Raw genomic sequence first — 56,178 nt, forward strand, 5'->3', positions numbered from 1 at the left:
GCCTCCGTGCTGGAAATCGCCGGGTGTCGCCCTCGTGCACACCATGCGGCTCTGGCAGCAATGCTAACCCGCGTCTGGTTTCTCACGGCGGGCCAGCCACCACATCACGGAAAGTCATACTGCCTAAACACTCGGCCGGCGGAGGCGCGGCGTGGTTTCGCTACAATCCCGGTAACGCATCGCGCGCGATCCTCCGCGCAATGCATCATGATCTATTCGGAATGCAGCCGTCATGTCCCTTACCGCCTGGCTATTCTTCTTGCCCGCCTGCTTTGCCATCAACCTCGCACCCGGGCCCAATAACCTGCTTTCGGTCAACGTCGCCGCACGGCATGGCTTCATCAAGGCATTCGTCGGCGGCAGCGGCCGGCTGCTCGCCTTCGCGATGATGCTCGCGCTCGCCGCGACCGGTCTCGCCGTCGTGCTGCATGCGTCCGAGTGGATCTTTCTGACGATCAAACTCGCGGGCGCCGCGTATCTGATCTGGCTCGCGATCCAACTGTGGCGCAGCGACGCGCCCGCCATCGACACCTCGCAACCCCAGGAAGCCGCGCTCACGCGCATTGCACGGCACGAATTCTTCGTGGCGGCCGGCAATCCGAAGGCAATTCTGGTTTTCACCGCGTTTCTGCCGCAATTCGTCGACGTCGCGCAGCCGATCCTGCCGCAATTCGCCGCGCTCGGTGCGAGCTTTCTGATACTCGAATGGGTCGCGATCGCCTTGTATTCCTGGGCCGGCATGTATCTCGGCAAATGGCTGATGCGCGCGAAGATCCGCCGCTGGTTCAATCGCTGCTGCGGCGGCTTTCTCGCGGCGATCGGCGTGAGTTTTCTGCTGGTTCGGCGCGCGTGAGGCGGGGCCTTTTCATAACGAATAGCTAATACATCGGCGGAAAAACTTTAACTATCAGCTTTCGTTGCTCCCCCTTATGCTCGAACCGTGACCGGCCGCGAAGTGGTGCAATGCGGCATTGGGCGAACGGCTTTTTCATCGTCACGGAGCGACATCATGAAGATCTGCATCTTCGGAGCGGGAGCGATTGGCGGTTTAATGGGCGTGCAATTGGCGCGCGCCGGCGCGGACGTCAGCTTCATTGCGCGCGGCCCGCATCTGGCGGCCATGCGTGAACACGGCGCGCGCCTGATCATGGATGGCGAAACATTCAGCGCGCCGGTGCGCTGTACTTCAGACCCAAGCGAACTCGGCGTCCAGGACGTCGTCATCGTCACGCTGAAGGCGCATTCGCTGCCCGGCGTGGTCGATTTGATGCAGCCACTGCTCGGCAAGCACACAGCGATCGTTACCGGCGTCAACGGCATCCCCTATTGGTACTTCTATCAGCATGGCGGACGCTTTGCCGGTACCCGCCTCGCGAGCGTCGACCCCGACGGTTCGCAATGGACCAAGCTCGGACCCGAGCGCGCGATCGGCTGCGTACTCTATCCGGCCGCGGAAATCGTCGAACCGGGTGTGATCAAGCACGTGTACGGCAAGAAGTTCCCGATCGGCGAACCGAGTGGCGAACGCACCCCGCGCATTCAGCAATTGCACGAGATCATGCAGGCAGCCGGCTTCGAAGCGCCGATTCGCGACAACATTCGCGACGAAATCTGGCTCAAGCTGTGGGGCAATCTGTGCTTCAACCCGATTAGCGCATTGACGCATGCAACGCTCGATGTCCTCACGAGCGACCCGGGCACGCGCGCGGTTTCACGCACGATGATGCTCGAAGCGAAGCGAATCGCGGAACAGTTCGGCGTGCACTTTCGTGTCGATGTGGAAAGGCGTATTGATGGCGCGGGCGCGGTCGGTGCGCATAAGACATCGACACTCGTCGATCTCGAGAACCGCCGGCCGATGGAAATCGATCCTTTGCTGACCGTCGTGCAGGAAATGGGCCGACTCGTTGCCGAACCGACACCCACCATCGACGTCGTGCTCGCGCTGATCAAATTGCGCGAGAAGATGGCATTACAAGGTAATTGACCAGGTACTCGTTAAGCTCATTTTTCTCCTTGCAACACGACAGAAAGGATCGGATGCCATGCATCCGATCCTTTTTCACATTAGCCGCTATTGATCGATCGCCACCCATACCGCTTTCAGTTCAGTGAAGTTCTCGATCGCGACATCGCCATGCTCGCGACCGAAGCCCGAGTCGCCAGCACCACCCCACGGCAAACGCACATCCGTATAGCCGTAGGTATTGATCCACACCGTGCCCGCCTTCAGGTCGCGCGCCACACGATGCACGCGGCTCAGGTCAGCGCTCCATACGCCGGCCGCGAGACTATACGATGTGCCATTGGCGATGCGGATCGCGTCCGCTTCGTCTTCGAACCGGATCACGCTTGCCACGGGCCCGAAGATTTCTTCCTGCGAAATGCGCATCTCGTGCTCGACATTCGCGAACACGGTAGGCTCGACGAAAAAGCCGCGATTGCCGACGCGCGCGCCACCCGTCACGAGCGACGCGCCTTCCGAGCGACCTGTGTCGACATAGCTCAATACGGTCTTCATCTGAGCGGCCGAAATCAGCGGTCCCATCGACGTTTCGCGTAGCGACGGATCGCCGACCTTGATCGACTTCGCGCGCGTTGCCAGACGCTCGACCACTTCGTCGTACACGTCACGATGCGCGAGTATCCGCGACCCAGCGGAGCACACTTGCCCCGTGTTGAAGAAGACGCCCGACGCCGCGGCGCGCACCGCATTGTCGAGATTCGTATCCGCAAAGATCACGTTGGCCGACTTGCCGCCGAGTTCCAGCGTCACGCGTTTGAAGTTGCCCGCCGCGCCCTGCAGGATGCCTCGGCCGACCGAAGGCGAACCGGTGAACGTGACCTTGTCGATACCGGGATGCGTCACCAGCGCGTCGCCCACCACACTGCCCTTGCCGGTGACGATATTGAGCACGCCCGGCGGCACACCGGCTTCGAGCGCCAGCTCGCCGACGCGCAACGCGGTGAGCGGCGTGATCTCGGCGGGCTTGACGATCAGCGTGCAACCGCATGCGAGCGCGGGCGCGATCTTCCACATGCCGATCATCAATGGAAAATTCCACGGCACGATTGCGGCGACCACGCCGACCGGTTCGCGCAGTGTGTAGGTCAATGCATCGGGACGCGTCGGCACCACCTGGCCGTTGATCTTGTCGCACCAGCCTGCGTAGTATTCGACGGTATCGATCGCGGCGGGCACGTCCTGACGCATCACCGCGGCAATCGGCTTGCCGCAGTCGAGACTTTCGAGCGAGGTGAGTTCTTCCATGTTCTCGCGCATCAGACCCGCAAGCCGTTGCAGGATGCGGCCGCGTTCGGCGGCGCGGATCGAATTCCATACCTTCAATGCGCTGCGCGCCGCGCGCACCGCGGCATCGACGTCGGCGGCGCTGCCTTGCGCGACCAGCGCGATCGGCTCCTCGGTCGCGGGGTTGATATCGACGGAATATTCGCCGGTGCCTGGCGGCATGCGCTTGCCGTCGATCAACAGATCATGTTGCCTGAGGTCGGACTGGATATCCATCATGAAGCTCCTTGAGTAGGACGTTATATGGCTGACTGGCGGCGCATCGATCGAATCCCGCGCATTGCGCGAGCTTGTCGGTCGGCCCCTATCTAAGGTTCTGGCAACAGGCTTTGCCGCACGGACTGCCAGCTGAAGCTTTGCGTTGCGGCAGCGGCTGCGGCAGGCATTTCGTCGGCGATCCGCGCATGACCGGTCGTCGATGCGACGAACTGTGCCCACGCAGCAGCCGCATTGGGACGAAGCGAGCGGTTTCTGCGGTGCACGAGTACCGTCGTCAATGTCGCTTCGGGGATCAGCGGACGACTCACCAATGAAGCCCCCGGCGATGGCCAATACGCATCGACAGGCAATACGCCGACACCCAGTCCCAATTCGACCATGCGCACTACTGCCGCAACGTGTCCGAGTTCCTGCATCGGCCGGCGCTTCAATTCGTTCGCGGCGAGTACCGGTTCGAGCGCAGCGCGCACGCCGGTATCGCCATTCAGCGTGATCAACGGACATTCGCGCAACGCGTGCCATCCGATGCTGTCGTGCTGGGCTAGCGGATGCACCGACGGAAGCACCGCATGCAATGGCGTAGTGAAAAGTACCTGAGCATGTAATAGTGGATTATCGACGGGTGCAGTCACACAGAGAGCGCCGAAATCCACCTCGCCCTGCTCGACACTGGCCAGTACGCTGCATTGAGGCTGATCCTTCACCGACACGACCAGCTCGGGATAAACCGACGCGCACTGCGCCAAAGCCCGCGGCACCCAGCCCGACGACAACACCGGATTACTCGCGAATAACACGACGCCCGTCTGTCCGTCGTAAGCAGCGCGCTCTTCGAGCAGCGTCAATTCGATTTCGTCGAGCAGCCGGCCGATTCTTCTCTCGAGACTCGCACCCGCATTCGTCAGTTCAACCTGGCGTGTCGTGCGATCGAATAGCTTCAATTGGACCGCGTCTTCCAGCTCACGCACACAACGGCTGATGGCCGACTGCGTCAGATCGAACTCGCGCGCCGCGCGCGTGAAACTGCGCTCGCGCGCGACCGCGACGAATACCTTGAGCTGCTGCAACGAAACATTCATGGCGTCGGTTCCGGGCGCGCGACGCTCAGCTTATTCGCCGGACTGTTCCGGCCAGTGACTCATTCTCGACGCATTGCCATTGCCATGGCCCGCGACGGCCAGCGCGCCCTGAGGTTCATCATGCGATTCGATCCAGCGCGTGCGCATCGGCTCGAGGATGAACTTCGCGGAAATACCGGCTGCGATCGTGATGACGGCAGAAACGATGAAGACGAGGTTCCAGCCGCCCGTCGCCGCGAGCACCGACGCGATCGGCACCAGCAACGAGGCCGTGCCCTTCGCGGTGTACAACGTGCCTGCATTGGCGGCCGCATACTTGCTGCCGAACGTATCCGCGCAAGTCGCCGGGAAGATCGAGAAGATCTCGCCCCAGAACAGGAAGATCAGCGCGGCAAAGACCATGAAGGCATACGGATTGCTGCCGAACTGCATCATGCCGAGCAACGCGAGTCCCTCGCCGATGAAGATCACGAACATCGTGTTTTCACGGCCGATCTTGTCGGAGATGAAGCCGCACAGCGGACGCGTCAAGCCGTTGAAGATATTGTCGATCGACAGCGTGAGAGTCAGCAGCGGCAACGTAGCGCCGAAGACCGACATCGGAATGCGCGCTAAGCCCCAGTCTTTCGCGATCGGGCCGATCTGTGCGGTCGCCATCAAACCACCCGCCGCGACCGCGACGAATGACGCGTAGATCACCCAGAACACTGGCGTTTTGATCATCTGGCGCGACGTGAAATCGACTTTCGACACCGCGAAGCGGCTCTTGCGTATCCCTGCCTGACGCAAGATCGGCCGCGTCAGGAGCATCGCGAGCAGCAGAATGCTGACGCCTTGCACGATGCCGAAGAACAGGAACGTCGCTTCATAGCCGCGGCTCGTAATCATGTTTGCAATCGGAATCACCGTCAGCGCCGCGCCCGCGCCAAAGCCCGCGGCCGTCAAACCCGCGGCTAGACCGCGCCGGTCGGGAAACCACTTCAGCGCATTGCCGACACATGTTCCGTACACACCGCCCGCGCCTATCCCGCCAATCACCGCGGCGAAATACAACATGCCGAGCGTCGTCGCATACGAATTGAGAATCCAGGACAAACCCGCGCATATCGCGCCGCCTGCCACCACCGGGCGTGGCCCGAATCGATCCACCAGCCAGCCCTCGAACGGCACGAGCCACGTCTCGGTCAGAATGAAGATCGAGAACGCGAGCTGGATCGACGCCTCGCTCCAGTGATGCCGCGCATGCATAGGAGCCACGAATAACGTCCACGCATATTGCAGATTCGCCACCAGCGCCATGCATATCATGCCGATGACCAATTGCGACCATCGGTTGCGCCATGACATACCGGTTGTCGATTGCTGGGTGATATTGTTCATGAGCCTTGTCTCCACTATTTATTTAGTGCAGCCGGCTTACGCGCCGCGCTGGATGTGTCCCGCCTTATCGTTATGGCCCGAGAACTTCGCTATTCGGGAAATCTCGAAGTCGATGCTTTTATGCTTTTCCGCAAATCCCCCGAACCCGTTTTTCGATGATAGTTCTTGCTTTATTCCGACCAGAACCTAGCTTCGGCCGGTAAGCATTACAGCTTATTCCCCGCTATTGAGTCCGCCACACCACATATCTATGCGTTAACCCGCGTATTTCAGTGGCTATTCGGCTTCTTATAGGTTTCATGCTAGGGTCATTGCTGAATTACTCATAATTAAAGTTTGTTATTATGTCGATTCACGTTTCCTTATACATCGACCATGACGATGCGCAATGCAACGCTGCGGCAACTGAAGGTCTTTGAAACGGTGGCGCGCCACCTGAGCTTTTCGCGCGCCGCGGAGGAATTGCATCTGACTCAGCCGGCCGTTTCCACCCAGGTCCGGCAACTCGAAGAACATGCGGGGCTGCCTCTGTTCGAGCAACTCGGCAAAAAGATCTATCTGACGCCGGCCGGTACCGAAATGCTCCACTACAGCCGCGCGATCATGCAGCAGTTCCATGAAGTCGACGAAGCGATGAGTCAGTTGAAGGGCGTCTCCGGCGGCAAGCTGAATGTCGCCGTGATCAGCGCCGGCGACTATTTCTTTCCGCGCCTTCTCGCCGAATTCACGCGTCGCTATTCCGGTGTCGATCTGAATCTCGCGGTGCACAACCGCGAAGAACTGCTGCATCAGTTGGCGACCAATCAGACGGACCTCGCGGTGATGGTGCGTCCGCCGCACGAAACCGACGCGACCAATGAACCGTTCGCGCCGCATCCGTACGTGATCGTCGCGGCGCCCACTCATCCGCTTGCGCACAAGCGCAATATCCGCTTCAGTCAACTCGCGAACGAAGCGTTCATCGTGCGCGAACGCGGCTCGGATACGTGGAATTCGATGGAAGAGGGTTTTGCCGGCCGTCTGTCCAATCTGAAGATCGCAATGGAGATCAAGAGCACGGAGACGATCAAGCAGGCGGTCATTGCCGGAATGGGCATCGCGTTTCTGTCCGCCCATACGATCAGCCTCGAATTGCAATTGGGTCATCTGGTCGTGCTCGACGTCGAGAGCTTTCCGGTCATGCTCAATTGGTACGTCGTGCATCGGAAGAACAAACGTCTGCCGCCGGTGGCCGTCGCCTTCAAACGCTTTCTGATGGAGGAAGGCGCCAATCTGATCGAAAAGATCACGCGCGTAAAGGAACTGAGCGTGCATAAGCCGTAAGCTATGGAAAGCCAATAAAACTTTAACTATTGCAAATCGATCGCGACTTCTATGCTGCAAGCGAGTTCTCTCACTTGCGAGCCGAGGAGGCCGATCATGAACCACGCTCCTGTTGAATCCCGTATCAGTACACGCAACGCTCGCACAGCGGCGGCGGATCGCGAAGACCATTCCGAGGATGCGCATCTGAGCGCCTACAATGCCGCGTTCAGCGATCTCGGCCTGCGGTTTCGCTGGGACCGTGCGACGCTCGACATGCTGAAAGAGTTCAATGGCGAGTTGGCGCGAATCACCGCTTATATCGAGCGCTATCACAGCCATCTGCATCGCGCGTACGATGCCGACTTTCTCGCGCAACTCATTCTGCACAGGAAGATGCAGTACTACAGCGAATTCGCCGCTGCAGTTGGTGAATAGAAGTATTGAAGAAGACCCGGGCGGCGGGATCATCATCCCGCCGTCGTCGCTATTGGCAATCAGGTTTGTCAGCGGCGTATGCATCGTCGATTAGCGGCGCGTGGTGAAATGAACCGGCCGCTTGTGCGTACATTTGCGTGAACCGTCGCGCTGCCGTCCATTGCTTCGTCTACCGTCACGCCCATCCCGACGCTCTGCACAGGCGCTCAAGCGCATCATCGCCGGCGCGTCATCGCGAAGCGCCCACGTCTGCTCTTCCCCACCGTGCCACTCGAGGTTCGCGAGCAGGCCCGGTTTGCCGATCGCCAGGCCATCGCTGCGCGCGGCGAACGCACGCATGCGCGGAGCGCAACTGTCGTGATGCGCCGCGTGAACGGGTTCGGCCGAGTACTCGCGGCTCAGCATCAGGTGCACGCCCATCGCCACCGCCAGCGCGCCCGTCGCGAGCAATGCCGCGAGTCCGAATGGCTGGGCCTGTTCGGTGACGAAGCTGTAACCGAGCCAGCCGCATAACAGCAGCGCAAACAGATTGACGACGTGATGGCCCGGCAGCGCGACCGCCTCGAGTTGCAATACGCCGCGCAGTTTGAAGAACGCGATCGCACAGGTCGCGAAGATCAGCGCGCCGATCAGTACGGCTGAAAATAGTTCGATGCGTTCGGTGCTCTCGCGCGCCGCAGCCAACAGGTCACCCATAAAGCCTACCGACGCGACCGCCAAACCGATGCCGCAGCCGAGCAATGCAAGCATCCGGGCCCTGTGTGTCGGATCTGGTTCGCGCACACATGTGTGCCGATGCGCCGAACGCGCGCCGAAGCGTCGTCGCGTGAGCGCGGTCACCGCCACCGTCAGCACGGTGACCAGCGCCATCGCGACGGCCACCGCAAGCAGCAGCAACAGATCCATCAACACGGCACTCCCACAGGCTTGCGGCATGCGTGATCCTCCGTGATGCGACGACAAGGCAACAGCCCCGAGGTCCCTGCTCTCGTCAACCGACGTTCGCGGTATCGCCCAATCGCCGTGGCTCGTCGCGCGGCGCCGCGCTCAAGGTATTGCTCAGCGTGCCGATCCCGTCGATCGTGATCGACACCGTTGCGCCGTCCTTGATCGAGCCCACGCCCACCGAAGTGCCGCACGCGATCACGTCGCCGGGTTCGAGCGTCAGATCCTGCGAAATCAGACTCACCTGCTCGGCCGGCGAAAACACCATATCGGCGAGCGGATAGTTCTGACGCTCGAGGCCGTCGAGCGTCGTCAGCAGACGCGCCGCCCGCCAGTCGAAACCGGAGACGATGGCCGGACCCAGACAACAGAACGTATCGAAGCTTTTCGCGCGGCACCACTGCGGAAAATGCGGATTTTCGTTGAGCAGATCAGCGGCGGTGACGTCGTTGACGAGCGTGTAGCCGAAAATCGCCGCCTCCGCCTGCTGCACATCCAGATCGCGGCAACGCTGACCGATCACGATACCGAGTTCGCCCTCGTAGACGATCTTGCCCGCGTAATGCCGCGGCCGGCGGATCGGCTCGCCCGCGCCGATCACCGACGCCGCCGGCTTCATCAGAAACAGCGGATGGGTAGGCACGGGTTTGTCGAGCTTCGCCGCGAGCGCGTGATAGTTATTCCACAGCGCGACGATCTTGCCCGGCGCGCACGGCGCCAGCGGCGCCAGTGCGCGCAGCGACAGAACCGCGCCGGTCGGCACCGGCTGCGCGAGACTTTCGTACTCGTGCAGGTAGGCGCCTTCGACACGGCCGAACACGATGCCGCCGTCGCCCGACATGAACCGCATCCACGTCTGCATGCCTCGCTCCTAGATCGCGCCAGCCGTGCGCAGCGCCGTGATCTGCTCGGCCGAGTAGCCGAGTTCGGCCATCACTTCGTCGGTATGTTCGCCAAGCAGCGGCGAGCGTTTGACGTCGGTCGGGCTGTCGGACAGCTTGATCGGATTGCCGACGGTTAGATACTTGCCGCGCTGCGGATGATCGACTTCGACGATCGTGCCGGTTTTGCGCAGCGACGGCTCCTCGGCAATTTCCTTCATCGACAGGATCGGGCCGCACGGAATGTCGTATTTGTTCAGGATCTGCATCGCCTCGAACTTGGTCTTCGTCATCGTCCATCGTTCGATTTCGGCGAAGATCTCTTTCAGTCGCGGCAGGCGCGCGGGTGCCGTCGCGTAGTCGGGGTCCGTGGCCCACTCTTCCTTGCCGATCACGTTGCAGATCTTCGCCCACACGGGCGCCTGGGTGATGAAGTAGATATACGCGTTGGGGTCCGTCTCCCATCCCTTGCACTTCAGAATCCAGCCCGGCTGCCCGCCGCCCGACGCATTGCCCGCGCGCGGGACCGCGTCGCCGAACGTGCCGTTCGGATATTGCGGATACTCTTTCATCACGCCGGTGCGGTCGAGCCGCTGCTGGTCGCGCAATTTGACGCGGCACAGATTGAGCACGCCATCCTGCATCGCGGCGAGCACGCGCTGGCCGCGTCCGGTATGCGTGCGTTGATAGAGCGCGGTGACGATGCCGAGCGCGAGATGCAGCCCCGTGCCGCTATCGCCGATCTGCGCGCCGGTCACGACCGGCGGGCCGTCGTCGAAGCCGGTGGTCGACGCCGCGCCGCCCGCGCATTGCGCGACGTTCTCATAGACTTTGCAGTCCTCGTACGGACCGGGACCGAAGCCCTTCACCGACGCGACGATCATGCGCGGATTCAATTCCTGAATCCGCTCCCGCGTGAAGCCCATCCGGTCCAGTGCGCCCGGTGCGAAGTTTTCGACCAGTACATCGCATTTCTGGATCAGCGCTTCGAGCACCTGCTTGCCTTCCGGATGCTTGGTGTCGATCGTGACCGAGCGCTTGTTGTGATTGAGCATCGTGAAGTACAGGCTATCCACGTCGGGAATATCACGCAGTTGCTCGCGCGTGATGTCGCCCGCGCCTGCCCGTTCCACCTTGATCACGTCCGCGCCGAACCATGCGAGCAATTGCGTGCAGGTCGGCCCCGATTGCACATGTGTGAAATCGAGGATGCGCACACCGTCGAGTGCCTTGGCCATGTCGTATCTCCTGAACGATGAAGGTTATTTGTACATGGTCTGGTTCTTCGTGCCCGGTGCGTATTCGCGCGGGTCGACCCAGATGTTGACCACCGCCGAGCGGCCGGTGCGATGAATCGCTTCGCGCGCACGCTGCAGCGCGCTCGCGATCTGCGCGGGATCGCGCACTTCCTCGCCATAGCCGCCGAGCATTTCGGCGAATTTGCTGAACGGCACGTCTCCGAGCAGATTGCCGACGTTGCCGCGTTCCTCGCCGTATTTGGCAAGCTGGCCGTAGCGGATCTGGTTCATCGCCGAGTTGTTGCCGACCACCGCGAGATACGGCGCACCGAAGCGGTTCGCGGTTTCCATGTCGAACGCGGTCATGCCGAACGAGCCGTCGCCGTAATAGCAGAGCACTTCCTTGTGCGGATGCGCGAGCTTCGCCGCGAGCGCGAAGCCGGTGCCGACGCCGAGCGAGCCGAGCGCGCCGGGGTCCATCCACTGCCCCGGTCGGCGCGGGCGCACCGCTTGCGCGGAGATCGTCACGACGTCACCGCCGTCGCCGATATAGATGGTGTCGTCGGACAGGAATTCGTTGAGTTCGTACGCGACGCGATACGGATGAATCGGCGTGCTATTCGAGCGGAACAGCGGCAGCAGTTTTTCGGTCGCGGTCGCTTCGGCGTCGCGCAATTGCGCCATCCATTTGCGGCGCGCCTGACGCTTGTCGTCCTTGATACGACCGCTCGCGGCTTGCAGCACCGCAGCGAGAATCGCGCCCGGATCGCCGACGAGGCCCAGATCGATATCGCGATTCTTGCCGACGGTTCGGTAGTCCATATCGATCTGCACCAGCGTCAATTCCTTGCTGATGCGTCGGCCGTAGCCCATGCGGAAATCGAACGGCGTGCCGACCACGATCAGCACGTCGGCATTCGCAAACGCCTGCGAACGCGTGCGATCGAAGTGATGCGGATCGCCCGGCGGCAGCAGTCCGCGGCTCGCGCCGTTGAAATAGCCGGGAATCTCGATGCCGCGCAGCAGCGCGATCGCTTCGTCGTGCCCGCGCGCGGTCCACACCTGCTGGCCGTACAGGATCGCGGGGCGTTCGGCATTGACGAGAATGTCGGCGAGCTTCTCGATGTCGTGCGGGTCTCCGATCGATTTGGTCGACGCGCGATAGTGGCCCGGCCGCGGCACGATCGCACGCGTCGCGTCGACTTCGCGGTCGAGCACGTCGCGCGGAATTTCCAGGTAGGCGGGACCGGGCGCGCCGTTGAAGCATTCGCGCGCGGCCATCGAGATCATGTCTGCGACGCGCTCGGTGCTCGATATGCTCGCGGCGAACTTCGTGATCGGCGCCATGATGTCGACGTGCGGCAGGTCCTGCAGCGAACCCATCTTGTGCTGGGTCAGCGCGCCCTGCCCGCCGATATGCAGGATCGGGCTTTCCGAGCGGAACGCGGTGGCGATGCCGGTCACCGCATTCGTGCAGCCGGGGCCGGCGGTGGTCACCACGCAGCCGAGCTTGCCGGTCTGACGCGCGTAGCCGTCGGCCGCATGCGCGGCGACCTGCTCGTGGCGCACGTCGATGATGCGGATGTCTTCGTCGACGCAGCCGTCGTAGATATCGATGATGTGGCCGCCGCACAGCGTGAAGATCGTGTCGATCCCCTCGTTTTTCAGCGCCTTCGCAACCAGATGGCCGCCCGACACGACGCCCGCGTCGCGGGTCTTCTGCTTGAGCGTGTCGTCGGCGGTCGTGGTGGCCGTGGCCGGACTCAGGGATGAAACAACTGCAGACATGGTCATCTCCTCATCTATCGGATGTGCAACGGTTATCGACGGACGCGTCCGCTTCGATATACGTCCGGCTGCACCGACGTCTCACGGCTTCGAAGATACCGTATGTGATATATCACATTCGTTCAAGCCCAATTTCGAGACAGAAACGGCGCGAGGTTCTTACTGCTCAAGCCTGTCAGCCGTAGCTTTGCGCTGAATCTGCAAGGCTTTGCGGCGGTTGTTTCAAGGGAAAACACTGAGTCGCGAATGGCGGCTGTCACTGTTGATATATCACATACCATATTTTTCAGGCCGTCAAGCACGGTTTATCCCGCAGCGGGGTGCTCGCTCGAAGCGCGAACGCAAAAAGCCCGCGGTGCTTGCACACCGCGGGCTTTTCGAAGTCAGCAGGCAATCAGGGGCCTACGCCGCCATCAATCGAGAAAATCGCAATTGGCTTCGACGAACGCCGCGAGATCGAGCGAATGCTGACGCGTGAGCCGCTCCGCGAGTTCGGTATCGCGCTTCTCCAGCGCCTCGATGATGCGCAGATGATCGACGATCGAGCGCGCGGCCCGGTCGCTCTGCGAGATGGTCATGCGCCGGATCGCGCGCACGTGGATGAAGATGTTCTTGATCGTGTCGAGAATGATCTGCGACTTCGACAGCTCGACGATCGCCTGATGAAACGCGATGTTCGCATCCGAATACTCGGCGATATGCTCGGCCGGCGTCGTATCGCGGAAATTGTCGAACATATGGCGCAGGCGGCCGATTTCCTCGTCGGTCGCATGCAGCGTGGCGAGGCGCGCGGCCATGCTTTCGAGCGCGGCCCACATCTGGATCATCTCGACGATTTCGCGCTTGCTCTTGCGCACGATGTAGATGCCGCGCCGCGGCACCATGCGCAGGAAGCCCTCCTGCTCGAGCAGCGTCATCGCCTCGCGCACCGGCGTGCGGCTCACGCCGAGCGATTCGCTGAGCACGCGCTCGTCGAGACGGATTTCTTCGCGATTCTGGTAGATATCCGCGTCGGCGATTGCCTGACGCAGCATCGCATACGCCTGATCGCGCAAGCTCGCGCTAGCGCCGATGGGCTGCAACGACAGGGTCAACGGGGTGGCCACTGTTTCAGTTGGAAGTTCTGACGACATTCATCGCCTCTGCTTGAACACGCGCGCGATTCGGCGCCGCCGCTTTGCCGCGCTGCTCGCCGAGCCCCACGAAGCGGCCATGTTGCGATGCAAGCGCTCCGATCGAGTCGGGAATCCAGTCGGTCAGCAAAACGGTGGCGGCACAGCCCAACCCTACGACAGCAACGGCGAACAGCGCGAGAGGTACGAATTCCACGTGCAACTCCGAACGATTGAGAAAGATGATTCCTCAATCATATGCTGCAACGCCGCATTTTTCAATATTCGGTATGTAGTATATCAACGTCTGTTGTTTTTAAGATGCCCCACGTTAGCACGCCACAGGGCTTCATGGTTCGCCCACATCATTGCCCGCGATTGTCTCGTTGGCGCTTGGTGTAAACACGCAAAACGCGCGCTATTCGCGCAGCCCCGTGCGATGATCGCGCACTTTCACCATTGCGCGGATTGTGAATTCCGGGGCGCGTCATTAACCTTCCGGACGTCCTGCCGCGGAGCGATCGCGTCGAATGCCTTACCGGCGCGGCGCGATCGACTCAAGCCCATGTCACGTTGAAGGAGACTCGATGAGCACCACCCACCCGCAGGCCGCAGTGGCCACTCACCGCAAAGCGCGCAATCAGGCTCGCAAGGCCGCACTCGGCAGCTTTGTCGGCGCCGTGGTCGACTGGTACGACTTCCTGCTGTACGGCATCGTCGCCGCGCTCGTGTTCAACGCCGAGTTCTTCCCGAACGTCGGCCCGGCGATGGGCACGCTCGCCGCGTTCGCGACCTTCGGCGTCGGTTTCCTGTTCCGCCCGCTCGGCGGCTTCGTGTTCGGCCACTACGGCGACCGGCTCGGACGCAAGCGGATGCTGGTGCTCACCGTGATGATGATGGGTCTGTCGACGGCCGCGATCGGTCTGCTGCCGGCGTTTTCGACGATCGGTTGGCTCGCGCCGGTGCTGCTCGTCACGCTGCGCGCGGTCCAAGGCTTCGCGGTCGGCGGCGAATGGGGCGGCGCGGCGCTGATGGCGGTCGAGAGCGCGCCCGAGAAAAAGAAAGCCTTTTACAGCAGCGGCGTGCAGGTCGGCTACGGCGTCGGGCTCGTGCTGTCGACGGGTCTCGTCGCGCTGATCAGCCGCTCGATGGACAACGCCGCGTTCCTCAGCTGGGGCTGGCGTCTGCCGTTCCTGTTCAGTGTCGTGCTGGTGCTGATCGCGTTGTGGATCCGCTCGAGCATGGAGGAGTCGCAGGAGTTCGTCGAGAAGGTCGGCAAGCATGGCGAGCGCCGCGTGCGCCTGCCGATCGTCGAAGCGCTGCTGCGCCATCCGAAGGCCTTCCTGCTGATCATCGCGCTGCGGCTCGCCGAGCTGTTCACGATGTACATCGTGACCGCGTTCGCGCTGAGCTACTCGACGACGAACCTGCACATGCCGCGCGAATTCTTCCTGACGATCGGCTTCGTCGTCGGGGCGCTCAGCTGTGTGACGATCCCCTGCTTCGCGTGGCTCGCGGATCGCTTCGGCCGCCGTCGCATCTATATGATCGGCGCGCTGGTCGGCGTGTTCAGCGCGGTGCCGTTCTTCCTCGCGCTCGAAGCGCGTTCGACCGTATGGATCGTCGTGTTCGCGGTGATGCTCGCCAACATCGCACACGACATGGTCGTCAGCGTGCAGCAGCCGATGTTCACCGAGCTGTTCGGCACCGAGTACCGCTATAGCGGCGCGGGTGTCGGCTATCAGGTGGCGAGCGTGGTCGGCGGCGGCTTCACGCCGTTCATCGCGGTAGCGCTGGTCAGCTTCGCGGGCGGCTCGTGGCATCCGGTGGCCGCATATCTGGCAATCGGCTGTCTGATTTCGGTACTCGTTGCAGCGCGCATGAAGACCGGCCGCAAGATCGATTGATACCGGAAAACTCGACGTCGATACACGACGGGCCGACGCGGCAAAGAAGCCGCGCCGGCCCGTTTTTCTTTTTGCCGCGCGACGGGCGCGGCTCGTTTATTGCCGGGTTTGCATAGTGCCTCTAATCGGAAAGTTGGCGCGACCAGCTCGGCGCGTCCCACGATTTGCAGAGTCGCCTGAAGAATCCCCGCGTGTGACCAGGATCACACCTTATGTCCGCGCGCTTCATATTGCGAAGCCATCGTCCGCGTCCTATTGTCGACCCAGGCATGATTTTCGGGTGCTTGGGACGAGCCATATGAAATAAAAGTACATATAGCGATGACGAGACGGTCTGCACAAGTTACACTCCGCCGCCTCAGGTAAACGCACGAAACGCCGATAAACAGAACAACTGTAAGGAGACCCACTTATGAGTAGCATCAGCGAGCCGGGCAGCCAACAAGGTTCAGCCCCATTCTTTTCGAAACAGGCCACCATCGCGCAGCCCGGTTTCTCGCGCTGGATGGTGCCTCCGGCCGCGCTTGCCGTGCATCTGTGCATCGGCCAGGCCTACGCGTTCTCGGTCTTCAACGGACCGCTGACCAAGGTGATCGGCATCACGCAGTCCACGCCCGATGACTGGTCGCTGACCGCCTTGGGCTGGATCTTTTCGCTTGCGATCGTGTTCCTCGGTTTGTCGGCGGCGTTCGCCGGCAAATGGCTCGAACACGTCGGTCCGCGCCGCACGATGTTCACGGCCGCTTGCTGTTTCGGCGGCGGCTTCCTCGTGTCCGCGCTCGGTGTGTACCTGCATCAGATCGTGCTGCTGTATCTGGGCTACGGCGTGATCGGCGGGATCGGGCTGGGGCTCGGTTATGTGTCGCCGGTGTCGACGCTGATCCGCTGGTTTCCGGACCGCCGCGGCATGGCGACCGGCATGGCGATCATGGGCTTCGGCGGCGGCGCGATGATCGCGGCGCCGTTGTCGGTCGCGCTGATGAAGCACTTTCAAAGCGCGACGAGCATTGGCGTCGCGGAGACCTTCATCGTGCTCGGCATCGTCTATTTCATCTCGATGACGATCGGCGCGCTCGCGATCCGCGTGCCGCCGCCGGGCTGGAAGCCGGCCGGCTGGACGCCGCCCGCGGCGACGCAGCACCGACTGATCACGAGCAATCACGTGCATATCGACCAGGCGCTGAAGACACCGCAGTTCTATCTGATCTGGCTCGTGCTGTTCCTGAACGTGACGGCTGGCATCGGCATTCTCGGCCAGGCCTCGGTGATGATCCAGGAGAGCTTCAAGAACTCGGTGACAGCCGCTGCGGCGGCCGGCTTCGTCGGGCTCCTGTCGCTGTTCAACATGGGCGGCCGTTTCGTGTGGGCGTCGGCGTCGGACTGGATCGGCCGCAAGAACACCTACTACATCTTCTTCGCGCTCGGCGCGGTGCTCTACTACCTCGTGCCGAGCTTCGCCGCGAACGGACAGATCGCGCTGTTCGTGCTGACGTACTGCATCATCCTGTCGATGTACGGCGGCGGCTTCTCGACGGTGCCGGCCTATCTCGCCGACATGTTCGGCACGACGTTCGTCGGCGGCATTCATGGACGTCTGTTGACCGCGTGGGCCGCGGCCGGCGTCGCGGGTCCGGTGCTCGTCAACTACATCCGCGCGTATGAAGTCGCGAACGGCGTGGCGAAAGCGGACGCGTACACGATGACCGTACACATCATGGCCGTGCTGCTCGTGATCGGCTTTATCTGCAACCTGCTGGTCAAGCGTGTGGATGAGAAGCACCACATGACCGATGCACAAGTCGCCAAGGGCGCGTGAGGAGATCCGTATGTCGACCGTTCAAACTGTACATCCGACCAACAAGGTGATGCTCGCGGTGTTCTGGCTGTATGTGATGATTCCGCTTGCGTGGGGAGTGATCAATACGCTGACGCAGGCGACGAAGTTGTTCAAGTAAGGATGTGATGTGGTGCGCACCCCGGCCCGGTTGAGGGACGGGGTGCCGAAAACAGGCCACGCCGCGATGCCCCTCTCACCGCCCCAACCCGCTATGCGCGATTTGCTGCTCGACGAACTGCGCAAACAATGCATGCATATGCGTGGTCGGATGCAGATCATCGGCGAACATGTAAGTCTGATCCGCATTGGCGCTCACATAGGTCGCCGGCGAGCATAGCAGCGAGGTGTCATCGGGCGTTTTCTTCGGGTCGCAGGCCTGCCCCGTATTCGACACGGTAAAACCGTTCGCCTGAAAGTTTCCGATCACCTGATTCGTCCACGTGTACGAATCGACCTCGATCACCTTCGATTGCAGCCCATCGGTTTGCAGCGCGGTATTCAACGTAGCGTTGAATAGCTGCGACAACTGCGTGAGGTTCGCGCCACCATCGGGCGAAGCGAGCCCCTTCGGCGACAGCCCGATATTCGGCACATTGATCACCACCACATGCACGCCGCCGTTCTGCACGATCTGCCCGACGAGCTGGGCGAGCGTGGTGGCCGCCGCCTGCACGACCGGCGCGGCGGCGGGCAGGTTGCCGGCGCGCAGCACATCGTTCGAGCCCGCCCACACGAGCACGAGCTGATTGGCGTTGAAGCTACCGTGAGCGCCCAGATAGCTCGACAGTTGCTGATTGACGGGCATTTCGATGTTGCCGATGACGTCGCTCAGGTAGTCGTACTGGTTCGCCGGTGTCGCCACGGTCGAGCCGCCTTCCGCATAACCGAGGCCGTTCTGCGCACTCAGCTTGTGCGTGAAATCGATCGTGAACGCGGCGCTCAGCGTATCGCCGTAGTATTGCGCGACGTTCTGGGCCCATACCTGGCCGGGATTGGTCGTGAAACGCCCGCCGCCCACCGCACTCGCGAGCGGCGCATAAGTCCCGACGTCCGACAGGCTGTCGCCGAACGACACCACCTGCAGCTTGACGCCGCCGGCGGGCTCGGTCGCCGTGCTGCTGCCAGTACTCGATCCGCCGCTGCCGCTACCGCCCCCGCCGCAAGCGGACAGCAGCACGATCGACATGGCAAAAACTACAGCGCAGACCTTGTCATTTATGCCTCGCATTTGCTCCTCCTCGCCGGGCGGGCCAGACAGTGCCGCGTGCCTGACGTGCGCGGTCGGTATCTGACCGCACGCGGCTCTTCAACCAAGCATCGCTTATGCCCAGCAAGGAAGTGCGGCCGCTCAAAGCCTCTCGAACACCACCTCCTGCGCGCCTTCCCACAGCACCTTGGTGCCGAGTTCGCGCAGTTTCTCCTTGCCTTCGACGATCGTCAGAAAATGATTGCCAGCGAGCTGCCCCAGCTTGCTCGCGAAGCAGCACGAGCCATAGGCGAGGATGATCTCGGTCTCGCTATAGCCGCCCGGATAGAACAGAATGTCGCCGACCGATGGATGGCTCGTGTGATTCTCGAAGCCGACCGCGACGCCGTCGTTCTCGAGCTTGAATTCACCGAGCGGCACCCAGCAGCCCTCGCCGCTCCAGCGCACGTGGATCAGCTTCTGCCGGTACGGCAGCAGTTTCAGGAACGCGGCCACGGTCTGCGGCGCATCGGGATGCGTTTCGGCGATGAAGGTGTGGCCGCAGGCGGTCATCTTGAGTCGGGTCATGGCGCGTTATCCGGTGTGTGAAATTGAAAGGCGCTTCGATTCTGTCGTCCGATGCAAGGCTTCGACAGGTACAGTTGTCCGCGTCCCGGTCAGTCCAGTTAGACCACATACGATCGCGGGTGGCGGGCCGAGCCGCAAAGCCTTGCGCGACGTGCCATGCCAGCTTGCGGTGCGCGCCGCCACGAATGTTCGTAGTTTGCAAGCCGCGCAATGCAACGCACACTGCGCAGGTGCGTGATTCCGACTGGAGAAAAGACGAGCCGTCACGGCTCGTCCATCTCAACCGCGCAGCCGGTAGGCGAGTGGCGTCGCGCCATAGCCACGCTTGAATTGCACCGAGAAGTGACTGGCATTCTCGAAGCCGACTTCGAGCGCGATTTGCAGCACGGTTCGATCCGTGGCGCGCAGCAGCCTCGCCGCTTCCTCGAGCCGTAAGCGCGTGACGAACTGATGCGGCGTCTCCCCGGTCTCGCGGCGAAACACCCGGGCAAAATGAAAACTGCTTAGGCCGGCCTGCTCGGCCAGTTCGGCGATCGCCAGGTCTTCGGCGAGATTGGCGCGGATGTAGTCCGTCACCCGGCGGATGCGGCGCGGCACCAGCCGTTCCGGTTCCGTCGCGTTGTGGCGCCGCGCGCCGTCGCCGCCCGAATAGTGCTGCAGCAGGTGCGCGGCGAGCGCGTGAACCAGCGTATCGACATACAGACGCGAATCGGCGGGATCGCGGGCGGCGCGATGCAGTGCGGCAAGCATCGCGGCGATCAGCGGATCGTTGAAGCGCATTGCGTCGCCGAGCGACAGTTCACGCGACGTGTCGAGTCCCATCTGTTGCGCGACGCTGTCGATCAGATCGCGCTCGATGTGCACGTGCAAGGTAGACAACGGCTCGTCGCTGATCGAATGCCAGCGCCACGAGATCGGCGTGGGCGGCACGAACCACAGGTCGTTCACGCGCATATCGGCGCTTTCCCAAGCTCCGCCGAGGTTGCGTTCGAGATGCTCGGCGCCGCTCGCGAGCGTCATCAGCGTGAAGTCGCGCAAACCGGGCGCTTCGAGCAGGTCTTGCCGCACCGGCTCGAGATACGAGCGCAGCACCAGATGCCGCCACTCGCGATCCACGCTCGACACGAGTCGCTGGCCGGCCATATAGCGGTCGTAGGCGAGCGTCGTCGTGAGCTTGGGAATTCGTGCCATCACATCCCTTCGAAGGAGGTGCCGTATGGAAGGAGAAGCGCCGCCGTACCTGTATTGCCGGTCCACTGTCAGCGCAAGATCACAAAAATGATAGCAAGGAACCGGCTACCGACATTTCACGAAATCGCTAATCATTGAGGTTGTCGTATTTCACGCGTTTAGAACGCCGGAGCTACCGTTTCATGGAACATGAATGCGATACGCTGCCGCAATGGCTGAACGGCTCGCCGCAAGGCGAAGCCGGGCACGCGTCGGCAGTACACCCGAGAGCGGCATCCGCCCAACCGGCTTACCCGGCCGGCGCGCGGCACGCCGCGAAATCAGCCCACGCGGCTGAAGCAGTGAAGATGTCTCCCCGCACCGCGAATGGCGCGGGGCGCAGTGGCTTTCTGACTCTGTTTACCGAGGAAGAGATCGGCACGCCGTCGCCCGCGGCGCGCCGGGCCGCGCCGCTGATCAGTCCGCTCGGACGGTTCGGCAGCGCGCAGCACCGCATGGAGTTCGTGCGCCAGCGCATCAGGCAACTGGGCTTCGACTCGTTCAGCTATACCGCCACGCGCACGTCGTCGCATCACAAGACGATGTTCGTGTTGACGAGCTACGAATCGCAGGCATGGCTCACGCGCTATTTCCGCGAGCGCTATTTCGAGCTCGATCCGCGCGTCGCGCACGCGTCGCCGACCGGCATGCCGTTTTTGTGGAATACCGCCGATCTGCGCGCCGATCTGCCGCGCGCGCAGTTGCGCAGCGAGCGGCTTGGCGCCTTGATCGACATGCTGGAAGCAGCCGGGCGCAAGAGCGGCATTCTCACGCAGATGCCGCTGCCGGAGCCGGAGCTGAGCGCGAGCCTGTGCTTCAACTCGGCGATCGGCAACCCGCGCTGGATGACCGAATCGATCGTCGCGGAAACGCTGATGTTCGCGCACTCGATTCACGAGTTCATCTGGACCCACGCGAAAAGCGTGATCGGCATCGCGCCCGCGCAGCAGCAGCGCATCGCGCTCAGCAAGCTGCAGCATGCGGTGCTGAAGGCGGTCGTGCAGGGGCAGCGGGACAAGGAGATCGCGTATTTCCTCGGGCTCTCGCCGCATAACGTCGACTATCATCTGCGGCGCTTGCGGCAGTTGTTCAACGTGCGCAATCGCGTGCAGCTGATCAATGTCGCGCAGGCGTATCTGTCGTAGCCGGCGTCACCGCGTATCGATGAAGAGGGCGCGACGGCTTTTCGCTGTCGCGCCCTCTCCTCATTTCAGCCGGGGATATGGCGGCTAACTTTTCAACCGATAGCCGGTCCTGAAGATCCAGCCGACGATCACGAGGAACACCGCGAGAAACAGCAGCGTCATGCCGAGACTCAGGCCGACGCCGACGTCGCCCAACTCGAAGAAGCTCCAGCGAAACCCGCTGACCAGGTAGACGATCGGATTGAACAGCGTGACGGCGCGCCAGAACGGCGGCAGCATGTCGACCGAATAGAACGCGCCGCCGAGGAACGTCAGCGGCGTGACGATCAACAGCGGCACCAGTTGCAGCTTCTCGAAGCTGTCGGCCCAGATGCCGATGATGAAGCCGAGCAGACTGAAAGTGACCGCCGTCAGCACGAGAAAGAGCACCATCCAGAGCGGATGCATGATCTGCAACGGCACGAACAGCGCGGCGGTCGCGAGAATGATGAGTCCGAGCAGGATCGACTTGGTGGCCGCCGCGCCCACGTAGCTGACGACGATCTCCAGATACGATACGGGCGCCGACAGCAGCTCGTAGATCGTGCCGGTGAAACGCGGAAAGTAAATCCCGAACGACGCGTTCGCGATGCTTTGCGACAGCAGCGACAGCATGATCAACCCCGGCACGATGAACGCGCCATAGCTGATGCCCTCCACTTCCTTGATGCGCGACCCGATCGCCGAGCCGAACACGACGAAATACAGCGAAGTGGAAATGACCGGCGCGATGATGCTTTGCATCAGCGTGCGCCACGTGCGCGCCATTTCGAACTTGTAGATTGCGCGCATTGCGTAGATGTTCATGGGTTCCCCCGCAGCAGGCTGACGAAAATGTCTTCGAGCGAACTCTGCGTGGTGTGCAGGTCCTTGAAGCGGATGCCGGCATCGTCGAGCGACTTCAGCAGCGCGATGATGTCGGTGCGGCCGCCCTCGCCTTCGTAGGTATAGATCAGCTCGTTGCCGCCGTTCGCGACCGCGAGCCCGTAGCCTGCGAGCGCAGCCGGCACATCGTCGAGCGGGTACTCCAGTTGGAGCGTCAACTGCTTGGTGCCGAGCTTGCGCATCAGCTCGGTCTTCTCTTCGACCAGCATGATCTCGCCCGCATTGATCACGCCGATGCGATCGGCCATCTCTTCCGCTTCGTCGATGTAATGCGTGGTCAGGATGATCGTCACGCCGCTCTCTGCGAGCGAGCGCACGAGCTTCCACATGTCGCGCCGCAGCTCGACGTCGACGCCGGCGGTCGGTTCGTCGAGAAACAGCACGCGCGGCTCGTGCGACAGCGCCTTGGCGATCAGCACGCGCCGCTTCATGCCGCCCGACAGCGTGATGATCTTGTTGTTGCGCTTCTCCCAGAGCGACAGGTCGCGCAGCACTTTCTCGATGTAAGCGGGGTTCTTCGGCTTGCCGAACAGGCCGCGGCTGAACGACACGGTGGCCCAGACGGTTTCGAACGCGTCGGTGGTCAGCTCCTGCGGCACGAGGCCGATCAGCGAGCGGGCCGCACGATAGTTCGCGCCGATGTCGTGACCGTCTACCGTCACGCTGCCTTCGCTCGCGTTGACGATGCCGCAGACGATGCTGATCAGCGTGGTCTTGCCCGCGCCGTTCGGCCCGAGCAGCGCAAAGATTTCTCCACGGTGGATCGCCAGATTGATGTTCTTCAGTGCCCGAAAACCGCTGGCATAGGTTTTCGACAGATTCGTGACCGAAACGATTGGCTGCATGGACTCGATGATGGCAGACACCGCTGTTGAATGAGGGAAACCGGCGCGAACGGACGCGCCGCATCCGCAATGTAATGGAAAGTGGGAAAGCCTGCAGAGCACGAAAGCACGCCGCCGCGGATTCGCCACGGCGCGGGATAGTTCGGCTTACTGATGGCAGCCTTTTACGCCGACGCGCTGTGTTGCGCGCCCGGAAAGCGGCTTGCGATCACATTCTGGATTTCCTCGACCGACACCGGCTTCACCAGATGATGATCGAAGCCGGCCTCGCGCGAGTGCTGCCGGTCGGTGGCCTGGCCATAGCCGGTCACGGCGATCAGCAGCGCGCCCACGGTGGGCGGACGGCGGCGCATCTCCCGCGCGAGCTCGAAGCCGTCCATGCCGGGCAGGCCGAGGTCGAGCAGCACGATCTGCGGCTGGAAGTGCGCGGCCAGTTCTAGCGCGGTGTTGGCTTCGTGCGCGACGCGCACCGCGTACCCGTCCGCCTGCAGCACCAGCGACAACGCGAGCGCCGCATCGACGCTGTCGTCGACGAGCAGCACGCGCAGCGCCTCGCCGCCGTGGCCCGGCACGGCTTCGGGCGCCGCCGTCGACGCTTGCGCGGCGTCGGCAAGCCGCGTCAGCGGCAAACGCACGACGAACTTGCTGCCGCGCCCCAATCCCGCCGAGAACGCCTCGATCCGGCCGCCGTGCAACTCGACCAGTGTACGCGCGAGCGGCAGGCCGATGCCGAGGCCGCCTTCGGAGCGTTCGATCGAGATTTCCGATTGCACGAACAGATCGAAGATGTGCGGGATCGTTTCGGCGCCGATGCCCACGCCGTTGTCGCGTACGCTGATCAGCACGTCGTCGCCCGCTTCGCGGACTTCGATGCGGATGTCGCCGCGCTGCGGCGTGTACTTCGCCGCATTCGACAGCACATTGCCGAGTACCTGCGCGATCCGCACGCCGTCGCCGACGACGAACAGCGGCTCGCCGGGCAGATCGGTGGTGAGCGTATGGCCCTTGCGATTCAACGCGGGCCGCACGGTTTCGATCGCGGCCTCGAGCGCGGCGGCCAGCTCCACGATCTCGTGGCGCAGCGTGATCTTGCCCTGCGTGATGCGCGCAACATCCAGCAGATCATCGACGAGCCGGCTCAGATGCTTGACCTGGCGCCCGATCACCGCGCGCATCGCCTCGAAGCTTTGCTGCGACGGCGCACGGCTCGGGTCGAGCAGTTCGATCGCGTTGCGAATCGGCGCGAGCGGATTGCGCAGCTCGTGCGCGAGCATCGCGAGGAACTCGTCCTTGCGGCGATCGGCGTCGCGCAACGCCATCTCGTTGGCCTTGCGATCCGAAATATCGTTGACGATGCCGGCGAGCCGATAGATGCGCCCGCGCGCGTCGCGCACCGGAAAGCCGCGCTCGACGGCCCAGCGCGTCTCGCCGTCGGGCCGCACGATCCGGTATTCGATCTCGTACGCGACACCGGTCGCGAGCGCGCGATACGCGGCCTCGACCGCGGCCTCGTCCTGCGGATCAATGTGGTTGGCCCAGTGGCGCCCGCTCGGCGTCGGCTCGTGCGCCGCGTCGCCCCACAGACGTCGATACGCGGGGCTCACATACAGCAGTTGCGCGCTCGATGGGTCGAGCATCCAGAACACGTCGTCGATGTTCTCGGCCATCTGCCGGAAGCGTTCTTCGCTCTCGCGCAACGCGCCCTCCGCGCGGCGCACGCGCAGCAGCGCGCGCACCTGCGCGATCAGCTCGGCCGGCTCGACCGGCTCGGTCAAATAGCTGTCCGCGCCGCCTTCGAGGCCGCGCACCCGGTCCATGCTCTGCACCGCCGCCGCCGACGTGTGGATCACGAGCACGCCCGAGGTCTCGGGCGCGGCCTTGATGCGGCGGCACACTTCGAAGCCGTTCAGATCGGGCAGATTGACGTCGAGCAGCACGAGGTCCGGCTGCGAAATGCGTGCGCGCTCGATCGCTTCGGCGCCGTTGCCGGCCTCGATCACGATGAAGCCCGCGCGCGAAAGAATGCGCGTTTTCGCGTAACGAGCGCCTTCGTTATCGTCGACGTTGAGGATCAGATTCGCGTTCGCATCGGTCATGAAAAGGCGTGTCCGTAGGAGAATGCCCGCGCGCCGCCCAGACCCTCGCCCAATCCGCTGCGGCTCGTGAAACCGTCGGTCAACGCCACCTGAAGATCAGCAATTCCCGGACCCTGTTCGATGAAGGCGAGCCGCGGACCGATGCGGCCATTGCGTTGCACCGTGCAGGAGTAGACCTCGCCGCCGCGGCCATACGTCAGCGTGTTGCGCGCGAGTTCGCTCGCCGGGCTCACCGTTTCAGCGTCGAGCACACGCGCCATCGCGGCGGTCTCGCCGATCATCGGCCGATGAACCCCGAGGCACACCCCTTGCGAGGTTCACATGGCACCAACCCTTTTCGTGGAGGTGAATCATGAAACGCATGACCAGGACAATCTTTGCTTCCGCGCTCGTGATGGCGTTGTCGGGTGGCATATACGCGCAGGCGGGCGGCGCTGGCGGCGCGGGCGCCGGCGGTAGTGCAGGAGGCGCGGGCGGCGGTGCTGCCGGCGGCACGAGCGGCGGTGGCGGTGGCGCGGGGGGCACCGGCATCGGCGCCGGTGGCGGCACGACCGGCGGCGCGGGCGGTACGGCCACTCCGGGCGTCGGCCCGGGCTCGGTCCGCACGCCGGGCAACACCGGCTCCGGCTACGGTTCGCCTGGTGTGACGGGCACCGGCGGCGGGATGGGCACCGGCACCGGCGCGACCCCGAATAGCCCGGCGACCGGTGGTTCGACAGGCGGCATGGGCAACAACATGAACGGAACCGGCAACAACATGAACAACGACATGAACAACGGCAGGATGCAGAACGGGCAATAACGGCCGTTGAGCTTCACCGGGCGACGCGGCATCGAGTTGCCGCGTCGCCGTTTTTTTTGTGCGGCCCGCTCGTCGACATAGCGCTGCGACGACTCAGACCTCAAGGCTGCACACAGACAAAACTACTCGCCAGATTTACATTGCCTTTGCCGATATAACGCGGAAACCCGGGATAGCGGCACAGCGGCCGCGAACGTCCATTCGTCGCCGCGGCGAGATCGGTGGCCGTCAGCGTTTCGGGCGCGACGCCGCGCGTGACCCATGCGTCGAGCGCGCCGAGCAGATCGACCGAGGGGATGAACACGCCGCTGCCATGCTGAAACCCCGGCACCATGTAGAGCCGCATGAATCGATCGACCTCTTCCTTGCCGAAACGCGCGATCAGCGCATCGTGATACGCGATCGTCTGGTTCGGGCTGATCACTTCGTCGGCGAGGCCTTGCAGCGTGATCAGCTTGCCGCCGTGCGCGATATAGCGCGACAGGTCCGGGTTCATCGAGCCGATCGTGGCCGACAGCGCGATCAGTTGCGAGCGATATTTACCGGGCCGTTGCGGATCGAACGTGAACGAATCGAACTGCGCGTCGCGCGCGACGAAGTAGCGCAGATAGCCGTCCCCTTGCGCGAACAGATAACCATTCGCACCGAACGTCGGCACCGGCTGACGCCGCGGTTGATGCGCGAGCCCGAGCGCGCCGGTCAGTTGCGTGCCCTGGAACACGTTGTAGCCGCGATAGCCGCTCACGCCCCACGCGAGCCGATACGGCAGCGACAGCCCATCGCGCATCACCAGCAAGGTGGCCAATTGCGCGTCGGTCAGACACGCATCGTGCGATGAAGGCCGCAGCGCGCAGCGCAGCGAATCGATAATTTGCGACTGGTGCGCGCGGCAGGCTTCGACGTCACTGACGATGCCATCCGCGGTGCCGTCGAGCCGGTCGCATACCTCGAGCGTGCGTTGATGGACGGCTTCGAGCAGCGCCGGCGGCACGAAGCCACCCGGCGTGCCGTATTCGGCCTGGCCGAGTTTCACGCCGATCAGCCGCACACCGGAAAAATTCAGCGCGGGCGAATTGGCGATCACGCCGTCGTAGTCGTCGGGAAAGCGCTGCATCACCGTGTAGCCTTCGCGGCCACCCGTCGAACCGCCGCCAAAATACATGCGCTGCGGCGGCCTGCCGTACGCGTTCGCGATCAGCGCGAGCGCGACGTCGTGGGTCTTCTTCAGATGCGCGTAGCCGAAGTTCGTCACCGCTTCATCGACGAGACCAAACTGCGCGAGCGACGAATCGCCGACATGCCCCGAGTCGTCGCCGAACGTCGCATAGCCTTGCGCGAGCGGCGCGCGATCCGGCGAGAACGGCATCACGCCAATGCCGCTGACGACCACGCCGTTGTATCCGCCTCCGCCGATCTGCAACGCGCGGCCATTCCAGCGGCGCGGCAGATTCAGATCGAAGCGGATGTCGGGTGTCGTCGGATTCAGTGCCTTGATGCGGCCCGTGATGCGGCAATACTCGCCGCCTTGCTGATTGCCCTGCGCGGTCGCGCCGATCATCGCCGCGCTTTCGATCAGCGCGCCCGCCGTCGGCATCTCGATCAGTTCGGGCGACAGCACCGCGCCCGCGAACTCCGCGCAGTGCATCGCGAACGGTGTTTCTTTGGCCTGCGCGGCCGTGCGAAGTATCGCAAGCCACGCGAGCACGACGACGCTCATCATGGTTGCGAGTCCAATGAGCTTGCGCGTGGTGCGCATCGTAGTCGTGACGCGCCCACGGCGCTCGCGTCGAGTCATCCGCAACCCGCGCCTTTCGCCTGCGCGCCCGGCTGCTGCGCCTTCCAGCCGCTCCAGCCGCGCGCGATCATCAGCAGCGCGCCGATCGCCGCGAGGTCGCCGCCGAGCCCGACCAGCACCGCGCGAAAACCATGAAAGGTGTGCGGTGTCGCCGTGTCGATGATCAACGACACCAGCGTGCCGGTGACGAAGCACACCAGTCCGGCGCGCCCGACCGTCACCACGGCGGGCAGCCGCCTCGCGAGCCACGCGATGCTGCCCATCCGCACGAACCGGGCGGCGAGCCACGCGATGACGATGAAATTGATCACACGTTCCATTGAAAGATTCTGTTTGTGCGTGCCGGGCAAAGGCTGCGTCAGCACGAAAAGTTTGACGATCGCGAAGGCAAGCACCGTAACGACCGCGACGCGCGTGAACCACTGGGCGGCGGAGCTCGCATGAAAACGTTCGCTGATCGGCTGCACACGACACAGCATGCCGAGTACGAACATCAGCTGCCACGCAAACGGATTAAAAGCCCAGCCGGCGACATCGTCAATGCTGAATAACGCGGCAAGCGGCCGCGCGACGGCCCACACCGCGAGGCTCACCGCAAGCGCGAGGGATACCGAGCGGCGCGCGAGCGGCACCATCACCGGCACACATAGCGCGAACAGCACGTACATCGGCAGCACGCTGGACAGATACGGCTGCCGGCGTAACAGCGCGATATCGAATGCCTCATGCCACGGCTGCAACGCGAACGGCGGCCAGCCAGTCATTTCTACCATCGCCCGATTCAGATCGAGCCGCGCGAGAACCGCGCCGGACACGAGCATCAGCATCGCCGTCAACAGATACGCGCGATAGATTTCCCCGCAGCGTTTGACGAAACGCATCTGCGCCGCGTGTTCGCCGCGATGCGCAAGCACCGCCGTATACGCCGCCGCCGATGCATAGCCGCCCAGAAACACGAACACCTCGGCTGAATCGCACAATGCGTACGCGTGCAGCATCAGATGCGATAGCGTGCTGCCGGGAATGTGATCGAGCACGATGACGATCAGCACGATACCGCGAAAGAAATCGACTTCGACCGATCGTCCACGACCACGGCCAGATGTTTCCATTCGTCTTCTCGAAGAATGCGCGCGCCGAGCGCACGCAAGAACGTGAATGGCCACGCGTCAGCGGCCAATGCCGTGCGAACTGCAAAAGGCTAATTCGTTCCCCCGCATCGCCTGATTGAAATCGAGTCGTTGGCGACTGGTAATACTCGGTGCGTCTTTAACGAACGCGCGGAAAGTTTTGCGGCTTTCATGCACGAAACAAGGACGCCCGCAATTGATGGGCGAACACAAGCCTAGAAAAAAAACCATCGAACGCGCGCGGCGATTTTTTTCGCATTTTTTCCCCGTACGATGTTTTCGTGCTTTTCAGCCGCTTTGCGAATAGAGGTTTATGAAAAACAGAATTGCCGGATTCGATGGGTTGCGCGCGATCGCCGTGCTCATGGTGTTTTTGCAGCATCGACTATTCGGCGACATCGGCGAGATCGGGCATCTCGGCGTGTGGATCTTCTTTGCGCTGAGCGGTTTTCTGATCATCGGCATCCTGTCGTCGCAACGCGCGCGCATTGAATCAGGCGACAGCCGTTTCGGCGCCGAACTCGCACGCTTTCTGTCTCGTCGTACGGTGCGCATCTTTCCGATCTATTACCTGATGCTCGTCGTGATGTGCGTGCTGATGGCCTTCGGCCTCGCGAATCCGGAACTCGCGAGCGGCATGCCGTTTCACTTCGCGTATCTGTCCAACTTCTGGATCGGCTCGGTGCTGCGCTACTGGCCGGGCCGCTATTCGCACTTGTGGAGCCTCGCGATCGAGGAGCAGTTCTATCTCGTGGTTGCGCCGCTTTTGCTGCTGCTCTCCGCGCGGCGACATCGAACGGCATGTTGCGCGATCGTGGCCCTCGGTCTTGCCGGGTTGTTCGCGATGCGCGCCGCGCATTGGGATGAGATCACCATCTATACGCACCCGTTGAGCAATGTCTGGCTTCTCGCGTTAGGCGGTATCGGTGGCCTGGTGATCGCGGACGATCGCGGCCGCGTGCGTGCCTGGCTCGGTCATGGCCTGACGCTGTTCGCGCTGAGTCTCGTCGTGATCGGTTTGTGCGCGGCCGAGCCGAGATGGAACACGCTCGACGATCCGTTGCTGTTTACCGCGATCAGCGCAATGTACGGAATCGGTATTGCGGCGCTAGTGGCGTCGATTGCGTGTTGCCGCAATGCTGCCGTGATGGGTCTGCTGCAGACGCGTTGGCTTGCCGGTCTTGGGCGCATCAGTTACGGCTTTTATCTGTATCACAACCTGATCCCCGATCTGACGCGCAACCGTCATGCCGAAGCGTTGTCCGGCGGCACCGTGCCGATCTGGGCACATATGCTCGGCGTCGTCGCATCGTTTGCGATTTCGCTAGGCATTGCGTTGCTGTCGTGGCGGCTGATCGAGGCGCCGATTCTGCAGCTACGCGGATCACGCCATCATTCGGCCTCACCCAGCGGCCTCCCCTCACCTGATGCACTCCACGTGACCGAACCGGCCAAACGATAGAAGAACGCCTGTATCAAACATCCGCCACGGGACCGTGGCACGCGCATTGCGACCCGAGGGCTTATCTTCAGCAACTGGAGAGCATTGTGTCGAACACCGCCAATTCCCCGAACGAGCCTGATCGCCCAGCGGACGAGGATCCCGGCAGTCCACCCGCCGAGGTCTCGAAGCCCATCGGCGATGCAATCCCGACTCCGGTCGAACCGGGCCTCGACCAGCCTCTGCCGAAGAAAGGCGAAACCCCCGAACCGGACCCGAGCATATCCGGCCAAGGGGGCGGCAACCCGTTGGGTGATACCGATGCGCCGCCGGGCGTGCCCGACCCGGGATCGTCCGACTTCGCGTAGCGCTGCGAAGCGACCGTCAGGCCGCCGCGGGCTCATGCACGATCTTCAACGTGCTCTTGTGCTCCGCAATCAGCCGATAGACAGTGTCGCCGGGCACGGTCTCGTGCTCGAGCAACTGCTCCGAAATGTCGCGCAGTACCGGCTCGTAGGCGTGCAACAGCCCGTAGCACAGTTCGTTGAGTTCCTTGAGCAGCACGTTCGCATGCTCGATTGCGCTCTTCATCTGCAGGCCCGCGTACTGCGACGGCAGCGCCGCGAGACTGAACAGATCGCCGTCGCTGTTGAAGCCGAACTTCGACACCATGTCGAGGCTGATGCGCGAGGCCTCCTGCAAGTCCGATGCAGCGCCGCTCGATGCTTCGGAGAACATCAGAATCTCCGCGTTGCGTCCGCCAAGCAGCACCTGGATTTCGTTGCGGATCTCCGTTTCGCGGTACAGGTGCTTGTCCTGCGCCTTCGTGATCAGCGCGACGCCGAGCGCGCCGCCGCGCGGCAGGATCGTCACTTCCTCGAGCACGCCGGTGCCGAGAAGCGCGGCGACCAGACCATGACCTGCCTCATGCACCGCGATGCGCTTGCGCTCGTCCTCGGTGAGCGCGCGCTCGGCGCCGCTCACGTCGCCGATGCGCGCGATCTTGATCGCTTCCATGAAGTGCTTCGCAGCGATTTCATTGTCGCCCGCCTTGCGTGCGATCAGCCCGGCCTGATTCACGACCATCGCGACGGTAGCCGGCGACAGTCCAGTGGTCAAACGCGCGAGCTGGTCGTAGTCGATGTCCGCCGCTTTCGACTTCAGCCGCTGCGCGTAGAAACGGAAAATCTTCGCGCGGTCTTCGCGGTCCGGCAGACGCACCTGCACCGTGCGATCGAAACGGCCGGGGCGGCGCAACGCTTCGTCGAGATTGTCGGGATGGTTGGTCGCCGCCACCACGATCACGCCCTCGTTCGATTCGAAGCCGTCCATCTCCGCGAGCAGCTGGTTGATGATCCGGTTGCTTTCGGCTTCGACCGGGCCACCGCCGGTATCGGTGCGTTTCGCGAGACCGTCCGCTTCGTCGATGAAGATGACCGTCGGTGCGTTCTTGCGCGCGAGTTCGAACAGGTGCCGCACCTTCTGGATGCCGACGCCGTAGTACTTCGCGCTGAAATAGCTGCCGGTGATCGAAATGAAATTCGCGCCGCATTCGCCGGCGAGCGCCTGAGCGAGCCGCGTCTTGCCGACGCCGGGCGCGCCCACCATCAGGATGCCGCACGGCGCGCGCACGCCCAGCGACGAGAACTGCTTCGGATCGGACAGGTAACCGCGAATGTCGGCGAGCGCGGCCTTCGCTTCGTTCGCGCCGATCACATCGTCGAAACGCAGCGTCGGCGTTTCGCTGAGCAGCGTCGCGCCGCCCTTCATTTCGCGCCGCATGAACCACGCCATGCCGCCGATCAGCGCGAGCGGCAGCAGCACGCTCAGCGCGTCGCGGAACTGCTCGAACAGTTGCGTCCAGCGCGCGCCATCGCTGTGGATATCGACGTCGGGCAGCCACACGAGCTGATACGCGGCGGCGTCGGAGCGCTCGCCCAGCAGCAGCGCGTGCGAGAAGGTGGCGTTGTGATCGGTGACGAAGTACTTCGAGCCGTCGCGCAGCGACACCAGAATCGCGTTGGGACTCACGCCGATCGCCGCGACGTTCGCATCGTGAATGTCGCGCAGCATCGTCGACGCGTCCTTCTCCTGATGCGTCCACGCGGATGCATCGTCACGCATCTGGCTCGCAATGCCGCTCAACGCGGGCGCCTGCGGCTCGGCGCGATGCTGGAAATACCAGACGCCCCAACCGACCAGCACGGCGATCAGCACCGCCACAGCCGCCACCGCAATTTTGCGTGCGCGCTTCTTCCCAAGCGAATTATTTCCCGGCTTCATGAGTCATTTCCAAAATGAGGACTGAACAAGCCCTTACTTAATCAAGCTGTCTGTCAAAATTACCTGTCGAAAGCGGAAGGTGGAGTCTGCGGAAAATCGGCTGAGGCGAAGCGCCACACGGAGGTGGCTTAAAGGACAATCCAGAAGGACGACGAGAAGTGCGTCCCGGTGAGCCGCGGTTGCCGAAGGCAGTATGCCCGGGTTACGCGTCTGTCAAATTCGCGGAAAAGGCCTCTTTGTACCGTCTATCCGGCCGTCGACACGCCGGAAGGGTGACGCGGCGAGCGCGCGAAAGGCGTCGCCGCATTGGCTCCGCCGCACAGTTTATCAGTGTAAAAAGCGGCGCGTGTTTTGAATGTCTATATCTAACCGCACCCCAATTAAAATCAGTCAGAATTACTGAGAAAAGGCGATTTAGAAAGAGTTAATTGATCTGAAAAATAGCGCGCGATTAGGCAGGATTTTGAATCCGGCGGCCATCTCGGGCGGATGCGCGACGGGCCTCTGCGGGCCCGTTCGCGTCATCGCCGCTTTTCTCTCAGGTTCTGCTTTTTTGACGTCGGCGCCGGGCGGCGTCGACGGTGCTCTCCTCCCCTGCACTTCTTTCGGTCCTCGCGGACCACCCCGACATCTCAGACCGCCGTGCGCCGCACGACGATGGCCTGCGTCTGCGCCCGCAGGCGCAACAAGTCGCGCAGCTTCGCAATGCGCGAGCGCTGGCTATCGACAAGATGATGCGTATCCTCGAGCGCGCGAATGCGCCGCTCCCAATAGACGTGGTCGAGTTCACCGGATTGCGTCGCGCGTTTGCGCGTCGCGTAGCCGAGCACACTCTCGAGATGCTGCAAATGGCTATCCGCGAACTTCGCCGGAAGCCGCCCGCCGCGTTGCGCGGCTGTTTGCCTGCTCGTAAGGCTCATCTTCGCTCCCCCGCGTCCTGCTGTTGGCCCGATGACCTCGCCGCCCCGATCGCTCAAACCGAAAGCAATCCGCAATCTGCGCGTGTGACGTTAGCGCAGTTTTTGGCGCACGGCTTGACCGTGCGTCTCAAATTTGGACGCTTGCGTCAGAAATGCCGACTGGTATGGCCGTCTTTGCATGCCGAAACGGCTCGGCGCGCGGGACTGCCCGGCTGCGCGAAGCAGCGGACGAGCTGGTGCGCTGCCCGCTGCTCAGGTCGTGAAACTTGCGGATGGATTGGGATGGCAGCGCTCAAGCCGCGCGCGGCCGCCCCTTGCGCTTCGGCTCGACCGGCCGCACGACCGCCACTGCCGGCGCGACGCGCGGCGTGCGCTTGAAATACGGCGAGCTGAGGGTGGCCGCGCTCATGTCCGACGCGGCTTCGAGCAGCGCCGGCGCGAGCTCTTTGAGCCGCGCGTCCGGCAGGCGGCTCGTCGGCCCCGCGAGGCTGACGGTACCGACCACCAGCCCCGTCACCGGATGGCGGATCGCGGCCGCCATCGACGTCATGCCCGCCTCGTAGGTTTCGCTCGCGATGCCGTAGCCGCGCTTGCGCGCGCCGGCCAGGTCCTGCAAAAACTGCTGGATCGTCTTCGGCGCCTTCGGCCCGCGCGGGCCAGCTTTGCCGATGCCGCCCTGGCGCGACACGAGTTCGAGCGCTTCCTCGTCGCTCATGCTCGCGAGCCACGCCTGGCCGCTCGCAGTGCAATGCAGCGGCGGACTGCTGCCCATGTCGGGGTCGTAGCGCAGCCCGGAGCGCGCCCCCTGGGCCTTGCCGACGAACGTGATGTGATCGTCCTCGATCACGCCCAGGCGCGCGAGTTCGCCCGACGCGCTCGCGAGCCGATCCAGCACCGGCTGCGAAATATCGAGCACGCCGGCCGTGGACAGCCACATCAGCCCGAGCGACACCAGCTTCAGCGCAAGCACATACTCGCCGTGCTCATCCTGACGCACGTAGCCTTCGTCGCTCAGTTCCGCGAGCAGCCGATGCGTGCCGCTGCGCGGGATGTTCAGCGTGTCGGCGATCGCGGCCAGCTGCATGCTGCCGCCCTGCTTCGCCAGCAATTCGATGATGGCCAGCGCCCGCTCGAGATTCCCCGCCATGATCCACTCTCATTCGATTCGAATCCCACATGAGAACATGATTCCACATCGGAATTCAAGGGCACGACGGGCGCGGGTTCCGGCGCGCTCAATGCCCGATGCCCGCGCTCACGCGCAGCAACGGCCCGCGATGCCGCGCGCCCTTGAGCAGCACCGCCGCCGCGCCGACCGCCGCGGGCAAGGCGAGCGAAGTGAACACCTGGCTGAAGCCCCAGTTCGCGTGCAGCATGCCGGCGCCGAGCATCGCGCCCGCGATCCCGCCGAAGCGGCCGATGCCGAGCATCCAGCTGGTGCCGGTCGCGCGCATTCGCGTCGGATACGAGCTTGCCGCCAGTGCGCAGAACCCGGTGTTGGAGCCGTTCATGCAATAGCCCATCCAGAACGCGAGCACCGCCATCATCGTGATGCCGTGACCCGGCAGCCCCATCGCCCACGCGAGCGCGCCGCCCGCGAACACGGTTGCGCCGAGCGCGCGGTGCGCGTTGAAGCGGTCCATCAGCCAGCCGATCGCGAGGGAGCCGAGCGTGCCGCCCGCCTGAAACAGCGCGCCGACCAGCGCTGCCTCGCCGAGTGTGAAGCCCGCACCGCGGATCAGCGTCGGCAGCCAGCTACCGAGCAGGTACACCGTCAGCAGTCCCGCGAAATAGCAGATCCACAGCATCACGGTGCCGAACGCGTAATCGCGCGACAGGATCAGCCGCACCGGACTGCGCTCGCTGTTCGATGCCTGCTGCGCGACGGCGGGCACCACGAAGCGCGTCGCGTGGTCGGCGATCCCGCGCTCGATGCGGTTCAGCACCGCGACGAGGCGCGCGCGCCGCGCGTCCTTCAGCGCGAGAAAGCGCGCCGATTCCGGCAGCCAGCGAATCATCAACGGCACGTACAACACCGGCAGCACGCCGCCGAGAATCAGCACCGAGCGCCAGCCGTGCGCGGCGATCAGCCATGCGCTGATAAAGCCGCCGCCGGCCGCGCCGAGCGTGAAGCCGCAGAACACGGTCGTCACCATCAACGCGCGGCAGCGCTGCGGCGCGTATTCGGCCATCAGCGTCGCCGCGTTCGGCATCGAAGCACCGAGCCCGAGGCCGGTCAGAAAGCGCAGCACGGTCAGCTCGCCGATGTTCGTCGCAAACGCGGAGCCGAAACTCCACACGCCGAAGAACAGCACCGCGCAGGTCATCACGGTCTTGCGGCCGAAGCGGTCCGCGAGCGGCCCCGCGCACAGCGCGCCGAACGCGAGGCCGAGCAGGCCGCCGCTCATCACCGGGCCGAGCGCATCGCGCGGAATCGCCCACGCGCTCGACAACGCCGGCGCGATAAAGCCGACCATCACGGTGTCGAGCCCATCGAGCGTGACGATGAACATGCACATCAGCAATACGAGAATCTGAAAGCGCCCGATACGGCGTTCGTCGAGCCATTGCTGTACGTCGAGTGCGCGCGACGCGGACGCGCCGTGCCGCGGCGCCTTGCTTGAAGGTTCCATGCCTGCTGTCTCCTGACCTTTCATCGTGATCGATTGGGCAAGCCGGTCCCTCGCGCCTCTTTGCCGTGCGCTTTCGTGAAGACCAGCCGGGGGTGAACTGCGGTTTGCGGTTACATCATGACGTGATAGATGACGGCGTCGCCGCGTAAGTCCGTTCGAGCAGAGCGAGCGTCGCCTCGCGCAGCCTGCGTGCGCGTTCGAGCGCGGACGCGGTTTTCGCCCATTGCTGCGTCGGCACTTCGAGGCTGATCGGCAGGTCGTCGGGCAGCGCGCGCAGAATGCCGGCGAGATCGAGGCCGCCCTCGCCCGGAATCATGCGCTCGCAACGCGCTTGGTACAGCAGCGTGTCGAGATCGGTTGGCCGCTCGGCCGGCGCGTCGCAGAACTGCACGTAGCCGAAGTACTCGCGCGGCAACGCGCGCAACGTACCCGTCGACGTCCCCGCGCGATCGAAGTGGATCGGATCGACGATCAGGCCGGTGTTGCGCCGCGCGGCCGCCTTCACGATGCGCGCGCCTTGTGTGACGTCCTTCACGTCGGTCCACGGCATTGGTTCGAGCGATGGCGCGAGGCCGCGCGGTTCGGCCAGCTCGCACAATTGTGCGAGCCGCTCGGCGGTGCGCGCTTCGTCGGGATCGTTGCCAGCGACCAGCACGTAGCGCGCACCGAGTTCGGCGGCGGTGTCGAGCATCGGCAGAAATGCGTTCACGTCGGTGTCGGGCCTCAGGCGCAGAATTTCGACGTCGAGCACCTTGACGCCGGTATCACGCACACGCGCGAGCGTTTCGCGTTTCAATGCGCCCGGGCTAATGATGTCGTGGCGCACCTCGTGATCGGTGGCGGGCACGAGGCGCAGGCCGACGTAGTCATAGCCGGCTTGCGCGGCGCACTCGACCATCTGCGGCGGGCTCAGTTCGAGCACGGTCAACGCCGACAGCGACAGCGCGCGCGAGTTGGGCTGAGTCATGTCGTCTCCTCGAGTTCAGCGCAGCGGCGAGAACGGCGCCGGCACACAGATCGTCGACTCCATCGTCGTCAGATGGGCCGGCCCGCCCTTCGGCGGCCAGATGCCGTCCTTCACCGCTTCGGCGCGAATTCGCCAACGCTCGTCGACGCTCGCATACGGCCAGATGTTCAGGAAGCGCGGCACGGCGCCGTCGAGCGCATACATCGCGCCGACGAGCGGCGAGCGCCGCGTGCGCTCGGGCACCGCCTTTTCCCAGGCGTCGATCGTGTGCTGCAGGCTCGCGAGCTTGGTGCCGTACACGCGCATCTCGTAGATGCCGCCATGCACGGCCGGCTCGATCGGCGGCAAAAAGGGGAACAGCGCATAGCTGTCGATCTTCACGTCGGTGACGAATTCGCCGCAGCCGAACGGATTGCCTTCGAGCAGCATACGCTTGCGCTCCGCGATCAGCGACGCTTCGGAATCGAAGCCGCGTAGCACCAGCACCTGCCCGAGCACGCCGATATCGGAGTACCAGCAGCCGAGCAGCTTCGAGCCCGGTGCGTCGCCATGGGCCTGGATGTTTTCGAACACCTGTGCGTTGGCGCCGATCTTGACGCTGAGCGTAACGAGGTCGTAGAGAGTCATCAGATGCGTCCTTGTAACGGGATGGAGGAATTCGGAGTGGATTCGGTGCGCGCGGCACGGGCCAGACCATCGGCCTGCGCCGCGCCGGCGAGCGACAGCCCAGCCAGGTAGCCGAAAGTCATCGCGGGTCCGAGCGTGATGCCGCCGCTTGGATAGCAGCCGCCCATCATGCTCGCGCTATCGTTGCCGACCGCGTACAGACCCGGCACCGGCCGGCCCGCGTCGTCGAGCACGCGCGCGGCGGCATCGGTGGCGAGGCCAGCGAACGTGCCGAGGCTGCCCGGCAGCAGCTTCACCGCATAGAACGGACCGTGTTCCAGCGGCGCGTTGCAGGGGTTCGGCTTGTGGCGTGCATCGCCCTGCACGCGGTTGTATGGCGTCGAGCCTTTGTGAAACTGCGGATCGAAGCCGTCTTTCGCGTAACTGTTGTAGGCCGCGACCGTCGTTTGAAGTCCTTGGGGATCGATGCCGCACTGGCTTGCGAGTTCGGCGAGGCTGTGCGCGCGCCGCAGGTAACCGGAGCGGCGATATGGCGCGGTCGGGAATGGAAACGGCTTCGAAAAGCCGAGCCCGTAACGGCGCTGGAAACGGTGATCGCAGATCAGCCATGCGCAGACTTCGTCGCCCGCCGGCGTCGTGCCGATCAGCGCATTGATGAAGTCGTGATACGACGACGCTTCGTTGACGAAGCGCCGGCCCGCGCGCGTGACCGCGATCACGCCCGGCTTCGCGCGCTCGATCAGATGCGGAAACGCGACCGCGGCCTCGCCGCTCTTGCGCGGCACCAGCGACACCGGTGCCCACGCCGCCGGCGTTTCCAGCGACGCGTCGAAATGCGCGCCGACCGCTTCGCCGAGACGAATGCCGTCGCCGGTATTGGTCAGTGGTGCGGCGGACCAGTGCTCGCGACCCGACGGCGTATAAGCGAAGGTTTGCGCGCGCCGCGCAACGTCATGCGGATAACCGCCGCACGCGAGCACGACGCCGCGCGCTGCGCGCACCTCGTGAGCGACACCGTCGATCTCGACGCGCGCACCGGTGACGCGCGCACTCGCGGCGCCGCCTTCGCGCAGCAAAGCAACCGCTTTCGCGTTGGTACGCAAATCGACCGCGCGGTCATGCGCCGACTTCAGCAGACGCGCGACCAGCGCATTGCCGTTGACCAGATGCATCGAGCGGCCATAGCGGAACTTGTCTGTCGCGAACGCGGCGAGCCGGCGCAGCACATGCACGGCCGAACGCGGCGAGCGCGTCGCGTTGAAGAAATGCGCGAGGTCCTGGCCCGACGCGATCGCCATGCCCTTCAGCGTCACGACGTCGAGCGCGGGACGCAAGCGCTCGATCAGCGCACCGAGCTCGCGGCCATCGAACGGCATCGCGCAGACCGAGCGGCCGCCCGTCATCGCGCCCGGCGTCGTATCAAAGTCGGGAATACGATTGCCGTCGATGAAACGCACCGCCGTCTCGCGCTCGAAAAACTCGATCATCTCCGGACCGTGTTCGAGCAGCGCGTCGACCTTCTCGGGGTCGTAGTGCGCGCCGAGTTCGTTGCGCAGATAGGTGCGCGATGCTTCGGATTCTTCGACGATGCCCGCGCGCGTCGCGAGCGGATTGCGCGGAATCCACATCCAGCCGCCCGACCATGCGCTCGTGCCGCCGAACACGTCGGCCTTCTCGGCCACCATCACGCGCAGCCCTTGCGTGGCTGCCGTCACCGCGGCAGCCAGTCCCGCCGCGCCGGAACCCAGCACCAGTACATCGCATTCGAGAATCGGTTCGCGCTTCATCGCCATTCGCTTCGTCGGTTGGGACAATCCATGTTGCTGCATTTGTTGAATACCTATTCCGCTTTCTAACTTCGTTCGAACCAGGCGTGCCCCTGGTTCGTCAGACGATCTTTTCGTTGGCGGCGGCCTCAGCGGTACCGCGCGCAACGAACGACGCCGGATCGTTCCGCGCGGCTTTGGCGCGCGCCGCCGCGTCGCGCGCCGCCAGATACGCGAACGCGAGCCCCGGTCCAAGTGTGATGCCGGGCGCCGGGTAGACACCGCCCATCACCGATTGCATGTCGTTGCCGCACGCATACAGGCCGCCGATCGGCTGGTCGTCGCGATTCAGCACGCGGGCCTTGTCGTCGCTGACGAGGCCGGTCGCAGCGCCGATATCGCCGGGGTACAGGCGCACCGCGTAAAACGGCGCACGCACGATCGGGCCGAGGCACGGATTCGGGCCGGGCCAGTTCGCGTCGCCGTTGGCGCGCTGATAGTCGGTCGTGCCGCGCTGGAATTCCGGGTCGACGCCGGTTTTCGCGTAGTCGTTGATCCGCGCGACGCTGTCGGCGAGACCCGCCGCGTCGATGCCGAGCTTGGCGGCGAGTTCGTCGAGCGTCGCGGCTCGCGTCAGATACCCGTCCGCGAGAAACGGCGCGAGGCCCTTGCCGCCCGGCCGCACCATGCCGAGCCCGTATTTGCGCAGGCCTTCCGCATCGGTGACGAGATAGGCGGGCACCGATGGGGTGTTGCGATGCGCTTCCTGCATCGCGATGCCGAACAGGTGATACGACGTGTTTTCGTTCAGAAAGCGCCGTCCCTGCTGATTGACGACGATCATGCCGGGCTTGCCGCGATCCATGATGAAGTGCGGGAACACCGCGGTCGTGCCGTCCGCGCGCTGGCGTATCGACACCGGCGCCCAGAACGCGTTGCTGAGCGCGCCCTCGCCGTAACGCGCGCCCGCCGCGAGCGCGAGATCCTGCGCGCTGCCGGTATGGCCCGGCGCGCCCGGACACCACGTCAACTCCGCACCCGGCAGCATCGCGCGGCGCCTTTGCGGATGCCGGTTGAAACCGCCGCTCGCGAGAATCACGCCACCTGTGACCGAGATTTGCCGACGCTGCCCGTTCTGGCTCAGCGTGATGCCGTCGATCGTGCCGCGCGCGTTCGTGCACAACGCTTCGAGCGTCGTGCTCACCAGCACCGTGACGTCGCGCGCGAGCAGTGAAGAAAGCAGCCGGCCGATCAGTGCATTGCCCATCACCAGACGCGTGCCGCGCGGCCAGCTGATGCGGTCGCGCGCATGCCGTGCAAGCAGTCTCACAGCGTGGCGCAGCGACCGGAACGACTTCGTCATGTTCAGCAGATGCCCGACGTCGTCGCGATCGACCATCATGCCGCCGAGCACCGTGAACTCGGGGATCGGCGGACGGATCAGCGCGAAGTGACGGCCGAGCTTGCGGCCGTCGAACGCGAGCGGTTCGAGCGCGCGGCCGCGCAGCGTCGAGCCTTCGAGCTCCGACAGATAGTCCGGGTGAAATGGCCGCGCCCGATACTTGACGTCCGAATTCGCCTCGATATGCGCGACCGCACGCGGTCCCGCCTGTAGGAACGCCCGACGCAACGCTTCGCTGCTGCGCTCGCCGACCGCGCGGCGCAGGAAGCCCTCGGCGTTGGCGCTGCTGTCGTCGGGATTGATCGACGGGCCGTGCGGCGAGTTCGGTATCCATGTGGTGCCGGCCGAGTACGCGGTCGTGCCGCCCACGTATTCGGTGCTTTCGATCAGCAGCACGCGCGCGCCGTCGATCGCGGCGAACAGCGCCGCCGACATGCCCGCCCCGCCCGCGCCGATTACCACCACGTCGAAGGCTTCGTTCTGCTGCAAATCGCTCAATGTCTCCACCATCTGCTGCTCCTTGTGTGCTCGTGCGTTGCATCCGGCCGCAGCAGCGGTTCTGGATTTTTCGCAACAGCTAGAATTTGCTTTGTTTTTGGAATACTATTCCAGTATTGAGAAAAAGCAAAGTTTTCTGAACACACTCGACAACAGGCAACACATGACGTCCGGCATCGGGCACGATGCGAACGGGGCACCCATTTCAGGAGATTCGACTATGCAGCAGGCTGGAAACTCTTCGTTCGCGGCGTCGCTCGACGCGGGTCTGAGCGGCGCGACGCGTGTGTATTTCATCGTCGGCGATCCGATTGCGCAGGTGCGCTCGCCGTCGGGCGTGACCGCCGCGTTGCGTTCGGCCGGCCGCGATGCGCTGGTGGTGCCCGCGCACGTCGCGCCCGCCGATCTGCCCGCGTTTTTCGCGGGCATCGCGCCGATGCGCAACGTCGACGGCGTGATCATCACGGTGCCGCACAAGTTCAGCGCAGCCAGCTATTGCGCGACGCTCGCCGAAGAAGCCGCGTTCCTCGGCGCGGTCAACACACTGCGCCGCAACGCCGATGGCGGCTGGCATGGCGGCATGTTCGACGGCACCGGCTTCGTCGCGGCGCTCGTCGCCGCGGGCTGCGAGTTGCAGGGCAAACGCGCGCTGCTGGTCGGCGCAGGCGGCGCGGGCTCGGCGATCGGTCATGCGTTGATTCAGAGCGGCGTCGGCTCGCTCGACGTGCGCGACAACGACGCCGAACGCACCAGTTCGCTGACCGCGCGGCTCAATGCGCTCGGCCGCGGCACGGCACGCGGCTCGGCGCCCGAACTGGACTTGACCGGGTACGACGTGGTCGTCAACGCGTCGCCGCTCGGCATGCGGGCGAGCGATCCGTTGCCGATCGACGTCGCGCGCTTGCCGGCCACGACTTTCGTCGGCGACGTCGTAACGAAGCCGCCGCTCACGCCGCTGATCGAAGCGGCACGCGCGCGCGGCTGCCCGACCGTGACGGGCACGCAGATGTTCGAACGCGTGTGCGATCGGATGGTGGAGTTTCTGCTGGAGACGTCGCCGTCAGCGTGACGGCGCAAAAGAAGCAGGCGTGCGCTGCTACACTGGCGCGAAATTACCCGCACGAAATGCGGCGCAATCCTGCGCCGCGTTCACATCGCCCTTGCGCGCCAACCCATGCTTCGATTCGACAACCTCAGCAAGCGCTATAGCGACCGAATCCTGTTCGAAGGACTGCACTTCGACGCGACGTCCGGCTGCGTCGCGCTAAACGATGAATCCGGCAGCGGCAAATCGACGTTGCTCGCCATCCTCGCTGGCGCGCTCGAAGCCGATAGCGGCGACGTATGGCTCGGCGGCCATTCGCTGCGTACCGCGCCGCATGCCGCGCAAGCGTTGCTCACGTACGTGCCGGAAGACAATATGAGCTGGCCCGATCAGACCGGCCGCGATTATCTGCGGCAGATCGCGTCGGCGCGACGCACCGCGCTGACCGACGACGTGCTCGCGCTCGCCGAACGCTTCGGCCTGGCGCCGCATCTGGACAAACGCTTCGAGCAGATGTCGTATGGCAGCCGCAAAAAGGTGTTTCTGACGGCGGCCGCGCTCGGCGACACCCGCGTGCTGATCGCCGACGAACCTGCCGGCGGACTCGACGCGTCTGCGCGCACGGTGCTCGCGGAGCTGTTCAGAACGCTCGGCACGACGCGCACGGTGTTTTTCACGAGTTACGACGAAGGGTTCACGCAGGCCTGCGAGGCGACGCGTGTCTGTTTCGCGGACCTCGCGAGGCACCCATGAACTGGAACGGTCGCGCGCGCCATGCCTGGGCCGAGCGCGAACATTCAATCCTCAGATCGCCACGCAAATCTTGCCGAAGTGCGCGCCCGATGCCTCGTGCCGGAACGCGTCGGCGAGCTTGTCCAGCTCGAACGTGCTGTCGATCACCGGCTTGATGCCGGTTGTCTCCAGCGCGCGCACCATGTCGATCTGATCCTGCCGGCTGCCGACGATCAAACCTTGCAGACGCTGTTGCCGCGCCATCAGATGCGCGGTCGGCACCGGACCCGAGCGGCCGGTCAGCACGCCGATCAATGCGATATGCCCGCCGATGCGGCATGCGGTGATCGACTGCGGCAGCGTGCCGGGACCGCCCACTTCGATCACGTGATCGACGCCGCGCCCGTTGGTGACGTGACGCACTTCTTTGCCCCACTCGGGATTGTCGCGATAGTTGATCGTATGGTCGGCACCGAGTTCGCGCAGCTTCGCGAGCTTCGCATTCGACGACGACGTCGCGATCACCGACGCCCCCATCGCCTTCGCCATCTGCAAGCCGAAGATCGACACGCCGCCGGTGCCGAGCACCAGCACGCTGCTGCCCGCCTTCAACTGACCATCGACGACCAGCGCGCGCCACGCGGTCAGCCCCGCCGTGGTCAGCGTCGCCGCTTCGGCGTGGCTATAGCCGGCCGGCGCGTGCGTGAAGTAGTGGCTCGGCAGCACGACGACTTCGCGCGCGTAGCCGTCGACGCCGTCGCCGGGGGTGGTCGAAAAATCGCCGATTGCGGGCGAGCCGTTTTCCCAGTGCGGGAAGAAGCACGATACGACGTGATCGCCGGGCTTGAACTCGCGCACGCCCGCGCCGACCGCTTCGACGACGCCCGCGCCATCGGCCATCGGAATGCGGCCCGCTTCGGCCGGCAGATTGCCGCTGACGACGCCGTAGTCGTGGTAGTTCAACGAGCTTGCGCGAATGCGCACGCGAATCTGGCCGGCCCCGGGCTGACCGGGATCGGGCAGATCGACGACCTGCAGGCTATCGACGGTGGCGGGTGAACCGATTCTGACGGCTTTCATGTTTTTCATTCCTTGATGAGTAGTGTGTGATAGGTGTCGGGCGCGCATGCGCGATGCCCGCGCGAGCGCTGCGCTATCTGACGGTCTGGATGACCTCGAAGCCTTCGAATTCCGGGTGGCCGAGATACAGCACGCGGCTTTCGTTACCGGCACTGCGATGCGCGGCGCGAAACGCGTCGGACTTGGTCCATGCCTCGAACGATGCCTGGTCGCGCCAGATCGTATGGCTTGAATAGAGCACGTGATCTTCCTTGCGCGGTCCCTTCAGCAAATGAAATTCCACGAAGCCCGGCACCTCTTTCAGATGGGTGTCGCGCGTGGTCCACAGATGTTCGAAGGCGTCTTCGGAGCCGGGCGCCACTTTGAAGCGGTTCATCGCGATGTACATACTGTCAGCCTCGTTGAGTGAGTGATGCTGCCAATGATGCTGGATTGGTCATCCGGTGGCGTTTCATTATAGGCGTGCATTGCTTTGGCTTCGCTTGACCTTGCCACGGTGGGAAGCTCCACGATGTCCGACGTGACCGTTAGAATCGCGCGGATCACTCGCCACTTTCTTCAACAACGGAAATCGAATATGAAAAACCTTCGCGCGGTGCGCGCTCTCTGTCTGTTCGGCGGTTTGGCATTCGCGGCGGCGGCTCTGCCCGCTCACGCGCAACATCAGGGCATGCCCGGCATGAATATGCAGGATTCGGCGCATGCTGACGCGGGCGCTTCGACGCAAGCCTTCAAGGCCGCCGACGAACGCATGATGCATGACATGAGCGCCCCCGAATACACCGGCGACGCCGACCGGGATTTCGTCGCGCACATGATTCCGCATCACCAGGGCGCGATCGAGATGGCGCAGGCGGAGTTGAAATATGGCAAGGACCCCGAGATCAAGAAACTCGCGCGCGACATCATCAAGGCGCAGCATGACGAGATCGAGTTCATGCGGCGCTGGCAGGAAAAGCACGGCGGCAAGTAACGCGCCGCGAGCATCACCAGCGTGGGTGCTTGCACAGCAGCGGCGACATCGCGACCAGACCGATGATCGGCCCCGGCAGCAGCAGCCACGCGACGCGCACGTCGAGCGCGTGAAACACGCTGGTCGACCACAGGATCGAGCAGGCGGACAGGAAAAAGCCGAAGCTGTTTTGCAGCGTCAGCGCGCCGCCGATCTTGTCGGCGGGACAGGCCTTCACGGACAGCGCCGAAAACTGAGGCGAATCGGCGATCACGCTGATGCCCCACACGAGTAGCAGCGCAAGCTGCGCGGCAGTGCCGAGCCCGGTGGTCAGCGGATACATCGCGCACAGCGTGCCCGATATCGACAGCGCAAGCGCGGCGGTGCGCGCGCTGCCGACCGCCTGGCTGAGTCTGCCGCCGAACAGACAGCCGAGCGCGCCGATCGCGATGATCAGGAACGACCACAACGCGACGGTACCGGGCGTCGCCGGCGCACCGCTCGCGAACGCGCGCTGCACGAGCAGCGGCGTCAGCGTCCAGAACGCGTACAACTCCCACATGTGACCGAAATAGCCGAGCGCGGCCGAGCGAAACTCGCTGATGCGCACGACCTGTCCGACGCCCGCCGACAAACCGAAGCGCCGGTTGCCCGAGCGCCGCGCGTGCGGCCCCTCGCCGAGCATGAACACCAGCAGCGCGCCGATCATCGCGAGCCCCGACGAAGTGAGCACCACGGTTTGCCACGGCACACCCGACAGCAACGCACGGATCGCATGCACCGACGCCGTGCCGAGCGTCAGCATCGCCACGAGCAACGCGAGAGTCTGCGCGGCGCGGCGCGGGTCCCATGTCACGAGCAGTTTCATGCCGAGCGGATAGATGCCCGCGAGCGCGACGCCCACGCCGAAGCGAAACACGAGCGCCGACGCGAGCCCGCTGCTGCACAGCGCAAATAGCGCATTCAAGGTCGCGCCGAGCAGGCCGCAGACGGCGAACACCCTGCTCGCCGACAGGCGATCAGCGAGTCCGGTGGTCGCCGACAGCAAGGTCCCGACGATGAAGCCGGCCTGCACCGCATTCGTCAGCCAGCCGATATCGGACGCGCTCAATTGCCATGCGATCTGCAGATCGCGCATCGCACCGTTCGCGCTGAACCACAACGAGGTGCCGAGCAATTGGGCAATCGCGATCACGAGCACCGCGCGTTTGGCACGCGCGTTGTCGCGCGCCGCGTCGGCGGAATTCGTTGCGTCGGCGTCCAGCCTGTTCTGCATCGGGCCTCCTCTGCGTCGGGTCTGAGTCGGCCGCTGGGATTAGTTATGGGCGCGGCCGTCTAGAGCGGCCATTGTAGACGACGCGTCGGTTCGCAGCGGCCGATGCGGCGGCTGCGGCGCCCCCGGATCGGGGAGTTAGCGGAACACGAGCCGTGTCCACGTCACGCCGCTGTCGCGGTTGGCCTGTTGAACGGATGACGTGCGCAACTCGCGCACCAGTGTCAGGCCTCGCTCACTCGCCAACTGGATCGTTTCATCGGCGGTGACGTCGAACATACGGCGGCCGGCGGGAACCGGCCCGTGCCGCAGCGAGATGATCAACACGCCGCCTTCGCGCAGCAACGACGCAACGCGGGGCATCGCGCGTTCGCGCTGCCGCGCATCGAGATGCATCCAGACGGCGGTGAGCATGACAACGGCGAAAACGATGCGCCTGGCTATCAGTAGCGCAAGATCGGGAAGGCTGTCGTCGAGCCATTCGATGCGCTCGCTCGGATGCATCTCGCGCGCCGCGTTGCGCAATGCGTCGACCGGTTCGACCGCGAGCACCGTATGTCCCATCGCCGCGAGCGCAGCCGCATCCGTGCCGATGCCCGCGCCGATATCGACGATCCGCGACGGCGCCTGAGGTATCCAGTCGAGAATCGGCCGATGCCGATCGGCGAACGACAGCGTGCGCCATCGTTCGATCAGCGCTTCGGCCTGCTCCGCGTAGCCTTCCGTGCCGCTGACATCAGCCGACATCGCGCCGCCTCAGCCCTGCTGCGGCACCCGAACCCAACCCTCCATCAACACGCGTGCGCTGCGGCTCATCATCGCCTTCGTGACGACCCACTCGCCGTCTTTCAGACTCGCCTGCGCGCCAACGCGCAACGTGCCCGACGGATGCCCGAAGCGCACCGACTCGCGCTCGCCGCCGCCCGCCGCCTGGTTGACGAGCGTGCCCGCGATCGCCGCCGCGGTGCCGATCGCGACCGCCGCCGTGCCCATCATCGCGTGATGCAGCTTGCCCATCGACATCGCGCGCACCAGCAGATCGACGTCGCCCGCGCGCACCGGCTTGCCGCTCGACGCCACGTAATCGACCGGCTTCGCGACGAACGCGATCTTCGGCGTGTGCTGCCGCGTCGCGATCTCGTCGAGATTCTTGATGAGGCCCATGCGCAGCGCACCATGCGCGCGAATCGTCTCGAACATCGCGAGCGCTTTCGCGTCGCTATTGATCGCGTCCTGCAACTCGGTGCCCTTGTAGCCGATCGCTTCCGCGTCGACGAAAATCGTCGGGATGCCAGCGTTGATCATCGTCGCCTTCAACGTGCCGACACCCGGCACTTCGAGGTCGTCGACGAGGTTGCCGGTCGGGAACATCGAGCCGCCCGCGCCTTCTTCGTCGGCGGCCGGGTCCATGAATTCGAGCGGCACTTCGGCAGCCGGGAAGGTCACGCCGTCGAGTTCGAAGTCGCCGGTTTCCTGCACCGCGCCATCGGTCATCGGCACGTGCGCGATGATCGTCTTGCCGATGTTGGCCTGCCAGATGCGCACGATCGCGACGCCGTCACGCGGCACGCGGCTTGCATCGACGAGGCCCGCGCTGATCGCGAACGGTCCCACCGCAGCCGAAAGGTTGCCGCAATTGCCGCTCCAGTCGACGAACGCCTTGTCGATCGACACCTGACCGAACAGATAGTCGACGTCGTGATCGGGCCGGCTGCTGCGCGAAACGATCACGGTCTTGCTGGTGCTCGAGGTCGCGCCGCCCATGCCGTCGATCTGCTTGCCGTACGGATCGGGACTGCCGATCACGCGCATCAGCAGCGCGTCGCGCGCGGCGCCCGGCTGTTGCGCGGCCTCGGGCAGATCCTGCAGACGGAAAAACACGCCCTTGCTGGTGCCGCCGCGCATGTAGATGGCCGGAATCCTGATCTGGGGTGAGTGCATGAAAGTGTCCTCAGATGACATGTTCTTTGATGAGGAAGGGCGATGCGGCGTATCAAGCCGCATCGCCCTCTTCTGCTATGACGTTCAGTGCAAAACGCGCTTCAAGCCATCAAGCCGCCGCTCGGGTCGACTCGAGAAAGTCCTGCGCGAAACGCTGCAGCACGCCGCCCGCTTCGTAGATCGACACTTCTTCGGCCGTGTCGAGCCGGCACGTCACCGGCACCTCGACGCGCTCGCCATTGCGGCGATGAATCACCAGCGTCAGATCGGCGCGCGGCTTGCGCTCGCCGATCACGTCGAAGGTCTCGGTGCCGTCGATGCCGAGCGTCAGGCGATTCACGCCCGGCTTGAATTCGAGCGGCAACACGCCCATGCCGACGAGGTTCGTGCGGTGAATCCGCTCGAAGCCTTCCGCGACGATCGCTTCGGTGCCCGCGAGCCGCACGCCCTTCGCGGCCCAGTCGCGCGACGAACCCTGGCCGTAGTCGGCGCCCGCGATCACGATCAGCGGCTGCTTGCGCTCCATATACGTTTCGATCGCTTCCCACATGCGCGTGACCTTGCCCTCGGGCTCGATGCGCGCGAGCGAACCGGCCTTCACCTGGCCGTTCTCGATCACCATCTCGTTCTTCAGCGTCGGGTTCGCGAAGGTCGCGCGCTGCGCGGTCAGGTGATCGCCGCGGTGCGTCGCGTACGAGTTGAAGTCGTCTTCGGGCAGGCCCATCTTCGTCAGGTATTCGCCGGCCGCGCTGTCGGGCAGAATCGCGTTCGACGGCGACAGGTGGTCCGTCGTGATGTTGTCGCCGAGCACCGCTAACGCGCGCATGCCCTTGAGCGTGCGCTCGCCGGCGAGCGCGCCTTCCCAGTACGGCGGACGGCGAATATAAGTGCTTTGCGCGCGCCAGTCGTACAGCGGGTCGGCCTCAGCGCCGGTGTCGGCGGACAGCGCGAACATCGGTTCATACACCTTGCGGAATTGCTCCGGCTTCACGCTCGCCGCGACGATCGCATCGATCTCCGCGTCCGACGGCCACAGATCTTTCAGCGTGACCGCATGACCGTCGGCATCGACTCCGAGCACGTCCTTTTCGATGTCGAAGCGGATCGTGCCCGCGATCGCATAAGCGACGACCAGCGGCGGCGACGCGAGAAACGCCTGCTTCGCATACGGATGGATGCGGCCGTCGAAGTTGCGGTTGCCCGACAGCACGGCGGTCGCATACAGATCGCGCTCGATCACTTCCTTCTGGATCACCGGATCCAACGCGCCGGACATGCCGTTGCACGACGTGCACGCATACGCGACCACGCCGAAGCCGAGCTGTTCGAGTTCCGGCAGCAGCCCTGCCTCTTCCAGATACAGCGTGACCGCCTTCGAGCCCGGCGCGAGCGAGCTCTTGACCCACGGCTTGCGCACGAGACCGCGCCGGTTCGCATTGCGTGCGACGAGGCCCGCCGCGATCATGTTGCGCGGATTGTTCGTGTTGGTGCAGCTGGTGATCGCGGCGATGATCACCGCGCCGTCCGGCATCAGACCCGGCTCGTTCTCGACCTTGCCGCTGACGCCGCGCGCGGCCAGCTCCGACACCGGCAAGCGGCGATGCGGATTCGATGGACCTGCCAGCGTGCGCACCACGGTCGACAAATCGAACTTCAGGACGCGCTCGTACTCGGCGTGCTTCACCGTATCGGCCCACAAGCCAGTGTGTTTCGCATACGTTTCGACGAGCTTGACGAGTTCGTCGTCGCGGCCGGTCAGCTTCAGATAGCGAATGGTCTGCTCGTCGATGTAGAACATCGCGGCGGTCGCGCCGAACTCCGGCGCCATGTTCGCGATCGTCGCGCGATCGCCCAGCGTCAGGTTCGCCGCGCCTTCGCCATAAAACTCCAGGTAGGCGCCGACCACCTTCTGCTTGCGCAAGAACTCGGTCAATGAAAGCACCACGTCGGTCGCGGTGATGCCCTCCCCCGGCTTGCCGCTCAGCTCCACGCCGACGATATCGGGCAGCCGCATGTACGACGCGCGGCCGAGCATCACGCTTTCCGCTTCGAGACCGCCGACGCCGATTGCGATCACGCCGAGCGCATCGACCATCGGCGTGTGCGAGTCGGTGCCGACCAGCGTGTCGGGAAACGCGACGCCGTCCTTCACCTGCACGACCGGACTCATCCGTTCGAGGTTGATCTGATGCAGGATGCCGTTGCCCGGCGGAATCACATCGACGTTGCGGAACGCACGCTTGGTCCAGTTGATGAAGTCGAAGCGGTCTTCGTTGCGCCGGTCTTCGATCGCGCGATTCTTCGCGAACGCGTCCGGATCGAAACCGCCGCATTCAACGGCCAGCGAGTGATCGACGACCAGTTGCGTAGGCACCACCGGATTCACGAGCGACGGATCACCGCCTTGCGCGGCGATCGCATCGCGCAAGCCCGCCAGATCGACGAGCGCGGTCTGGCCCAGAATGTCGTGGCACACGACGCGCGCCGGAAACCACGGGAAATCGAGCTCGCGCTTGCGCTCGATGATCTGTTTCAGCGAAGCGGTCAGCGTCACCGGATCGCAGCGGCGCACCAGGTTTTCGGCGAGCACACGCGACGTGTACGGCAGCTTGTCGTAGGCGCCGGGCTCGATCGCGTCGACCGCGGCACGCGTATCGAAGAAGTCGAGTTCGGTGCCCGGAAGGCGTTTGCGGTTGGCAGTATTCATGGCGTAGGGACAGGACGGTTATCAGCCGCCGGACGGTATGCCGGCGGCCTCCGGGAGCGCGTCGCTCGCGCGGCCGGACGGGCAGTGCAGGTAGTTTAGCTCGCTGCTGACGGGTTGCTGATTTGCGATTGTTCGATGCTTCCAGCGGAGCGGCCGCGCGATGCGTGCCGCTCCAGGCTCACGTCAAACGCGCTTCGCCAGCGGCACGAACGGCAGGTCGTCCGGACCGGTGTAGTTCGCGCTCGGCCGGATGATCTTGTTGTCGACGCGCTGTTCGATGATGTGCGCGCTCCAGCCGGCCGTACGCGAGATCACGAACAGCGGCGTGAACATCGCGGTCGGCACGCCCATCATGTGATACGACACCGCGCTGAACCAGTCGAGGTTCGGGAACATCTTCTTCACTTCCCACATCACCGATTCGAGGCGCTCGGCGATCGAGAACAGCTTCATGTTGCCCGCTTCCTTCGACAGCTTCTTCGCGACGTCCTTGATGACCTTGTTACGCGGGTCCGAGATCGTGTAGACCGGATGCCCGAAGCCGATCACCACTTCCTTGTTCTCGACGCGGCGGCGGATGTCGGCTTCGGCTTCGTCGGGCGTCTGGTAGCGCGACTGGATGTCGAACGCGGCTTCGTTGGCGCCGCCGTGCTTCGGGCCGCGCAGCGCGCCGATCGCGCCGGTGATCGCCGAATACATGTCCGAGCCCGTGCCCGCGATCACGCGGCCCGTGAAGGTCGATGCGTTGAACTCGTGCTCCGCGTACAGGTTCAGCGATACGTGCATCGCATCGACCCACGCCTTCGACGGCTCGACACCATGCAGCAGATGCAGGAAGTGGCCGCCGATCGAATCGTCGTCGGTTTCGACCTCGATGCGCTTGCCGTTGTGCGAGTAGTGATACCAGTACAGCAGCATCGAGCCGAGCGAGGCCATCAGCTTGTCGGCGATATCGCGCGCGCCGGACAGGTTGTGATCGTCCTTCTCGGGCAGCACCGTGCCGAGCACCGACACGCCGGTGCGCATCACGTCCATCGGATGCGCGGCGGCCGGAATCCATTCGAGCGCGGCCTTCACGTTGGCGGGCAGGCCGCGCATCGACTTCAGCTTCGTCTTGTAGGCGGTCAGTTCGGACTGGGTCGGCAGCTTGCCGTGAACCAGCAGGTAAGCGATCTCTTCGAATTCGCACGCCTCGGCGATGTCGAGAATGTCGTAGCCGCGATAGTGCAGATCGTTGCCGGTCTTGCCGACCGTGCACAGCGCGGTGTTGCCCGCGGTCACGCCCGACAGCGCGACGGATTTTTTCGGCTTGAAAGCGCCTGTGTTCGGCGTGCTGTTGTCTGCTTCGCTCATTTGGATTGTCTCCGGGAAAGGATTGGAATTTGGGTCATTGCTTCGACTGGGCTGCCTAGGACGCAAGGAACGGGCCAGGCCGCATGCCGCCGCCTAAGTGCCTGATTTCGCACCGCTCCGGTGAACCGATCACACCGGCCCGCCGCACGCTCGATTTCATTAATGAAACTCCGAATTTCAAATTGGGAACGAATGCTCGCATAATGGAGCCTCCGAACCAACCCGCCGTCGCGAGCCGCCCGCCTTGAGCACCTCTCTTTACGAACCGCCGCAGCGTCCGCGCATCTGGGCGCTGAGCATCAGCCGCCTGCGTGATCTGTTCTTCGACATCGCCGGCGAATACGTGGATCGCGCGGATGTCCGCATCGTGTCGCACGCGTTCGAAGACGCGGTGCGCGAAATCGAGGGCGCGGGCGCCGCGCGTCCCGATGTCGTGCTAGCGGGCGGCTCGAATGGCGCGTATCTGAAGACGCGCGTGTCGGTGCCGGTCGTGCGCATCAGCCCTACCGGCTACGACGTGATGCATGCGCTCGCGCGCGCGCGTCGCGAGGGGGCGCGCGTCGCGCTCGTCACGCACGGCGACACGCCCGACGAAGTGCGCCGTTTCACCGCCGCGTACGCGCTCGACGTCACGTTCGCGTCGTATCAGTCCGCGCAGGACGCCGAGAGCGTCGTGCTCGATCTCAGCGATCGCGGCATCGACGTCGTGGTCGGCCCGGGCATGGTCACCGATCTCGCCGCCAACGCCGGCATGGATGCGGTGTTTCTGTACTCGCGCGCGTCGGTGCGCGCCGGCTTCGACACCGCGCTCGAAGTCGCGCAGGCGACGCGCCGCGAAACCGTGCGACGTCAGCGGCTCGACACGTTGCTGCAGCATCTGCGCGACGGCGTGGTCGCGCTCGATGCGCAAGGCCGCATCGAACTGATGAACCAGCGGCTCGCGAGCGTGCTCGGCATCGATGCCGGGAAGGCCGTCGGCCGCGCGCTGCTCGAACTCGCGCCCGACCTCGCGGGCAGTCTGCCCGACGCGGAGGGCGACAGCTTCTGCACGGTACGCGGCGCGAGCTATGTCGTGCATCGCGGGCCGCTCGCGAGCAGCGGCGCGGCGCCGGGCACCGTGCTGACGTTTCAGGAATCGCGCGCGGTCGAGCGGCTCGATCGCACGTTGCGCGCGCGGCAACGGGTGCAGCAGTTCACCGCGCGCTACCGGCTCGACGATATCGTCGGCGCGTCGGAATCGATCGAACGGGTGCGCGCGCTGGTCGCGCGTTATGCGAGGTCGGACGCGACCGTGCTGATTCTCGGCGAGAGCGGCACCGGCAAGGAGATGGTCGCGCAGAGCATGCATCAGTTGAGCGCGCGGCGCGACTTCGCGTTCGTCGCGATCAATTGCGGCGCGTTTCCGGAGGCGCTGCTCGAAAGCGAGCTGTTCGGCTACGAGGAAGGCGCGTTCACCGGCGCGCGCAAGGGCGGCAAGGCCGGGCTGATCGAGGTCGCGCATCGCGGCACGCTGTTTCTCGACGAGATCGGCGAGATGCCGTTGCCGTTGCAGAGCCGCCTGTTGCGCGTGTTGCAGGAGCGCGAGGTGGTGCGGCTCGGGTCGACGGAGCCAATGCGCGTCGATATCCGGGTGGTGGCGGCGACGCATCGCGCGCTGACCGACGCCGTCGCGGCCGGCAGTTTCCGCGCGGATCTGTACTACCGGCTCAACATCCTGAGCATCGCGCTACCGCCGCTGCGCGAGCGGCCGAACGACCTGCTGCCGCTCGCCGCCGAACTGTTGCGCCAGGCTGCCGCGCGCGAGCCGAGGCTGGCCGCGCGCGTGCCCGACGCGCAGACCGCCGCGCGCATGCTCGAGGGTTTGGGCGCGGCGTTGCGCCGCTATGCGTGGCCGGGTAATGTGCGCGAGTTGCAGAACGTGATCGAGCGGATCGTGGTTGAACTCGCCGATACCGACGCGGACACGGATGCCAGCGCGGCGCTCGTCACGCGCGACATGCTGCGCGTGATCGCGCCGGAAGTCGTCGAGCCCATCGCGCGGGCGAAGCCGGCGGCGTTGACGCTGCGCGAGCGCAGCCGTCATGTCGAGGCCGATGAAATCCGCGCGGTGCTCGCGGCTCACGAAGGCGATCGCGATGCGGCTTGCGCCGCGTTGGGTATCAGCAAGACGACGTTGTGGCGCAAGTTGAATGGGGGGCGGTAGGTGTGCAGGGTCCAAAGTGCGCCAGTGTTCCCACGCCCCATGTGCAGTTTCCGTTGATGCGCGCATCGTTGTAATAGCGCATGACCACGCCCTCGTTGGCTCTCGTTGCGACCATAAGCCATCACAATGATTCAATGGTCATGGAGTCAAACTCCACTGCGATTTCAGCCCCTACGCTGGAATGCACGTAGGCCAGGTGCCCGGCACGCGTCGGGCCGTGAGCGGATCGCCTCAGCAAAACTTCAGCCCGCTCGTACTGGTCGCTATCAGGTTTCAATGTCTCGATTGCATTGACAATATTCAGCAAACCGCCGTTCTCAATGCCAATACGCGTTACGCCGCGAAAGGTGATCGTCACCCGGCGCTCACGATCGAAGAGACCGAGAACGAATGTGTCCGGCACCTTGGGATTGACCTCACCATGGATTGCAATTGTGTCGAGATACCAGTCATGGAAGTGGTCAAAACCCTTCAGCGCATCAGAAATAGTGCTCACAAATATCTCACGGAAGAATGGAAACGGGCCAGCCCTCGTCGCGCAAAAGGCCATCCCAGTTATGTGCGTGTGGATTGGGTTGGCCGTGGTGACTATCGAAGTCGATATCTATGACTGGTGTACCGCCTGAGCCATACATTCGCCACTGCTTTTTCATATTCGGCCCGCTTTCGACCCATGAATTCGCGGGGCCGTCGAAAGGTAATCCGGCAACGTCAAATGTTGCGCCGTCGTCCGTTGTGTTCTCGACGTACTCGAACGCCTGAGCATTGCCGACGTTCTGGGGCACGCGCGGGCTGTTGCCATAGAGTGACCTGAGCATGCCCGCGTCATTCGATTGCTGCTCGCGCACGGAGCCCAATCCGGACGCCATCTCCCGCTGCTCCCGTATCGCCTGCACGCACTTTCGCATCTCGTCCCGCTCAGGGACAAAGATCAGACTACCGCCCCTCACCTCGTTGTACAGGGCTTTGGCAACCTCATCGTCTTTCATCCTGTACATATGAAAGCGGTTGTGACTCCGGCCGAGCATATCGCGCAACTCGTACGACTGGTGCGACAGCAGCACGGATGGGCTATATCGCAGCCACGCTGCGCGCGCTTCCTCCATGCCCTGCACGATGTCATCGTGCGACTCGCGGGGCACGCTCGCCGGCAATGCAAAATGGAACCACCGGTCAAC

50 protein-coding genes and 1 pseudogene (1 of these 51 only partly in view) are annotated in these 56,178 nt (G+C 64.1%); 15 read left to right on the plus strand and 36 right to left on the minus strand.

All coding sequences use genetic code 11. The annotated features are described in order from the left end of the window. The first annotated feature begins 232 nt into the window (after positions 1-232). A complete protein-coding gene (locus ACLFKU_RS29730) occupies positions 233-853 on the plus strand; it encodes a LysE family translocator (RefSeq protein WP_410851471.1) in 621 nt (206 codons plus the stop codon). Positions 854-1,009: 156 nt separating this feature from the next. After that, positions 1,010-1,987 carry a 2-dehydropantoate 2-reductase gene (locus tag ACLFKU_RS29735; protein WP_410851472.1) on the plus strand — a complete coding sequence of 326 codons (978 nt, stop codon included), beginning with the start codon at positions 1,010-1,012 and terminating at the stop codon, positions 1,985-1,987. An 87-nt stretch (positions 1,988-2,074) separates the two neighbouring features. Here the strand turns inward: ACLFKU_RS29735 and ACLFKU_RS29740 are convergent, their stop codons facing one another. From ACLFKU_RS29740 to oxlT, 3 genes are all read right to left on the minus strand, one after another. Next, positions 2,075-3,526 (minus strand): aldehyde dehydrogenase family protein, encoded by a 1,452-nt coding sequence (locus ACLFKU_RS29740; protein ID WP_410851473.1) that lies wholly within the window; start codon positions 3,524-3,526, stop codon positions 2,075-2,077. 92 nt (positions 3,527-3,618) lie between these two features. Continuing rightward, positions 3,619-4,608 (minus strand): LysR family transcriptional regulator, encoded by a 990-nt coding sequence (locus ACLFKU_RS29745; RefSeq protein WP_410851474.1) that lies wholly within the window; start codon positions 4,606-4,608, stop codon positions 3,619-3,621. 30 nt (positions 4,609-4,638) lie between these two features. Next, positions 4,639-5,988: an oxalate/formate MFS antiporter gene (gene oxlT / locus ACLFKU_RS29750; protein ID WP_410851475.1), complete on the minus strand. Its 1,350-nt coding sequence runs from the start codon at positions 5,986-5,988 to the stop codon at positions 4,639-4,641. A 375-nt stretch (positions 5,989-6,363) separates the two neighbouring features. On the opposite strand from oxlT, the gene ACLFKU_RS29755 reads away from it, so the two are divergent. Both ACLFKU_RS29755 and ACLFKU_RS29760 read left to right on the plus strand, forming a co-directional pair. Beyond that, positions 6,364-7,311 (plus strand): LysR family transcriptional regulator, encoded by a 948-nt coding sequence (locus tag ACLFKU_RS29755; RefSeq protein WP_176107657.1) that lies wholly within the window; start codon positions 6,364-6,366, stop codon positions 7,309-7,311. Between the two features lie 96 nt (positions 7,312-7,407). Next, entirely contained in the window at positions 7,408-7,728 is a 321-nt protein-coding gene (locus tag ACLFKU_RS29760; RefSeq protein WP_368584654.1) for a hypothetical protein, read from the plus strand. A 90-nt stretch (positions 7,729-7,818) separates the two neighbouring features. Here ACLFKU_RS29760 and ACLFKU_RS29765 read toward each other — a convergent pair whose 3' ends face one another. From ACLFKU_RS29765 to ACLFKU_RS29790, 6 genes are all read right to left on the minus strand, one after another. Beyond that, positions 7,819-8,664: an NAD(P)(+) transhydrogenase (Re/Si-specific) subunit beta gene (locus ACLFKU_RS29765; RefSeq protein ID WP_410851476.1), complete on the minus strand. Its 846-nt coding sequence runs from the start codon at positions 8,662-8,664 to the stop codon at positions 7,819-7,821. Between the two features lie 55 nt (positions 8,665-8,719). Continuing rightward, positions 8,720-9,535: a fumarylacetoacetate hydrolase family protein gene (locus ACLFKU_RS29770; protein WP_410851477.1), complete on the minus strand. Its 816-nt coding sequence runs from the start codon at positions 9,533-9,535 to the stop codon at positions 8,720-8,722. 9 nt (positions 9,536-9,544) lie between these two features. Continuing rightward, positions 9,545-10,792: a formyl-CoA transferase gene (gene frc / locus ACLFKU_RS29775; protein ID WP_410851478.1), complete on the minus strand. Its 1,248-nt coding sequence runs from the start codon at positions 10,790-10,792 to the stop codon at positions 9,545-9,547. A 24-nt stretch (positions 10,793-10,816) separates the two neighbouring features. Beyond that, complete coding sequence (locus ACLFKU_RS29780) at positions 10,817-12,580, minus strand: thiamine pyrophosphate-binding protein (protein WP_410851479.1); 1,764 nt, start codon at positions 12,578-12,580, stop codon at positions 10,817-10,819. Between the two features lie 413 nt (positions 12,581-12,993). Then, positions 12,994-13,713 (minus strand): GntR family transcriptional regulator, encoded by a 720-nt coding sequence (locus ACLFKU_RS29785; protein ID WP_013091210.1) that lies wholly within the window; start codon positions 13,711-13,713, stop codon positions 12,994-12,996. Next, positions 13,691-13,909, minus strand: a complete 219-nt coding sequence (locus tag ACLFKU_RS29790) for a hypothetical protein (RefSeq protein WP_410851480.1) — start codon at positions 13,907-13,909, stop codon at positions 13,691-13,693. The genes ACLFKU_RS29785 and ACLFKU_RS29790 overlap by 23 nt, the downstream gene beginning before the upstream one ends. Before the next feature lie 370 nt (positions 13,910-14,279). Between ACLFKU_RS29790 and shiA the strand changes: the two genes are divergently transcribed. From shiA to ACLFKU_RS29805, 3 genes are all read left to right on the plus strand, one after another. Continuing rightward, positions 14,280-15,599 carry a shikimate transporter gene (shiA, locus tag ACLFKU_RS29795; protein WP_410851481.1) on the plus strand — a complete coding sequence of 440 codons (1,320 nt, stop codon included), beginning with the start codon at positions 14,280-14,282 and terminating at the stop codon, positions 15,597-15,599. A gap of 412 nt (positions 15,600-16,011) precedes the next feature. Beyond that, positions 16,012-17,415, plus strand: coding sequence for an OFA family MFS transporter (locus tag ACLFKU_RS29800; protein WP_410851482.1), 1,404 nt, complete (start codon positions 16,012-16,014; stop codon positions 17,413-17,415). Positions 17,416-17,425: 10 nt separating this feature from the next. Then, on the plus strand, positions 17,426-17,554 hold the full coding sequence (locus tag ACLFKU_RS29805) for a hypothetical protein (protein ID WP_018437177.1): 129 nt from the start codon (positions 17,426-17,428) through the stop codon (positions 17,552-17,554). A gap of 75 nt (positions 17,555-17,629) precedes the next feature. Here the strand turns inward: ACLFKU_RS29805 and ACLFKU_RS29810 are convergent, their stop codons facing one another. The 3 genes from ACLFKU_RS29810 to ACLFKU_RS29820 form a co-directional block, all read right to left on the minus strand. Next, positions 17,630-18,664 (minus strand): SGNH/GDSL hydrolase family protein, encoded by a 1,035-nt coding sequence (locus ACLFKU_RS29810; protein ID WP_368584647.1) that lies wholly within the window; start codon positions 18,662-18,664, stop codon positions 17,630-17,632. Between the two features lie 120 nt (positions 18,665-18,784). Continuing rightward, positions 18,785-19,210, minus strand: a complete 426-nt coding sequence (locus tag ACLFKU_RS29815; RefSeq protein WP_410851483.1) for a DUF3830 family protein — start codon at positions 19,208-19,210, stop codon at positions 18,785-18,787. Positions 19,211-19,489: 279 nt separating this feature from the next. Beyond that, positions 19,490-20,401, minus strand: coding sequence for a helix-turn-helix domain-containing protein (locus ACLFKU_RS29820; RefSeq protein WP_410851484.1), 912 nt, complete (start codon positions 20,399-20,401; stop codon positions 19,490-19,492). 182 nt (positions 20,402-20,583) lie between these two features. On the opposite strand from ACLFKU_RS29820, the gene ACLFKU_RS29825 reads away from it, so the two are divergent. Further along, positions 20,584-21,585: an autoinducer binding domain-containing protein gene (locus tag ACLFKU_RS29825; protein ID WP_410851485.1), complete on the plus strand. Its 1,002-nt coding sequence runs from the start codon at positions 20,584-20,586 to the stop codon at positions 21,583-21,585. Between the two features lie 84 nt (positions 21,586-21,669). On the opposite strand, the gene ACLFKU_RS29830 is transcribed toward ACLFKU_RS29825, so the two are convergent. From ACLFKU_RS29830 to ACLFKU_RS29845, 4 genes are all read right to left on the minus strand, one after another. Next, positions 21,670-22,431 carry an ABC transporter permease gene (locus tag ACLFKU_RS29830; protein ID WP_410851486.1) on the minus strand — a complete coding sequence of 254 codons (762 nt, stop codon included), beginning with the start codon at positions 22,429-22,431 and terminating at the stop codon, positions 21,670-21,672. Then, complete coding sequence (locus tag ACLFKU_RS29835) at positions 22,428-23,354, minus strand: ABC transporter ATP-binding protein (RefSeq protein WP_410851487.1); 927 nt, start codon at positions 23,352-23,354, stop codon at positions 22,428-22,430. The genes ACLFKU_RS29830 and ACLFKU_RS29835 overlap by 4 nt, the downstream gene beginning before the upstream one ends. Before the next feature lie 164 nt (positions 23,355-23,518). Then, entirely contained in the window at positions 23,519-25,450 is a 1,932-nt protein-coding gene (locus ACLFKU_RS29840) for a response regulator (RefSeq protein WP_410851488.1), read from the minus strand. Further along, the gene (locus ACLFKU_RS29845) at positions 25,447-25,731 is read right to left on the minus strand and encodes a hypothetical protein (RefSeq protein ID WP_410851489.1); all 285 of its coding nucleotides are present in this window, start codon (positions 25,729-25,731) and stop codon (positions 25,447-25,449) included. Before ACLFKU_RS29845 ends, ACLFKU_RS29840 begins: the two co-directional genes overlap by 4 nt. Positions 25,732-25,802: 71 nt before the next feature. Here ACLFKU_RS29845 and ACLFKU_RS29850 point away from each other — a divergent pair, with 71 nt between their 5' ends. Further along, on the plus strand, positions 25,803-26,252 hold the full coding sequence (locus ACLFKU_RS29850) for a hypothetical protein (protein WP_368584641.1): 450 nt from the start codon (positions 25,803-25,805) through the stop codon (positions 26,250-26,252). 100 nt (positions 26,253-26,352) lie between these two features. On the opposite strand, the gene ACLFKU_RS29855 is transcribed toward ACLFKU_RS29850, so the two are convergent. Together ACLFKU_RS29855 and ACLFKU_RS29860 are read right to left on the minus strand one after the other, a co-directional pair. Continuing rightward, the gene (locus ACLFKU_RS29855; RefSeq protein ID WP_410851490.1) at positions 26,353-28,047 is read right to left on the minus strand and encodes a tannase/feruloyl esterase family alpha/beta hydrolase; all 1,695 of its coding nucleotides are present in this window, start codon (positions 28,045-28,047) and stop codon (positions 26,353-26,355) included. Next, positions 28,044-29,159 (minus strand): OpgC domain-containing protein, encoded by a 1,116-nt coding sequence (locus ACLFKU_RS29860; RefSeq protein ID WP_410851491.1) that lies wholly within the window; start codon positions 29,157-29,159, stop codon positions 28,044-28,046. Before ACLFKU_RS29860 ends, ACLFKU_RS29855 begins: the two co-directional genes overlap by 4 nt. Positions 29,160-29,490: 331 nt before the next feature. Between ACLFKU_RS29860 and ACLFKU_RS29865 the strand changes: the two genes are divergently transcribed. Beyond that, on the plus strand, positions 29,491-30,639 hold the full coding sequence (locus tag ACLFKU_RS29865; protein ID WP_410851492.1) for an acyltransferase family protein: 1,149 nt from the start codon (positions 29,491-29,493) through the stop codon (positions 30,637-30,639). Positions 30,640-30,725: 86 nt separating this feature from the next. Then, positions 30,726-30,986, plus strand: a complete 261-nt coding sequence (locus ACLFKU_RS29870; protein ID WP_410851493.1) for a hypothetical protein — start codon at positions 30,726-30,728, stop codon at positions 30,984-30,986. 16 nt (positions 30,987-31,002) lie between these two features. Here ACLFKU_RS29870 and ACLFKU_RS29875 read toward each other — a convergent pair whose 3' ends face one another. From ACLFKU_RS29875 to ACLFKU_RS29910, 8 genes are all read right to left on the minus strand, one after another. After that, the gene (locus ACLFKU_RS29875) at positions 31,003-32,901 is read right to left on the minus strand and encodes an ATP-dependent metallopeptidase FtsH/Yme1/Tma family protein (protein ID WP_368584637.1); all 1,899 of its coding nucleotides are present in this window, start codon (positions 32,899-32,901) and stop codon (positions 31,003-31,005) included. A gap of 632 nt (positions 32,902-33,533) precedes the next feature. After that, positions 33,534-33,821, minus strand: a complete 288-nt coding sequence (locus ACLFKU_RS29880; RefSeq protein WP_368584636.1) for a hypothetical protein — start codon at positions 33,819-33,821, stop codon at positions 33,534-33,536. A 292-nt stretch (positions 33,822-34,113) separates the two neighbouring features. Further along, the gene (locus ACLFKU_RS29885; protein WP_368584635.1) at positions 34,114-34,968 is read right to left on the minus strand and encodes an IclR family transcriptional regulator; all 855 of its coding nucleotides are present in this window, start codon (positions 34,966-34,968) and stop codon (positions 34,114-34,116) included. Between the two features lie 88 nt (positions 34,969-35,056). Then, the gene (locus ACLFKU_RS29890; RefSeq protein WP_410851494.1) at positions 35,057-36,454 is read right to left on the minus strand and encodes an MFS transporter; all 1,398 of its coding nucleotides are present in this window, start codon (positions 36,452-36,454) and stop codon (positions 35,057-35,059) included. A 115-nt stretch (positions 36,455-36,569) separates the two neighbouring features. Continuing rightward, positions 36,570-37,421: a sugar phosphate isomerase/epimerase family protein gene (locus tag ACLFKU_RS29895; RefSeq protein ID WP_410851495.1), complete on the minus strand. Its 852-nt coding sequence runs from the start codon at positions 37,419-37,421 to the stop codon at positions 36,570-36,572. 15 nt (positions 37,422-37,436) lie between these two features. Then, positions 37,437-38,048: an NIPSNAP family protein gene (locus ACLFKU_RS29900; RefSeq protein WP_410851496.1), complete on the minus strand. Its 612-nt coding sequence runs from the start codon at positions 38,046-38,048 to the stop codon at positions 37,437-37,439. Beyond that, positions 38,048-39,835 (minus strand): FAD-dependent oxidoreductase, encoded by a 1,788-nt coding sequence (locus ACLFKU_RS29905; protein ID WP_410851497.1) that lies wholly within the window; start codon positions 39,833-39,835, stop codon positions 38,048-38,050. Before ACLFKU_RS29905 ends, ACLFKU_RS29900 begins: the two co-directional genes overlap by 1 nt. A gap of 100 nt (positions 39,836-39,935) precedes the next feature. Next, complete coding sequence (locus ACLFKU_RS29910) at positions 39,936-41,726, minus strand: FAD-dependent oxidoreductase (RefSeq protein WP_410851498.1); 1,791 nt, start codon at positions 41,724-41,726, stop codon at positions 39,936-39,938. A gap of 208 nt (positions 41,727-41,934) precedes the next feature. Here ACLFKU_RS29910 and ACLFKU_RS29915 point away from each other — a divergent pair, with 208 nt between their 5' ends. Further along, a complete protein-coding gene (locus tag ACLFKU_RS29915) occupies positions 41,935-42,783 on the plus strand; it encodes a shikimate dehydrogenase family protein (RefSeq protein ID WP_410851499.1) in 849 nt (282 codons plus the stop codon). 105 nt (positions 42,784-42,888) lie between these two features. Next, positions 42,889-43,512: an ATP-binding cassette domain-containing protein gene (locus tag ACLFKU_RS29920; RefSeq protein ID WP_410851500.1), complete on the plus strand. Its 624-nt coding sequence runs from the start codon at positions 42,889-42,891 to the stop codon at positions 43,510-43,512. A gap of 51 nt (positions 43,513-43,563) precedes the next feature. On the opposite strand, the gene ACLFKU_RS29925 is transcribed toward ACLFKU_RS29920, so the two are convergent. Together ACLFKU_RS29925 and ACLFKU_RS29930 are read right to left on the minus strand one after the other, a co-directional pair. Continuing rightward, positions 43,564-44,571 carry a zinc-dependent alcohol dehydrogenase family protein gene (locus ACLFKU_RS29925; protein ID WP_410851501.1) on the minus strand — a complete coding sequence of 336 codons (1,008 nt, stop codon included), beginning with the start codon at positions 44,569-44,571 and terminating at the stop codon, positions 43,564-43,566. A gap of 73 nt (positions 44,572-44,644) precedes the next feature. Beyond that, positions 44,645-44,959 (minus strand): antibiotic biosynthesis monooxygenase family protein, encoded by a 315-nt coding sequence (locus tag ACLFKU_RS29930; RefSeq protein WP_368584626.1) that lies wholly within the window; start codon positions 44,957-44,959, stop codon positions 44,645-44,647. 189 nt (positions 44,960-45,148) lie between these two features. Here ACLFKU_RS29930 and ACLFKU_RS29935 point away from each other — a divergent pair, with 189 nt between their 5' ends. Beyond that, positions 45,149-45,544, plus strand: a complete 396-nt coding sequence (locus tag ACLFKU_RS29935) for a DUF305 domain-containing protein (protein ID WP_368584625.1) — start codon at positions 45,149-45,151, stop codon at positions 45,542-45,544. A gap of 13 nt (positions 45,545-45,557) precedes the next feature. On the opposite strand, the gene ACLFKU_RS29940 is transcribed toward ACLFKU_RS29935, so the two are convergent. The 5 genes from ACLFKU_RS29940 to prpC form a co-directional block, all read right to left on the minus strand. Beyond that, complete coding sequence (locus tag ACLFKU_RS29940; protein WP_410851502.1) at positions 45,558-46,799, minus strand: MFS transporter; 1,242 nt, start codon at positions 46,797-46,799, stop codon at positions 45,558-45,560. Positions 46,800-46,934: 135 nt separating this feature from the next. Further along, positions 46,935-47,543, minus strand: a complete 609-nt coding sequence (locus ACLFKU_RS29945; RefSeq protein ID WP_410851503.1) for a class I SAM-dependent methyltransferase — start codon at positions 47,541-47,543, stop codon at positions 46,935-46,937. 9 nt (positions 47,544-47,552) lie between these two features. Next, entirely contained in the window at positions 47,553-48,737 is a 1,185-nt protein-coding gene (gene prpF / locus ACLFKU_RS29950; protein ID WP_410851504.1) for a 2-methylaconitate cis-trans isomerase PrpF, read from the minus strand. A gap of 109 nt (positions 48,738-48,846) precedes the next feature. Continuing rightward, positions 48,847-51,444: a Fe/S-dependent 2-methylisocitrate dehydratase AcnD gene (acnD, locus tag ACLFKU_RS29955; protein WP_410851505.1), complete on the minus strand. Its 2,598-nt coding sequence runs from the start codon at positions 51,442-51,444 to the stop codon at positions 48,847-48,849. A gap of 183 nt (positions 51,445-51,627) precedes the next feature. Next, positions 51,628-52,797, minus strand: coding sequence for a 2-methylcitrate synthase (prpC, locus tag ACLFKU_RS29960; protein ID WP_410851506.1), 1,170 nt, complete (start codon positions 52,795-52,797; stop codon positions 51,628-51,630). A 244-nt stretch (positions 52,798-53,041) separates the two neighbouring features. Here prpC and prpR point away from each other — a divergent pair, with 244 nt between their 5' ends. Beyond that, entirely contained in the window at positions 53,042-55,000 is a 1,959-nt protein-coding gene (gene prpR, locus ACLFKU_RS29965; protein ID WP_410851507.1) for a propionate catabolism operon regulatory protein PrpR, read from the plus strand. Here prpR and ACLFKU_RS29970 read toward each other — a convergent pair. From ACLFKU_RS29970 to ACLFKU_RS29980, 3 genes and pseudogenes are all read right to left on the minus strand, one after another. Continuing rightward, a pseudogene (locus ACLFKU_RS29970) lies at positions 54,999-55,115 on the minus strand (lysozyme); the annotation flags it as partial. The gene prpR and the pseudogene ACLFKU_RS29970 sit on opposite strands and share 2 nt — an antisense overlap. A gap of 6 nt (positions 55,116-55,121) precedes the next feature. Beyond that, positions 55,122-55,496, minus strand: a complete 375-nt coding sequence (locus ACLFKU_RS29975) for a hypothetical protein (RefSeq protein ID WP_410851508.1) — start codon at positions 55,494-55,496, stop codon at positions 55,122-55,124. A 7-nt stretch (positions 55,497-55,503) separates the two neighbouring features. Continuing rightward, on the minus strand, positions 55,504-56,178 hold the 3' portion of the coding sequence (locus ACLFKU_RS29980; RefSeq protein ID WP_410851509.1) for a hypothetical protein. 120 nt of this gene lie beyond the right edge of the window; 675 of the gene's 795 nt are visible here — the last part of the coding sequence; the start codon falls outside the window, past its right edge; the stop codon is at positions 55,504-55,506.

The sequence above is a fragment of the Paraburkholderia sp. EG304 genome (assembly GCF_046543485.1).
GTDB lineage: Bacteria > Pseudomonadota > Gammaproteobacteria > Burkholderiales > Burkholderiaceae > Paraburkholderia > Paraburkholderia youngii.

What these genes read in the sequence shown, in the direction of transcription:
- ACLFKU_RS29885 (WP_368584635.1), bottom strand. Translation starts at nt 34,968, where the DNA reads ATGGCGGGGAATCTCGAGCGGGCGCTGGCCATCATCGAATTGCTGGCG.
- ACLFKU_RS29805 (WP_018437177.1), top strand. Translation starts at nt 17,426, where the DNA reads ATGTCGACCGTTCAAACTGTACATCCGACCAACAAGGTGATGCTCGCG.
- ACLFKU_RS29865 (WP_410851492.1), top strand. Translation starts at nt 29,491, where the DNA reads ATGAAAAACAGAATTGCCGGATTCGATGGGTTGCGCGCGATCGCCGTG.
- ACLFKU_RS29785 (WP_013091210.1), bottom strand. Translation starts at nt 13,713, where the DNA reads ATGTCGTCAGAACTTCCAACTGAAACAGTGGCCACCCCGTTGACCCTG.
- ACLFKU_RS29815 (WP_410851483.1), bottom strand. Translation starts at nt 19,210, where the DNA reads ATGACCCGACTCAAGATGACCGCCTGCGGCCACACCTTCATCGCCGAA.
- prpC (WP_410851506.1), bottom strand. Translation starts at nt 52,797, where the DNA reads ATGAGCGAAGCAGACAACAGCACGCCGAACACAGGCGCTTTCAAGCCG.
- prpF (WP_410851504.1), bottom strand. Translation starts at nt 48,737, where the DNA reads ATGCACTCACCCCAGATCAGGATTCCGGCCATCTACATGCGCGGCGGC.
- ACLFKU_RS29940 (WP_410851502.1), bottom strand. Translation starts at nt 46,799, where the DNA reads ATGCAGAACAGGCTGGACGCCGACGCAACGAATTCCGCCGACGCGGCG.
- ACLFKU_RS29845 (WP_410851489.1), bottom strand. Translation starts at nt 25,731, where the DNA reads ATGATCGGCGAGACCGCCGCGATGGCGCGTGTGCTCGACGCTGAAACG.
- ACLFKU_RS29930 (WP_368584626.1), bottom strand. Translation starts at nt 44,959, where the DNA reads ATGTACATCGCGATGAACCGCTTCAAAGTGGCGCCCGGCTCCGAAGAC.
- ACLFKU_RS29765 (WP_410851476.1), bottom strand. Translation starts at nt 8,664, where the DNA reads ATGCCGCAAGCCTGTGGGAGTGCCGTGTTGATGGATCTGTTGCTGCTG.
- ACLFKU_RS29760 (WP_368584654.1), top strand. Translation starts at nt 7,408, where the DNA reads ATGAACCACGCTCCTGTTGAATCCCGTATCAGTACACGCAACGCTCGC.
- ACLFKU_RS29915 (WP_410851499.1), top strand. Translation starts at nt 41,935, where the DNA reads ATGCAGCAGGCTGGAAACTCTTCGTTCGCGGCGTCGCTCGACGCGGGT.
- ACLFKU_RS29925 (WP_410851501.1), bottom strand. Translation starts at nt 44,571, where the DNA reads ATGAAAGCCGTCAGAATCGGTTCACCCGCCACCGTCGATAGCCTGCAG.
- ACLFKU_RS29860 (WP_410851491.1), bottom strand. Translation starts at nt 29,159, where the DNA reads ATGGAAACATCTGGCCGTGGTCGTGGACGATCGGTCGAAGTCGATTTC.
- ACLFKU_RS29905 (WP_410851497.1), bottom strand. Translation starts at nt 39,835, where the DNA reads ATGAAGCGCGAACCGATTCTCGAATGCGATGTACTGGTGCTGGGTTCC.
- ACLFKU_RS29850 (WP_368584641.1), top strand. Translation starts at nt 25,803, where the DNA reads ATGAAACGCATGACCAGGACAATCTTTGCTTCCGCGCTCGTGATGGCG.
- ACLFKU_RS29780 (WP_410851479.1), bottom strand. Translation starts at nt 12,580, where the DNA reads ATGTCTGCAGTTGTTTCATCCCTGAGTCCGGCCACGGCCACCACGACC.
- ACLFKU_RS29800 (WP_410851482.1), top strand. Translation starts at nt 16,012, where the DNA reads ATGAGTAGCATCAGCGAGCCGGGCAGCCAACAAGGTTCAGCCCCATTC.
- ACLFKU_RS29730 (WP_410851471.1), top strand. Translation starts at nt 233, where the DNA reads ATGTCCCTTACCGCCTGGCTATTCTTCTTGCCCGCCTGCTTTGCCATC.
- acnD (WP_410851505.1), bottom strand. Translation starts at nt 51,444, where the DNA reads ATGAATACTGCCAACCGCAAACGCCTTCCGGGCACCGAACTCGACTTC.
- ACLFKU_RS29840 (WP_410851488.1), bottom strand. Translation starts at nt 25,450, where the DNA reads ATGACCGATGCGAACGCGAATCTGATCCTCAACGTCGACGATAACGAA.
- ACLFKU_RS29920 (WP_410851500.1), top strand. Translation starts at nt 42,889, where the DNA reads ATGCTTCGATTCGACAACCTCAGCAAGCGCTATAGCGACCGAATCCTG.
- ACLFKU_RS29810 (WP_368584647.1), bottom strand. Translation starts at nt 18,664, where the DNA reads ATGCGAGGCATAAATGACAAGGTCTGCGCTGTAGTTTTTGCCATGTCG.
- ACLFKU_RS29945 (WP_410851503.1), bottom strand. Translation starts at nt 47,543, where the DNA reads ATGTCGGCTGATGTCAGCGGCACGGAAGGCTACGCGGAGCAGGCCGAA.
- ACLFKU_RS29900 (WP_410851496.1), bottom strand. Translation starts at nt 38,048, where the DNA reads ATGACTCTCTACGACCTCGTTACGCTCAGCGTCAAGATCGGCGCCAAC.
- ACLFKU_RS29880 (WP_368584636.1), bottom strand. Translation starts at nt 33,821, where the DNA reads ATGAGCCTTACGAGCAGGCAAACAGCCGCGCAACGCGGCGGGCGGCTT.
- oxlT (WP_410851475.1), bottom strand. Translation starts at nt 5,988, where the DNA reads ATGAACAATATCACCCAGCAATCGACAACCGGTATGTCATGGCGCAAC.
- ACLFKU_RS29745 (WP_410851474.1), bottom strand. Translation starts at nt 4,608, where the DNA reads ATGAATGTTTCGTTGCAGCAGCTCAAGGTATTCGTCGCGGTCGCGCGC.
- ACLFKU_RS29830 (WP_410851486.1), bottom strand. Translation starts at nt 22,431, where the DNA reads ATGAACATCTACGCAATGCGCGCAATCTACAAGTTCGAAATGGCGCGC.
- shiA (WP_410851481.1), top strand. Translation starts at nt 14,280, where the DNA reads ATGAGCACCACCCACCCGCAGGCCGCAGTGGCCACTCACCGCAAAGCG.
- ACLFKU_RS29875 (WP_368584637.1), bottom strand. Translation starts at nt 32,901, where the DNA reads ATGAAGCCGGGAAATAATTCGCTTGGGAAGAAGCGCGCACGCAAAATT.
- ACLFKU_RS29825 (WP_410851485.1), top strand. Translation starts at nt 20,584, where the DNA reads ATGGAACATGAATGCGATACGCTGCCGCAATGGCTGAACGGCTCGCCG.
- ACLFKU_RS29895 (WP_410851495.1), bottom strand. Translation starts at nt 37,421, where the DNA reads ATGACTCAGCCCAACTCGCGCGCGCTGTCGCTGTCGGCGTTGACCGTG.
- ACLFKU_RS29890 (WP_410851494.1), bottom strand. Translation starts at nt 36,454, where the DNA reads ATGGAACCTTCAAGCAAGGCGCCGCGGCACGGCGCGTCCGCGTCGCGC.
- ACLFKU_RS29735 (WP_410851472.1), top strand. Translation starts at nt 1,010, where the DNA reads ATGAAGATCTGCATCTTCGGAGCGGGAGCGATTGGCGGTTTAATGGGC.
- ACLFKU_RS29740 (WP_410851473.1), bottom strand. Translation starts at nt 3,526, where the DNA reads ATGGATATCCAGTCCGACCTCAGGCAACATGATCTGTTGATCGACGGC.
- ACLFKU_RS29820 (WP_410851484.1), bottom strand. Translation starts at nt 20,401, where the DNA reads ATGGCACGAATTCCCAAGCTCACGACGACGCTCGCCTACGACCGCTAT.
- ACLFKU_RS29935 (WP_368584625.1), top strand. Translation starts at nt 45,149, where the DNA reads ATGAAAAACCTTCGCGCGGTGCGCGCTCTCTGTCTGTTCGGCGGTTTG.
- ACLFKU_RS29855 (WP_410851490.1), bottom strand. Translation starts at nt 28,047, where the DNA reads ATGACTCGACGCGAGCGCCGTGGGCGCGTCACGACTACGATGCGCACC.
- ACLFKU_RS29910 (WP_410851498.1), bottom strand. Translation starts at nt 41,726, where the DNA reads ATGGTGGAGACATTGAGCGATTTGCAGCAGAACGAAGCCTTCGACGTG.
- ACLFKU_RS29770 (WP_410851477.1), bottom strand. Translation starts at nt 9,535, where the DNA reads ATGCAGACGTGGATGCGGTTCATGTCGGGCGACGGCGGCATCGTGTTC.
- frc (WP_410851478.1), bottom strand. Translation starts at nt 10,792, where the DNA reads ATGGCCAAGGCACTCGACGGTGTGCGCATCCTCGATTTCACACATGTG.
- ACLFKU_RS29835 (WP_410851487.1), bottom strand. Translation starts at nt 23,354, where the DNA reads ATGCAGCCAATCGTTTCGGTCACGAATCTGTCGAAAACCTATGCCAGC.
- ACLFKU_RS29755 (WP_176107657.1), top strand. Translation starts at nt 6,364, where the DNA reads ATGACGATGCGCAATGCAACGCTGCGGCAACTGAAGGTCTTTGAAACG.